Source organism: Xanthobacter sp. AM11 (assembly GCF_047444035.1).
Classification (GTDB): domain Bacteria; phylum Pseudomonadota; class Alphaproteobacteria; order Rhizobiales; family Xanthobacteraceae; genus Xanthobacter.
In genome coordinates, this window is the sequence record NZ_JBLAOA010000001.1 from 1,440,628 (window position 1) to 1,498,298 (window position 57,671).

The window sequence follows — 57,671 nt, forward strand, 5'->3', positions numbered from 1 at the left end:
AAGCAGAGCATCAAGGTTTCGGATCGCTACTACCTGTTGAAGAACGGGGCCGTCGTGTCGTCCGGGAGCGCCGACAATATGGAGGGGTCCGGAGATCTGGAAGCCGCATATCTGTCCTAGAGCGCGATCCGCCCATATGGAGCCGCGCCGCGACTCCATATGGGCGGTAAATCGCCCTCTGACTTACTGAATGGCGCCGGCCGGTCCGGGCCATTCGGCTACGGCAGAGCGAGGCCTGGATGATATAAGGGGTCTGTCCGCTGTCCCCCTGCCATAGTGAATCGCTGCGATGAACCTCACGCCTGCTCACGAAATACCGCTGGAGATCAGGCGAAAGGCTGTCGCTATTCACGAGGCCGGGCATGCTCTGGTGGCAACCTTCCTCAATCGGACGGTGGCGGAGGTGGTGCTGCGCCCACCGGACGGGCTCAGCGGCGAAACGCGGTTCGCGCGTGAAGCCGCGGTGCTGGCGGATCTGAACATCAAGGCCGACCGCCACTTCGTCGAGGATGCGGTCGTCATCCTCCTGGCGGGTCAGGTGGCCGAAGCGGAATACTGGACGCGGCTGACGCCGCTCTATGTCCCGCGCGTGGATTCCCACCGCACCGACGACAGCGAGATCAACAAGCTGCGGGCGCAGTTCGGCCTCAGCGCCGAACAGGATGCCATGTTCGTGGGGTATTGCACGGACAAGGCCCGGCGGATCGTGCTGCACGCGCAGTCGCAAGCCGCCATCGAGGAGATCGCCAGGGACCTTGCCGACAGCCGGTCCGTCGGCGGCGGCGCATTGAGCGCGATCCTGGCGCGCCACGAGGTGGTCCAAGGGAAACTGCGGTTCGCCTCCCACCCCTGGCAGCGCCGCTTTTAGAGCGCGATCCGCTCACATGGAGCCGCGCCGCGGCTCCATGTGCGGTGAAACGCTCTCTAGCACTACTTTGGCAGTTGCCGATCCAGGCTTCTGGAGGACCTCACTTTGGCCAGTTGCAGAAGGTCCGAGAGCTTTTCAAGTGGTATCATGATGAGCTAGCCGGAGCGACATTTGTTGGCATTTTGCTGCCATTCCTGAGACTGCCAAAGTAGTGCTAAAGCCGGCTCCAGGCAGCACGGCAGGGAGGCTGCAACAGGCGCTCGACCGTACAGGACGCCGGGCCCCCCGGCCCTGCGGCTGCTGCGTCAGGCCGCATCCGGGGCCGTGCTGGCCGATGATGGGGCGCCAGGGGTCATCGCCGATTATGACTCGTGCGCAGGCCGCAATTCCCTTGCGCCCATGGCTGCGCGCTTGCGACCCTGGTTCTGCGCCGCGACTGACGGCCGCGCGGGCCATTGCGCGGCGGATGCAAGCCCGCACTTGCCAGGGGAGGCGTGTGCCGGCAATGTCCCGCCCGCAAGATGTTCAGCGGGCGCCCGCCGGTGTATTTTCCCGTCGGGCATTCGATATGGGAAGCTGCCAGATCATGATCATGGACGGTGGGAAGGGCGCGGCTGGCGCAATGGATGAGGTGGCATTGCCTGGGCTCGGGTCGAGCGCGCTCAGCCGCCGGTCGTTTCTGTTCGGCTCCGCCATCGGCATCGGCACGCTTGGGCTGGCCGGCTGCGCGACGCCCGACGGCATGAGCCTCGCCGAGGCGGAGAAGCTCTACGGGCCGGTGCCCACCGAGAAGTTCCCCATCCCGGCGGCGGATGTCAGCAAGGTCAATCCCAAATATTACCGCCGCACCGTCCGCTACGAAAGCAAGGAAGCGCCGGGGACGATTATTGTCGATCCCAGCAATTACTATGTCTACCGCGTCGAGGACGAAGGTTCCGCAACCCGTTACGGGGCCAATGTCGGCCGCGCCGGGTTCCTGTGGAGCGGGGATGCCTATGTGGGGCGCAAGGCCGAATGGGCCACCTGGACGCCGCCCAAGGAGATGATCCAGCGCCAGCCCGAGGCCGCCAAATACGCCCGCGGCATGCCGGGCGGGCTGGACAACCCCCTCGGCGCCCGCACGCTCTACCTGTATCAGAACGGCGCTTACACGCTGTACACCATCTACGCCAGCAGCGATCCCGAATCCATCGGCACCGGCGTCACCAGCGGTTGCGTGGGCCTCCTCAGCCAGGACATGATCGACCTTTACGCGCGAACGCCGGTCAAGACGAAGGTGGTCGTCCTGCCGGCGTAGCACCAGTCCGTTCCGGTGCGGGGCGGGTGCGGTCCCGCTCCATCAGGCGCCCGGCACGTGCTCTCTTTCTTGAGCCTGGAGCGCGATTCACCGCTCGCAGGGAGCCCCGGCGCGGCGGCACAGGATTGGTCCGCGTCTCTTCAATAAGCCAGAGCGCAATTCCGGCGCGATCCACGTCTCCCGGCGCCGATGCCGCCGGAACCGCTGCAAGTGCCGCAGCCGGTTCGTTTTTGCATGTTCCGCTTGCAGATGCCGAACCGGCCCGGTGCAGAAAAACACCGCCGGCGGGATGTGATTACACGTTTGGCGTGCAGGCGTAACCCGCCATTAACTATGTTGGACCACCTTCATCCCGAATTCGGCGGTTTGATCCTGTCGTCCCAGCCCTGCGTCCGTTCGCGATGCACCGGGCGCGGCAACGATTTGACGCTGCTGCCTTGGCGCGGGACCTGAGGGGGGCTCCGATGATTCATATCCGAAATACTATTGTTCAGCTTGATGGAGCGGGCGGAGCGTCGCCCGGGAGGCACCGGCGCCGGCTCCTCATGAGCTCGGCTTTGGCGACCGCCCTGGCCGGCGTGCTCACGGCGGGCACCGCGAATGCGGGCTGCATCCAGGACCCCGCCGCCAACCCCACCCTCCTCGTGTGCTCGGGGGCGAGCGCCACCACCACCGCGGTCACCACCAACACCATCGCGGTGATCACCGCTGACGACACGGTCATCTCCGATGTGGTGCCGCTGTCGGTGATCTCGGACCAGACCATCAACCTGAACAATATCGGCGGCACCTTCACCGCCACCGCGGACGGCATGGTCATGGTGGCCGGCGCGGACATCCTGCAGGCGCAGAACACGTCCATCGGCGCCACCATCGACGCCACCGCCAGCGCCACCGGCACCGCCATGTCGCTGCTGGCCGCGAACGGCAACATCAGCGTCGTCCTGGGCAGCACCGCCAATCTGCAGGGCGGCGCCACGGGCCTGCTGGCCCAGGCCGGCGGCACGCTGGACCTCACCGCCACCGGCGGCGTCTTCCAGGGCACCAGCGGGGACGGGCTGACCCTTCTGGCCGGAACCGGCATTACCGTGAACACCTTCGGCGCCAGCGCCACCGGCGGGCAGAACGGCCTGTTCGCGCAATCGGCGGCCGGCGACGTCACCATCGACGGCTTCACCGGCAGCGCGGCGGGCACCGCCGCCAACGGCATCTTCGCCGGGGTCACCGGCACCGGCAACGTCAGCATCCAGAACCTCACCGGCGACGTCAGCGGCGGCCAGTACGGCATCTTCGCCCAGACCGGCACCAGCGGGAACATCACCCTGTCGGGCTTTTCCGGCACCGCGCAGGGCACCAGCGCCGACGGCATCTTCGCCCAGACCACCGCCGGCAACATCGTGGCCGACAATTTCGCCGCCCCCGCGGGCGGCACCACCCCCGCCATCACCGGCGGCAACAACGGCATGTTCCTGCAGGCCGGCACCGGCGATATCAGCGTCCAGAGCTTCTCCAGCAGCGTTTCCGGCGGGCAGTACGGCATCTTCGCCCAGACCACCACCAGCGGGAACATCACCCTGTCCGGCTTCGCCGGCACGGCGCAGGGCACGGCGAGTTCCGGCATCTTCGCCCAGACCGCCACCGGCAACATCGTGGCCGACAATTTCGCCGCCCCCGCGGGCGGCACCGCCCCGGCCATCAGCGGCGGCGTCAACGGCCTGTTCCTGCGGGCCGACACCGGCGACGTGAGCGCGCAGAACTTCGCCAGCAGCGCCAGCGGCGGCCAGTACGGTATCTTCGCCCAGACCACCACCAGCGGGAACATCACCCTGTCCGGCTTTTCCGGCACCGCGCAGGGCACCAGCGCCGACGGCATCTTCGCCCAGACGGTCAGCGGCAATGTGGTGGCCGACAATTTCACCGCCCCCGCGGACGGCACCACCCCGGCCATCAGCGGCGGCGTCAACGGCCTGTTCCTGCGGGCCGACACCGGCGACGTGAGCGCGCAGAACTTCGCCAGCAGCGCGGCCGGCGGCCAGTACGGCATCTTCGCCCAGACCACCACCAGCGGCAGCATCAACCTGTCCGGCTTCTCCGGCACCGCGCAGGGCACGGGCAGTTCCGGCATCTTCGCCCAGGCCGCCACCGGCAACGTGGTGGCCGACAATTTCACCGCCCCCGCGGGCGGCACCAGCCCGGCCATCAGCGGCGGCGTCAACGGCCTGTTCCTGCGGGCCGACACCGGCGATGTGAGCGCGAAGGCCTTCGCCAGCAGCGCCAGCGGCGGGCAGTATGGCATCTTCGCCCAGACCGTCACCTCCGGCAGCATCGACCTTTCGGACTTCTCCGGCGGTGCCACGGGCACCGACGGCACCGGCATCTTCGCCCAGGCCACCGGCGGCAACCTCACCATCACCGGCTTCTCCGGCACGGCGGAAGGCACCGGCGCATCGGGCGTCGGCCTGTCCGGCTCCGCCACCGGCACCCTCACCCTCGCCACCACCGGCGCCGCCGTCATCTCCGGCACGGGCGAAGGCATCTCCCTGAGCCAGATGGGCGGCGACCTTTCGGTGACGCTGGGCGGCACCACGAAGGTCACCGGCACCAATTCCTACGGCCTGCGGGTGACGAGCGACGCCGCCAGCACCGGCAACGTCACCATCGAGACGGGGGCGGATACGGCGGTGACTGCGGGCACGACCGGCATCCTCGTGAACAAGTCGGCCAGCGCCGGCGGCAATGTGAGCATCACCACCAACGGCACCGTTACCAGCACCGGCGGCACCGGCATTCAGGCGATCCTCGAAGGCGACAACCGGAGCCTCGAAATCACCACCGTCGGCAAGGTGACCTCGGGCGGCGCCTCCGCCGCCATCGTCGCCGACCTCATGGGGACGGGCGGTACCTTGATCATCACCAGCAAGGGCGAGATCGAGGCCACCGGCACCGGCTCCGGCATCGTCGCCAGCAACACCGGCGGCGGCGCCACGGTGACGGTGGACGGGACGATCACCCTCAACACCGGCGCCCTCTTCGGCGCCAGCGTGACCGCCGGCGGCGACGCCACCTTGAACGTGAATGCCGCCATTTCCGGCGCCTATTACGGGGCCACGGCCTCGTCCGACGGCACCGGCACGGCGCTGGTGAACGTGAACGCCGAGGTCCAGGCCTCCGGCGTCGGCGTGCGCGGTCTGAACAGCGGCACCGGCGCCATCGCCGTGAACGTGCTGTCCGGCGGCGTGGTGCGCTCCGACGGAATCGGCATCGCCACCTCCCAGAGCGGCACCGGCGCCGCAACCATCACCACCCAGACCGGCGCAAGGGTCTATGGCGATCGGGACAAGGACGGCGCGGGCAACGCCATGTACGTCTTCGCCGGGGGCACCGCCTCTGTGGCCATTGGCACCGACAATGTGGTCTCCGGCTCGGGCAAGTCGGCGGACGAGGCGGTCCTGCGGGTGAACAGCGGGGCCGGCAGCGCCATTTCCATCGGCTCCGGCTCCCTGGTGAGCTCTTGGAGCTATGCCGTCGATGGCGATCTCGTCACCGCGGCGGGGGATACGGTCATCCGTGTGGATGGCGGCGCGACCGCCGTGGTCAACGAGGGCACCCTGGTCGGGCTCGTCACCCTCACGGCCAATGACGATACCTTCCTCAACGCCAGCTCGAACACCTGGGTCACGGTCGGCACCAATGATTTCGGCGCCGGCACCGATGCCCTGACCAACACCGGCCGCACGGTGACCGCCCTTGTGGGCACGGCGGCCGAGACCACCTCGTTCAACAACCTCGAAACCTTCACCAACGGCGATCCGGCCCTCACCGGGGCGGGCCTGCTCGACCTGCGCGACGAGGTTCCCGGCGAGGTCGCCTTCAACGGCCCGCGCGACGTCACCTATGTGAGCGGCGTGTTCGTCGGCCAGGGCAACAGCCAGGTGGGGGTCGATGCCTATCTCGGCGGGACCGGCTCCACCTCCGACGTGCTGCGGATCGGCGGCCTCGATGCCAATGGCGACCTTCTGGCCGCCGGCACCGTCGCGACCGGCGGGCAGACCGCCCTTCTGATCAACGACGTGAACAGCGGGCCGGGCGCCTACAATCCCACCGGCATCCTGGTGGTGGAGGTGGTCAATCCCGATGCCGTCAGCTACGGCAAGGGCGACACGTCCAACCCGGCGAGCTTCGTCATCTCCTCGGAATCGGCGGGCTACGACAGCCGCTACGGCGGCGTCATCGACAAGGGCCTGTTCTTCTACGACGTGGCCGTGAAGGGCAACGACACCTATCTCGTCGGCGTTCCCGACCAGGAGGTGATGGAACTGCCCAAGCTGGTCACCGCCGCGCAGAGCATCTGGCACGAGACCACCGGTCTCTGGCGCGACCGCCAGGCCGACCTCCGAGTCTATCTGGGCGGGCAGGCGACGCAGCCCCTCGTCACCAAGGAAGGTGTCGTCAAGGCGGTGGGGCAGCAGCAGGCCTCGGTCACCCCGGGCGTCTGGGTCAAGGCGGTGGGCAGCTGGGGCTCGCGCGATGCCAGCGACACCTACACGGTGGCCGGGAAGACCTACGGCTACGACACAGGCTACAGCCAGAACACCTACGGCATCCTCGCCGGCGTGGATGCCGGCCGGGAGGGGGTCGCCTCCCCCACCGACGCCCTTCTGCTCGGCGTGCTGGGTGGCTACCTCACCTCGGACGTGTCCTTCAACTCGCCCACATCGGCCAGCTATTCGGGCGGCAGCGTCGGCGCCTATGCCACCTACATGAACCAGAACTGGTTCGTGGACGGGCTGTTCAAGGCCGACTTCCTCTCCATGAGCTACGATGCGCCGACCCTGGCCGGCGCCGGCTATGTGGGGCAGAGCACGAACGTGACCAACCTCGGCTTCACGCTGGACACCGGCTACCGCGTCAAGGGCAGCGGGCGCACCTTCTTCGAGCCGCTGGCCACCCTGAGCTATGTCTCGACCAAGATCGACAGCCTGCCGGTGCTCGCCGCCACGGTGGTGGACTTCGGCAGCAACGACAGCTTGCGGGGCGGTCTCGGGGCGCGGGTCGGCGGGCCGATCCACGACACCGCCGCCTTCTGGGTCGAGGGCAGCCTCACCGGCCGCCTCTGGTACGAGTTCCTGGGCGACAACACGGTGGCCGTGCTCAATCCCGGCGTGCCGCTGGTGGTGGCCGACACTTTCGACGGGGCGTTCGGGGAGATCGGCGCCGACGTCAACTTCTTCGCGAAGACCAGCGGCTGGAACGGCTTCACCAATGCCAGCCTGCAGTTCGGCGAAGGCTACATCGCCGGCAATGCCCGGGGCGGTGTGCGCTACCAGTGGTGAGCCGACGCAGGGGGACCCGTCCGCCGCCGGGCGGGCGGGTTGCTCCATGCCGATGCGGCCGCACGGGCCATGACATCCTGTCCGGTAACGATCCGCCGCCCTGAGGGGCGGCGATGCCTGCGGAGCGCCAGGCGCTCCGATGGTGACCAGCCTGTGCAGTCATGCGCCCAGGCTTGCGGTTTCATTCAATCCGGTTGCCGTCGACATTCGGCGCAGATCAGGACATGTCCGTCTGGTCGAACACAGCCGGAAATCCTCGCCATGGCGCGCAAGCCAGCCCTTTCCATAGAGACATTGACGGCCCTGGGAGCCGAAAAGCTGGCGCGGCTGGTGCTGGACGAAGCGGAGCGCAGCGCTCCGTTCCGCAAGGTGGTCTCGGCGGCGCTGGCGGGGCAGAAGGGCCCGGACGCCATCGCCAGGATCGTCGATCGGTGTCTTGGTGCGCTGGAGACGGCGCGCGGCTTCATCGACTGGGACAAGGCGCGGGCCTTTCGCGATGATCTCGCCGCGACGGTCACGGTGATTGCGAATGAGCTGGCAGACGCCTCGCCCGCCATGGCCTTCGATCGCCTGCTGCGCTTCATCGCGACCCATGAGAGCGTGTTCGAGCGGGTCGACGATTCCTCCAGCCGCATCCAGGATGTCTATCATCAGGCCATCGACGCCGCTGGCGCTCTGACACCCAAGCTCGCGCAGGCCGATGCCGCTGAGCTGCCGGCACGGGTCATGGCCGTGTTGGGAAACAGCTCCCATGGCTATCTGGTGGATGTCGCGCAGGTGGTGGCGGAACATCTGCCGAAGGAGGCGCTTCGCACCTGGGATGCCGATCTCGCCGCGCGCCAGCGCGGTGAGGAGGCGAAGGACGCCAAGGCGGCGCATCGCCACTTTCGCTCGAACGCCTCGCGATTTCGCGCGACCCGGCAGATCATCGCCGACAGCCTCGGCGACCTCGATGGGCTGATCGCCCTGGAGGCGAAGAAGCATCCGAACCTGCAGGACACCATCGGCATGGCCACGCGCCTGCTTGAAGCCAGCCGCGCGCAGGAGGCGCTCGACTGGATCCGGCGTCCCACATCCCGTGGCCTCACCTATCTGTCGGCCGAGGATCTCGCCGATGGCCTGTCCCCGGACACCGACCCGTTGTCGCAGCGCTCCAGCCTCGAGGCGAAGATATTGGAGGCGCTCGGACGGAAGAACGAGGCGCAGGCGCTGCGCTGGTCAGCCTTCGAAGCCACGCTTCATGCCGGCATCCTGCGCGAATACCTCGCCGCCTTGCCGGACTTCGAAGACTTTGCCACACTCGACCGGGCTTTCGCCCACGTGCTGGCCTCTGAACACATCTACAACGCGCTCGCATTTCTGGTGGAATGGCCGCGGCTCGATCTCGCAGCCAGGTTGGTGGTCGAGCGCCGGGGCAAATGGGACGGCCGCCAGTATGACATGTTGCCGCCGGTCGCCGACGCTCTGGCGGCAGATCATCCGCTGGCCGCCACCATCCTGTACCGGGCGCTGCTCGACGACATCCTCGCCCGTGCCCGCTCCAAGGCCTATCCGCATGCGGCGCGCTACCTCGGCAAGCTCGACGAACTGGCCGCCGGCACCGACACGGAGGCTGGCGTCCTCAAGGATTGGGGGGCCCATGACGACTACCGTGCCGGTCTGGAAAAGGCCCATGGCCGAAAATCCGGCTTCTGGTCGCTGGTGCAGTCACGTTGACGCACGCCTCTGTTTCCAGGCGGATGCCGATCGACCGAGAAGGCCATTTTGTGATGGCGCACGGCGCTCGCTATCAGGAACGCGAATCTGAGATGTCCTCGGTGATTTCCTGTCCGAGCCTCGGCCGCTTACCTGCTCATCGACCCGGCCGATTTGGGCTGCAGCTACGAAGCGGTGAAGCGTCCTGTCTGGGGTCGTCCGCGCTTCTCCACATCAAGTGATCGAGGGCGGTCTTCAGCCGGGGCGCCGCAAAATCGACGAAGGCACGAATCTTGGGCGCGACGAGCCGGGCGTGCGGATAGACCATGTGCACCGGCTGGGCTGGCGGCTTGAAGGCGTCGAGGACGGGAACCAACGTTCCGGCGCGGATCTGGTCGCTGACCATGTAGGACAGGGCAATGGCGATGCCGTGCCCCTTCTCGGCGATCTGGATGGCGGCCACCGCGTCGTTGATTTCGAAGGCCGGGTTGAGGTTCAGGCTGCCCTGCTTCTGCCCGTTCAGGAAGCGCCATTCGCGGTTCGGCATGAGGCCTGTGAAGGCGATCATGGAATGGAGCCGCAGGTCGGTGGGTGCGACCGGCGTCCCGCGCCCGGCGAGGTAATCCGGGCTTGCGACCAGGACCCGATGGACCGCGCCGATCCTTTTGGCCATCAGGCTCGAATCCGGCAGGTGGCCGATGCGCACGGCGATATCCATGCCTTCCTCGACGAGGTTCACGACCCGATCGAGCAGCAGAACGGATGCCGACACGCGCGGGTGCTGAGCAAGGAAGGCGCAGACCACCGGTGGAAGCGCGGATCGCCCGAACGTCACCGAAGCCGTGATGGTGAGGTGGCCTTGCGGCATGGCCGTTTCGCCGACCGCTTCCTTCTCGGCCGTGTCGAGATCGGCGAGGATGCGCCGTGCGCTTTCCAGGAAGCTTCGGCCGACATCGGTGATGGTCACGCTGCGGGTCGTCCGATTGAAGACACGCGCGCCGAGGCGGTCCTCGAGCGCAGAAATGGCGCGCGTCACTGCCGGCGGCGACAGGCGCAGCCGTGCGCCGGCCTTGGCGAAGCTGCCGGCGTCTGCCACCGCGATGAACACCTCGATTTCATGCAGCCGGTCCACGCATTATTCCTCCATGCGAAATAAATCGTTCCACATCTCGGGCATTCTTTCAAACGGCGCGGTGAGCCAGATTGCACGGGAGCGGCGCCGCAGCGCACCGCACCATCAGATACGGAAAGACCATCCCATGGCTCGTGTTGCCGTCATCGACCCCCAGACCGCCACTGGCGAGGCCAAGCAGCTGCTTGACGCCGTCCAGTCCGGCCTCGGCATGGTGCCGAACTTCATCCGTGTGCTGGCGAATTCTCCGGCCGCGCTCGGCGCCTTCCTGGGCCTCTACGGGATCGCCGGCGCCGGCGTGCTCGACCCGCGGACGCGCGAGCGCATCGCCCTGACGGTCGCCGAGCAGAATGCCTGCCAGTATTGCGTCTCGGCGCACACGGCGATCGGCCGCAAGGCCGGTCTCGACACTCAGGAGATGCTCGCCAACCGCGCGGGCCGGTCCTCGGACGCCAAAGCGGAGGCTGCCCTGGGCTTTGCCCGCGCGCTGGTTGCGCATACGGGCCAGGTGAGCAAGGCCGAGTTCGACGCGGTCCGCGCGGCGGGTCACTCCGATGCCGAGGTGATCGAGATCATCACGCATGTGGCCATGAACATCTTCACCAACCTTTTGGGCAAGGCCACCCAGGTGGACATCGATTTCCCGACGATCGAGCTGAACACGGCCGCTTGACCCGGCGATGGCGGCATGGCGCGGCTTCGGCCGCGCCATCCGTCTCTGGGGCGGATGGAGGAGGATATCATGCCACACCACTTCGCGGAGATCGCCTTCACACCCATGGTGAAGAAGGTGCAGGAGGACCTGGGCAGCCGTGCCTCCTATGCCCGGATGGAGCACCTGCCACATGCGGTGAATTGCCGGCTTACGGATGCCGAGGCCGGGTTCATCGCGGCCCGAAACTCGCTTTACATGGCCACCGTCAGCGAGACGGGCTGGCCGTATATCCAGCATCGCGGCGGGCCGACAGGGTTCGTGCGCGTGCTCGACGCGGGCACCATCGGCTTTGCCGATTACCGCGGCAACCGCCAGTATGTCAGCGTCGGGAACCTGATGACGGACGACCGCGTGTCCCTGTTCTTCATGGATTACCCGAACAAGACCCGTCTCAAGCTGTTCGGCCGCGTCAAGATCGTCGGGTCCGACGATGAGGTGGTGCTGTCGCGCCTTGAAATGCCGGACTACCGGGCGCGGATCGAGCGGGGCTTCGTCATCACGGTCGCGGGCTTCGACTGGAACTGCCCCCAGCACATTACCGAGCGCTTCACGCCCGATGAGGTGCGCGCGGCGGCCCTGCTCCGCAACAGGCGGCATTTGCGGGGAGCAAGGGGAGGTCTGGGCTTTTCCGAACGGACCATTGCCGCGCTGCTGGGCCACGCAGCTCGTGGCGTAACGCAGCGCTATATCCACATAGACGAGGCGCTCAGGTTTGCGGCCGACATGGTTGCCGGCGAGATTGCTGCGATCCTGGATCAAATCGAGCGCACCGGTCGTCCATCGCGATCCGAGCATGAAGTCGGGCTCGTGAGAGCAGATCGAGGCCCCTAGCAAAGCCGCCGCTATCTGTCCGCCAATGCAGGGCCGCCTCACAGATCAAGGGCAAGCGCCCTCCGGGCTTTCAGGTGGTCGGCCGGACGATTGATTGAGTCCACCGCGAGCAGTCGACCGTCCTTCCGGTAATTTATAGAAAATGAACCACATTGTGGATCGCCGACGACTTCCGCATCGTCATAGCCGTGGTAGAGGCCGGCCATCTGCAACTTCGTCTCAAACTGCTCCGTCCAGAACCAGGGAACGGCCTTGAACGGTGCTTTGTGATGGCCTACCAGCCGTCCGGCGAGGTATTTTGCCTGATCGACGGCATTCTGGACGGACTCGAGCCTGATACCGGGCTCTGTCATACTCACCTTCAGGCGAGCGCAGTCACCGATCGCGTAGACATTCGGATCGGACGTACGGAGATTCGCATCAACAACGATCCCGTCGTCAACGTTGATGCCGGCTGCCTCGGCGAGTTCCGCATTGGGGAGGACGCCGATTCCGACGACAACGAGATCCGCCGGGATCTGCGAACCACTCCGAAGGCTTAGCCCGCATACGCCATGCTCGTCGCCATTGATAGTCGCCAGCCCTTCGCCGAGCCGCAGATCGACGCCGCGGTCGTAGTGCAACTGTTCGAAAAACCGAGAGATCAGAGGAGAAGTCGCACGTCCCATCACCCTGGACGCCATCTCGATCACTGTGATGGCGCTCCCTTTTTCAGCGACAACCGAGGCGAACTCCAGGCCGACGAAACCGGCACCAATTACGGCGATCTTTCGGCTGCGCGGCAATGCGGAAGCGATGGCGGTCGCGTCGTCGATAGTCCGCAAATAGACAACATTGCGAAGGGATGCGCCATTGCAGACCAGTTGCCGCGCCCTGGTGCCGGTCGCGAGAATGAGTGTTTCATACTCCAAGGTACGTCCGTCGCTCAGGATTACTATTTTAGATGACCCGTCGAATGCGGTCGCCCTGTAACCGAGAAGGATGTCGATACCCGCTTCCGTGAAGAACTCGGAGCGTCGAAAAATCAGGTCAGCCGCATCTGTTAGCCCCTTTAGGAACCCCTTGGACAGCGGCGGGCGCATATAGGGTAGATGCGCCTCCTCGCCGACAAGTGCGATCGAGCCTGGATACCCAAGGTTCCGCAGGCTCGTAGCGACCTGCATACCGGCTTGCCCGCCGCCGATGATCACGACATCACGTTTCATGAAGTCCTCGCGCTGAGGCGACTGGAGAGATCATCTGGCCGCTCAATACAGTCAATGCACAGCGACTTCGAGCTTCGAGAAGCCTCGGAGCGTGTTGATGAGGGCACGCTGTGTTTCGCCGAGCTCAAATCGTCGCACGCGCTTGGCCAACGCTGTCAGCACAGCCGTGATTTCAAGACGCGCGAGATTCATTCCGACGCAGGCGTGATCTCCGTAGCCGAAACCGACATGGTCGCCCGCGTTCGCACGCCGGACATTGAAGGTCTCCGGATCGCCCCATTTGCGTTCATCGCGATTAGCCGAGCCATATAACGTGATCACGCGCGAAAGGGCCGGTATGGTTGTTCCACTGAGTGTGTATTCCGCAAGGCTGTATCGGGAAAACCCTTGAATTGGAGACTCGATTCGCACGATCTCGTTGATCGCATTTGGAATAATTGATGGATTGTTGCGTACGATGTCCCACTGATCTGGATTGTTGGCAAACAACCATATCGCGCTTGAGGTTGCAAATATTGTTGTGTCTAGGGCCGGGCCCATGTAGTCGAGGGCCATCAGGCTCGCTTTTTCCATGGCTATCTCGCCGCGATCTGCGGCGTCATGGAGCATTTCGGCCCACCCACCTGGTTTCAGTTTTCCGCGTACACACTCGTTCATTGCGTAGCCGACCATTTCCTTGATCGTGCCGAACGACTCTATGGTCCGCTGGTTCATCGGACCTATGCAGTTGAAGCTGGCCGCTGCCCACTCGAGCATCTTCTCGCGACCTTCATCAGGAAGACCCACCGCGTGGGAAACGATGGTAAGCGGCAGATACTGGGCGAGTTCGGTCGCAGCGTCGAATGACGCCTGGGCAACCAGCCGATCGGCCAACGCTTCTGCGTGCGCAGTCACTGTCTCTCGCAAGTTATCGCGCAGCGCACTTGGCATCACCGGCTTCATGAGGACGCGTCGCATGGCGCTATGCTCCTCGCCGTCTGTGCAAAGGAGCACCCCCTTGACGGCCTGATTCATTGGCTCGTTCATCATGACGCCGTGACCAGATGAAAAAACAGACGGGCACCCCAACACTTCCTTGACTTCCGCATATCGTCCAACGGCATACATATTGATCTTATCAAGAAATACAACAGATCCAATATCACGTATATCTCGATAAATGCGCCATGGGTCGCGAAGTGTCTCATCGCTATACAAGTCAGCATCGGAAGTCGGAATGTTTTTTGATGTCGTTATCATCTTTTATCCCCTCAGCGATTGTCGGCTATGCGCACTACAAGCCCATCGAGCTCGTGGTTTATGCGAATCTGACATGAGAGCCGGCTGTTCGGCTGGCGCGGCGCAGCGCTTTCACTGAGCATTACATCCTCGTCTCCCGACAGCGGCGGCAGGGGCAAGTCGGGCGTTTCGATGTAGACGTGGCAGGTGGCACACATGCAGGCGCCGCCGCACTCGGCGAGAACCCCTGCAATCCCGTTGTGTGTAGCCCCCTCCATGACGCTCTGACCGAGCCTCAGCTCGTGCGTTCGCTTGCTTCCGTCTTGCAGGATGTACGTAACCTTCGGCATCTTACTACCTCGAAGCATCGTTTTGCGCGGAGGGTGTTGTTGTTGGTGATAGTTGCCGCAGGCATGTGTCGACCTACGCGTCCGGTTATTGCTGCAAGACAACTCTATGTTTCGGTTATTCGCTGACCGACACCGCACCTCTATGCTGCTGGAAAACGGTCAATCTGCCCTTCCCAAAACCGATTCCTCACTTCTCGTGGGTGTGCGTGTGAGCGTTGCCGTCAGCATGCGTGTGGCCATGTCCGCCGCGCGTGTAGTGAAGCTTGAGCAGATCCGCACCATAGTCGCCACCGTTCGGCGTCCGCACGATTGTGTGGACATGAAACCGGGCCGGATCCTTGTTTGCGAGAAATATCCCGCTGTGATGATCGAACTCGATCATCACTACCGGACTGTGAATCCGAAAATAAAACGGGTTCACATCGTCGGCTTCACCAATCCAAGCGAAGTGTGTGGCATGCAGGTGCGACTCGATCTCCGCCATACGCGCGACTGCAGCCTCAGCAGGCATTGTTTCGATGAACAACGCCGCGAGGTCCAGCAATTGTCGCCGCTGCTGCACCCCGAGAGCGGCAAGCGGAACCCCCTCATAAGGAACAATGCGATTGTCCTGGAAGGCTCCCCCAACTTGCCGCCCATCATCTGGATGGTAGCGCCCGGGCGGCTGGTCGTCCGTCAACATCGACTTGTAGAGGGTCGCCCGCTCACGCTCAGGTTCGCTCAGGCTCCGCATCATCCCAAGCGCCGCTCTCTCGTGCGGCTCGAAAATACGGCGCCGAAGTCCGTTGTTGTCATGATCCGGCTCGGCTCCCATGAACACGGGAGACAAAACCATCTTTTCTCCAACGAATAGGCAGTTCAGTGCGAGGTGGTGCCCGAACAGCTGCCAACCCCAAGGCTCGCACGTCGACGGTGCGCCAAAAATGGAGAGCGTAAAACTCCATTCATTCATCACATCGGTCATGTTGAGAAGTTCGCCAAGAAACGCATTGTTGGCCATCACTTCTTGCGTCAGTTCGTATCCCCGCGCCGAAAGAGTTGCGGCGACCACATCGAGTGCGAGCCGACGCTGATGAGGGTCGAGTTCCTCGAGTTCGAGCTGTGGATCGCGCAGAACGAGCGGGGTATTCTGCCAGTGGCGCCATGCATCCGCGTCCACGGCGAAGCATGCCCGCTTGCGCATGGGGGGTGAAAGAGAGGCAAGCCAGGCAGATGCGGCCTGTGCGGCCCGCTGGACCGGAGCAGCCGATGGAGCCAGTGAACTCAAACCCTCGATTATCCGACCATCAGTCGTAATGCCGCTGAACGGCTCACGGGAGAGCGGGCCCCACATGCCGAGCAAGCGCTCAAGCATTGGGGGATAGTCGAACAATGTAAGGCGACACGCTTCCTTGGTGAAGCGTGGCACTGCGGTCGGATCGATGAAGGTCCGGAAATCATGTCCGCTCATGCCCTTCCTTTCAGATCTGGGAGTTGTCCGCCAAATACGGCCATGATTCCAGTGACCGGCGGACTTTGGCGCCGGTCACCGTCGTTTCTCTCTGCGCTGTGGCAGGCGGCGGGGGCTCGAAGTGCCCTCGAGAGAAGTCTCTCACCGCAGTCGGCGGCTACGCTTGCATTCGCATGGGGACGGGCTGTGAGGAACGTGTTGCCTCGCATGGCACGGCATCACGTGTGATGCGTTCCGTCAAAGCGGGCTCTTCGACCCCGTCTATGCCAGCGCTTGGGCAAGGTGTTTGGAGCTGACCGCTCCGCACAGCTTGACGACACTGTTCGACAAGGCGTTGAGTGACTGGGCACCCGCACCATCAACATGAGCCAGCACATGGCCATCCGGCCGTACCATCAGGCACGCCGGCCGATCCAACCCCGTCAGAGCCAGCCACGAGCCGGGTAAGCCGAGTTCACGATCCACTTCCACAACCTTCACCGGCACCGAGCCAAAGCATTCGCGAACTTGGTCCGCGAATTGCGGGCCACTGCCCGTGGCAAAGATCGTAAATTTGTCGGTCGCAAGCAGGTCCAGAACTGAGCGACCATTTTCCGCCGCTCCCAACCATGCGTGCGGAAGGCGATCTCCCGCCGCAGCGCGTGGCTCGTAGACATTTGGAGCAGGCGGGAGCGGCCGATCAGGATCATACGAAAAGCCGAGATGCAAGCCGAGGCAATCGAAGGTCACGGAATTCGAGATGATCGCCTGTTCAAGCTCTTGAGCGATGTGATCGGGTAGCGCCTCATTCTCATAGGGCGCAGCTGCGGCCATCGCCAGCGCCAGACGCGGAGCGGTCAGCATGTTCGAGAGGCTCTGCGCGGAATTGGCTTGGGCGACAAAGCGGCGTTCGGCCTCGTAGGTATCGAGCAACTCCGGGGACGCCCAGCCCTGGTCCACCGCCGCGAGCTTCCAGGTCAGGTTGTGTGCGTCCTGAATACCCGTATTTAGTCCGAGGCCTCCTGCCGGAGGAAAGCGGTGCGCCGCATCACCGACAAGAAAGACGTTGCCGTTCCTATAGCTGGTCGCAACCTCGGCGGTCATGGTCCAGGGGACGATGCGCTTGATTTCAAACTCCGCGTCGGCGCCGATTGCCGCGCGGATAATCCGGTGCGCCTCCTCCGCCGTTGTCGGCTGATTGTCGCGCGGATTGAGTCCGTCGAACCGCAGGAACACCCAATTGCTGTCAATATCGTGCGCGATGAGGGCGCCGGCGACGTCCGCATTGATGACCCAGTAGATCATTGCAGTGCCATCGCCAACAACGTGACGTAGATTCGCATGGAAATGAATCGTGAGGCAAGATTGAACGTGCGCAACCCCTTCCATGGGAATGCCGAGTCCGCTGCGGACGCTGCTGCCCGCGCCGTCGCAGCCCAATAAGTAGCGCGTCTCCACAACGCTCGAATCGTTGTCCTGCTCCACGACCGAGCGGCAGGCACCGTTCTCCTGCACGACACTGCGCCATGAGCAGCGTCGGCGAAGCTGGATCCGTCCTTCCCGCACAACTTCATCTTCCAGCAGCTTCTCGAGCACAGGCTGGGGAATGTTGGCCAGCGGCTCCGGCGTGAGTTCGCGGACGGCCTCGTCCTGTCGCTCATATGGGATCACACTGTATTCTCGACCCTTGAGCGATGCACGGAAGCGGATAACTCTGCTGTCCTCCGGGCGCGTTCCGCTCCGGCGCATCAAGTCGACGTCCAGCCCTTCGGCGCGGAAGATTTCGAGTGTCCGAGGGCTGTTTACGTGTGCCTTCGGCGCTTGAAGGGGGGAGGCATGGCGCTCGACAATTATGGAACGGAGACCGCGTCTTGCCAACAACAGCGCGGAAAACAATCCGATAGGTCCTGCCCCGACGATCAGCACATCTGCATCGATGCCCTTGCCCATTAACTCATCCTCCCAAATTTCTGGCCGCATCTGAACCCTGCCTCCCATTTCGGGAAAGGGCCCTCGCAGCCACTTTGTCGATTTTTTGACGCGAACGCCGTTGGCCGCCCGACGAGGGTGACAGCTAAAGCTACAAACGTTTGCCGATGCCTGTCCAGCGAAAATTCGAACAAGACACCATGCGAAAGGGGGGGCTCGCTCAGCGATTACCGCTGCGTGAAGAATATCCTTTCGTTACAGGCGACGTTGTTTGCCAATGAGCTCCCGCGAGAAGCGGTCCCGCGGCGATTGCGCTCGCCGGCGGAACGATTCCGGGAAGGGGATTGACGGCGCTCGCGAGGGGTGCTTCAAACGTTTGTGGAAGAGCGCGGCGAACAGTAGAGCTTTCTGCACAGCGGATTGCACGCTGGGCCGTTGTTCAAGCGACAAGCATAATGGCGGGAACCGGTCGTCCGATCGCTGCCGAATCGGACGCGTCTAAAAGGGAGGACTCAGAGTCACTGCCATTGCGTACGTGGCTAGAAATGGCTCAAGGCGCCGTGCGCGGCGGGGGGTCCGTCGATAATCGTCTAAAATCGAAAGAAAAACGTTGGGGGCGTGGGATGAGACTGTGTAGTTACTCCGAGAATATGACGCAATTGATTGCTCAGCGGCACAACGACGGGACCGTCACGCCCTTGGCGGAGATTTCGGAATTTTACCACGATCCGTCTCGCTTCATCGAACGTCCCCGCGAGTCGCTTCCGGCCGTCTCACCGGTCACTTTTCGCCCCCCGGTGCCGCCATCGGCCCGTGTCCCGTCGATAGGTCTGAACTACCGCGCCCATGCCGAGGAAGGGGGCCTTCCCGTGCCTCCCGTTCCGGTCGTGTTTGCGCGGTATGCCGCGTCTTTGGCCGTGGATGGTGACGAGATTCCAATCCTCGATCCGCAGACCGATTGGGAAGGTGAACTGGCCGTTGTTCTCGGTCGACCACTGTTTCGTGCCAGCAGGCAGGCGGCGGCTGAAGCCATCTTGGGCTATGCCGTCTTCAACGACGTGAGCGCCCGCACGTTCCAGTTCGAATCCGGCCAATATACGATGGGTAAGAATGGTGATCGAAGCGGCATCCTCGGCGACATCGTCACGGCGGACGAGGCGGGTGATCCGGCCGCCGGCTGGCGGCTCACGACGCGCGTCAACGAGGCGGTCACTCAGGACGCTGATACATCCGATATGATCTTCGACGTCCCGAGCATTCTCGTTTACCTCAGCAAGGCGATGACGCTTCTTCCTGGGGACGTGATCGCGACGGGCACCCCTTCCGGGGTTGGATTTGCATGCTCGCCGCAGCGTTTCCTCAATGTGGGGGACCGGGTTGAAGTCTCGATCTCGGGCTTGGGAGCGATCCGTAATCGTATTATCGCCCCTGGCGACTGGGGTGGACTCGCCTGAATGGAACGTCGTGCGTCCCGGTGAAGGGGGCCGGGAAATGCTGAACGTCCGTCAAACAGTAAGTGGCGGCGAGGGCAACCGGCGCTTCAACTATGGAGCCAACCAAGATGAACGGTTCCGCATGAATGGATGGCGCCATGCCGTTTGCAATCGTTGCTTGAAGGAAAACGCGAGCCATGACCTTTGACGATCTCATCGCGCATCTGGACCAGCCAGGAATCGACAGCGATCCCGCACGAGATATTATTCACTGTAAGCCAGATCTCAGCCTTGATGAAGCGTTGGCGCTACAGCTTGCCGTAAAGCGCCGACGCGTAGCAGCCGGCGACAGGATCGTGGGCCACCAGGCCTCGTTCACGTCAAAGGGCGCCCAGGCGCTCTTTCCCAGTGCGCCGGTCCCTATGGTCGGGACGCTTCTGGCTTCGCTCATCCGCGACAACGGCGCGGCTGTGACACTCGGCAGTGACGAATACTTTATCGAAACCGAGATCGCCGTTCTGCTGAACCGTGATCTGGAAGGGCCGGACCTATCGCAGGCGGAAGTGCTCGCTGGGGTCGGTGGCTTCCTACCCGCCATCGAGGTCGCCCCGCTTCGGTCGGGGGTTCGCGAGGGACGCTATAGCTGGCCCCACATGGTTGCTGTTCAGAAAGCCGAGGGAGGATATGTCGTCTTGGGGTCGCGCCTCACCTCGCCGCACACGCTCGATATAAGCTTGGAAGGATGCCAGGTTAGTATCGATGGAGAAACGCGGGCGGGGGCGACAGGATTCGAAGCCCTCGGCAACCCCCTGGCGGTTGTCGCAGGTGTCGCCCGAAGGCTCCATGCCATCGGCGAAAAGCTCCACGCCGGACAGATCATCATCACAGGATCGCTGCCTCCTCCGCAGGTCATAACCCGTTCGATGCGTGTGGCCACTGCCCACTTCGCGACCCTCGGGACCGTCACCGTGCGGTTCAACTGAGCCATCTGCTGCTATTTTGGAATGCCGGCGAGCCGCCATGGAGAATAGACGTGAGCACAACGGATGAGGGTTCGGTGAAGGGTCGGGCGCGCCAACGGGCGGTGACGATCAAGGATGTCGCTGCCCATGTCGGAGTGTCCTACTCGGCCGTTTCTCGTGCGCTCAGCAATCACCGGCATACGAGCGCGGAGCTGAAGGAGCGCGTTCTCAAAGCCGTCGGCGAACTTGGCTATGAACCGCATGCCGGCGCAAGAATGATGCACCAGCCGAGCAGCCGCATGATCGGCCTCCTCATTCCCGACATCACCAACCAGCTCTTCGCAGCGGCCGCAGCTGCCCTATCAGAGGCTTGCCGTAAGGAAGGTTTTCAACTGATATTGTCGGTTTCCGAAAATGATCCCAACGTTGAATACGAACAGCTTCGGCTCCTAAGGCAGAGCCGCGTTGCAGGTATCATTATTGCGCCTTGTGGCAACAGCCTCGTAGAGACCCACCGTCTGCTTTCCACATTGCCCGTGGTGCAGCTTGGACGAAGAAGCGCGGACCTGTCTGCGCCGACCGTAACTGCAGCGGATTGGCAGGGCGCATATGCAGCCATTCACCACCTCGCACAGCTAGGCCACCAGCGGATCGCCGTTATTGGCGGCGATCCTAATATCCTGACCAGCAAGGCACGCCTCGATGGCGCCTATGCTGCTCTTGCGGAACTTGGGCTGGAACGCGATCGCTCCTTGATATGGACCGGCCCTCCGACGGGCGAGTTTGGCCGCGCCACGATGATCCGCATTTGGAGCCAGCTGAACACCCCGACGGCAGCCTTTGCACTTAACGGCGCAGCGACGCTGGGGATGCTCGATGCCATTCACCAGCTGCGCATTTCCGTCCCTGCCCAATTGTCTGTCGTGGGCTTCGGCGATCTGGAATGGTTTCGTCTGTGGGGCCCGGGCCTGACAACGGTCGACCTTCCGATCAAAGGATTGGCGGAAGCAGCGGCTTCGTTGCTGATGGGCCAGATTATGCAAGAGGACCCGAGCGCGGATCCATCTATGGAGTTGTCTCTCGACGCCAATCTGATCGTTCGTGGCAGCACCGCTGCACCCTCGCATTAGCAACTTCGAGCCAGGACAGCAAAACACATGCCGCCGACAGGCAATATACGTCTTGTCTTTATGCGTGACGGTCACGCCGACGCGCTGGACACGGACGCTCTCGTCGGTCGGAGTGCAGTAGAAGTATTCAAAATGGAGTACATTATGCCGAATGACATATCAAAAGCCGACATTGCTCTCGATATACAGAACTTCATGGCGAGGTTTTGGAACGATGTTGAGAAGAACGAGGGCCGCCGGTCTGGAGAATATTTCGCGAAGGATGCGATATTTGATGCCAAGCTCGTCTGTTTTAATGGACGAGATCAGATTTGCGATTGGTACCGCTGGAGAGAGCGTGCGGAACGTGTATCGCGTCATCTCATCACGAATTGCCTGTTTGATTTCGCAGCCTTCGAGGGGAGCGGTGAGGTGGAAGTGCGGGCGGTTATGACGCATTTTGGAGCGGATGGAAAAGGTGTTCACCCGACGGCCCCGCCGATCGCCATCTACGACTATGTCATGCGACTGCAGCGCGGAGGGGGGCATGGCTGGACAATCGTTCATCTTGAGACTGATCCGGTTTTTCTATCTCCTGACCACGTGGCGCTGCGGTATCCCGCGGAGAAAGGGCATAAGTAATTGATCGTGCCATATTCATCCATCGAGCCGAAAGTGTAGCCGCGTCCGTGTATTAAGGCTTTTTTGGTGTCCGACGCAGGCAATTATGCGATACAAATGACGTATTCCGGTTTGTATCGGATGTTCAAAGGCGAAATAATATCTATCTGAGCGGCGTTCTATACAAGGTTTTGATATCGCCGCGCGTCGAGATTCAAACGTTTGCAGATTTGAAGCGCTCAGCGGTTCGGAGTGTGACGTGTCGCGGGTCTTACGAAGCGGCCTGAAATCGGAAGAGGTGAGGAAGTTCTGGTTGTTGGGGCTGCTTTCTCAATCGCTAGTACCAGGAAAAATACGAACAATCAGGGGAGGAATGAATGCCTGTAAAGAAGATGATCGGCACATTTGGTGCTCTGTTGGCTTCGGCGTTGTACCTTGGCCACGCGCCTGCATTCGCTGGAGAAGGCGTAAGGCCGGCAGGCCCCATCGGCGGCACCGACATTAACCAGGCACTACTTCCGCCGCCAGGTCTCTACGGAGCAGTGGTGGATGTAACGACAGCGCTCACGGGATTTTTCAATCATGATGCATCCATCACTACGTCTTCCGGGTTGGATTTAGTCGGCGGCGCTGGGCTGCTGTATGTTTATGATACGACGCTTTTTGGAGGCGCTCTCGCGTCGTCCGTATTCCTTGGTGCGGATCGGTTGTGCTTCAAGGTCAATAATGTCTTTGACCGCTGCTCAGTTGGACAGCAGGATATTTACAGCGATGTATTAATGTGGTCACGTTTTTTTCCTATCGTTGACGCCTCCGCGCAACCCTCCGGACTGCCACCGATCCCTTACGGACTGGCGGTGATGGCGGGAATGAGCGTCGTTGCACCGACCGGAGTATACGATCGCGAAAACAATATTAATGTTGGTTCAAATGTCTGGGATATAGCGCCAAATCTCGCTCTTACGTACACCGTCCCGAGCATTTTTGGCCCAACGTTCGGTCAGGCGACTCAATTCAGTGTTCGTGCTTGGCTAAACAATTATACCGAGAATCCCGCAACAAAGTATCAGTCTGGAACGGTTCTTAGTATAGATTTCGCAATGTCGCAAGTATATAACGATTATCAGTTCGGAATTGCAGGAACGACGTTCTTTCAACTAAATGCAGATGAGATAAATGGGCTAGAGGTCGGAAATTACGGCAATCGAGCTCGTCTATTTTCGCTAGGCCCGATCGTATCTCGTAAGTTTGTATTCATAGATCGTCCTTACGAATTCGCGATCAAAGGTCTCATCAGCACGTGGGGAACAAATACCATAAGGGCGGACGCATTAATTGTTCGGCTATCAACAAAACTGTTCTGAAAATGTGGAACATAAAGCCGTGTAACGGAAAATCGGTATGTATCGAATTGGATGTGGCCGGTTCAATATAGTGCGAATGGCGGGTGCTTGTTAGGCCCGCTGCGTTCCGCACCTCGATCACTGTCGCTCGAAAGGTGGCTATTATGAAGCGATGTCTGCTACCGGCCGCACTCGGTGCCGCCCTTGTGATGTCCCCATCGTTAGTGTACGCCCATGTGGGCGTCGGTTCCACCCACGGCTTTACGAGCGGCTGCCTGCACCCGCTCTTGGGTCTCGACCATGTGCTTGCCATGGTCAGCGTTGGCATAATTGCCTATCAACTTGGGGGCCGGGCCGTCTGGGTCGCACCTGCAACTTTCCTCGCTCTGATGGCGGCCGGCGGCGCGCTTGGCATTCGCGGCGGCGGAATTCCGGTTGAGGAGTTGGGCATCGCACTGTCTGTGGTGGTGCTAGGGGCGGCGGTGGCCTTCAACATGAGGGTGCCGCTGGCGCTTGTCCTTGCCTCGGTTGGCTTATTTGCGATCTTTCATGGCTACGCCCATGGCCGCGAGATGCCGGATGGGACCTCGGGTCTCGCGTATGGCGTCGGCTTTCTTATTGCGGCCGGGGCCCTCCATCTTGCGGGGATCAGTCTCGGCTTGCTTATTGGTCGGCTTGGCGAGACTGGTCGCGCGCTTTGGGTGCGCCGCGTGGGGGGTGCAATCGCGCTTACGGGCATTGTGTTGGTCGCTGGTGCGCTTTGAGAACGGTGGAGCGGCGGCGCCGTCAGCGTTGATCCATCGTGAAGTTCCCCATCGCTTCAGCGATCCGGGGCGGAATCTCAGATGCCAGTTCCGTCACACAGGCAGCCATAGATCTGGCCCATCCGTCTACAATAAAACGGAAGCAGGAAGTCTTCGGAAAAGAGGAGGAGATAATAATGAAGTCGCTGGAGCCGACGACCGAGCTGCGATACTTTAAGGGCGACGCATTTGAGGTTCACCTGAAGGCACTTCACGCCCCAGCTCAAAGCCATGGTGCCTTTCCGCAAGTCGAACCAGGCTCGGCTGTCCATGGCGGCATCCGCGTCGATCGGGATGTCGCGGTGGCGATGCGCGACGGCGCCACGATCTATGTCGACATTTATCGGCCGGACGGGGTTCAGGACATCCCGGCGATCGTCGCTTGGAGTCCCTACGGCAAGCGCATCGGCTATGCGGCGCCCTTGACTGTGCCAGGGGTTCCTGCTGGCACACTCTCTTCCGGAACCAAACTTGAGGGACCAGATCCCGACTACTGGTGCAGGCGGGGCTATGCTGTCGTCAACCCCGATGCCCGCGGCGCGGGCTATTCCCAAGGTGTATTGCAGATTTTGTCCAACCAGGAAGGACGGGATGCTGCCGACTTGGTCGAATGGCTCGCCGCACAGAGCTGGTGCAACGGCCGGATCGGAATGGCGGGGAATTCCTGGCTGGCGATGTCGCAATGGATGACTGCGGCGGAGCGGCCAAAACACCTCGCCTGCATTGCTCCCTGGGAAGGCGCGACCGACCTTTACCGTCAGCTGTTCTACCAGGGCGGCATACAGGAGATCGGCTTCTCCCGGTTCCTTGCATCGTTCCTTGTGGGCGCGGGCATGGGCGAGGATATTGCCGCCAATTTTGACGCACATCCTTTCTACGACGCCTATTGGCGCGAAAAGGTCGCGGACCTGAAGCAAATCGAGGTTCCGGCCTACATCACGGCGGGCTGGAGCCACTTTCACCTGTTGGGCTCGATCGATGCATTCCGCCGGATTGGCTCTGATGCAAAGTGGTTGCGCATTCACCGTGAATTCGAATGGCCAGACTTCTATGCACCGGAAAACCTAAATGATCTTTGCCGGTTCTTTGATCGATATCTGAAAGGCCACCATAATGGCTGGGAATTGACGCCACGTGTTCGCATCGACGTTATGGACCGCGGTGACCGTGATCACGCGCTCCGGCGTGCGGAGTTGGACTTTCCGCTTCCGGACACTCGGTATCGGAAGTTGTTTCTTGATGCCTCGAACGCAACCCTGACGGAAGTCGCGCCGACCTCGCCCACGAAAATGATGTATGACGCTGTGGCGGGCCAGGCGAATTTTGACTTCGTGTTCGACTGCGACACTGAGTTGACCGGATATTTTAAAATCCGCCTTTGGGTTGAGGCGCTTGAGGCGGACGATCTTGACCTGTTTGTCGCCGTCCAGAAGGCAGATGCTGCGGGCAACGTGGTCCCGACCTTTGTCATCGGCCAGCCGCATCCAGGAGCGCCGGGCCTGCTCCGCGCCTCGCATCGGAAGCTCGACGAACAGCGCAGCACGGATATTGAGCCCGTGCACCTCCACGTGGAGCAGCAAATGCTTTTGCCTGGAGAAATCGTACCGGTTGAGATCGCGATCTGGCCCACCAGCCGTTTGTGGCGCGCCGGCGAACGGCTGCGCATCGCCATCTCGGGCCATTACCTGAGAGAACCGGGCTGGTTCGAGCCATTCGCCTGGGATCTGCGAAACACGGGCAACCATGTAATCCATACGGGTGGGGAATACGACTCATATCTGCTCATTCCGGAGATAAAGCACCCGAGATCAGTCGTTCCAGGAAGATCCATTACGTCCGATACGCTACACGCGCTTCACCCGCACGACTAGAGCACGCGCCGATCAGCTTGCATCACAAACTGATCGGATCACGCGTTCTCTATACTTAAGTGAGAGGGCGATTCATCGATCAAATTGATTCAATTTTATCAGATCGAACCGCAAACCCGGTTCCATCTGTTCGGTGAATCGCCCTCTCACTTATTGAATAGAGGCGGATCCGGCTCTAATGGCTAGCGAGCCTTGCACAGGTCTGTTGATTTCGGCTGGATCGCAGCCGAGCTGATTGCTCATTTCAATAAGCTCCGAAGGGCAGCGTCCAGGTGATGCCCGCGAACAAAAATGAAGGAGGAAACATGAAAGACGAAATCGTAGACTCACATGAAAGCATTGACATCGCATTTCGGCAAAGCGCATCTCTGTCTGAACCACGTGTGCGCTATCAGGGATTTAACCCTCACGAGAAAGTGCTAAAAGCCGGGACCGTCATGCGCGAGGGCGCTCGGGCGCTCACCTGCGACATTCTTTTTCAACGCGATGTGCCCGTTCAGCTTCGCGATGGTGTGACGATCTATACGGACGTATTGCGCCCGGTCGATGCTCACAACATTCCGGCGATTATCGCGTGGAGTCCTTACGGCAAGAACGTCGGAAATCAGCATCTCGACGACTTCCCCTTCCGCATGGGGGTGGCGCTCGGGGCGGTCAGTGAGCTCAATAAATGGGAAGCACCGGATCCGGCAGTGTGGTGCGCGCGTGGATACGCCGTCATCAATCCGGATGCGCGCGGCACCTACACGTCCGATGGAGATGCGCATTGCTGGAGTGCGCAAGAAGGGCGTGACGGGGCGGACCTGGTGGATTGGGCGGGGACGCAGTCCTGGTGCAACGGAAAGGTGGGGTGTGCCGGGAATTCTTGGCTGGCGGCGGCGCAATGGTTTATTGCAGCTGAACGCCCACGCCATCTGGCAGCTATCGCGCCGTGGGAAGGATTGGACGACGTCTATCGAAACGTCGTTTGCATGGGCGGCATCCCCGATCCCGGGTTCATGGACTGGTTGATCGAATTGACGGCCGGTCGCAACCAGATCGAAGACATCGTCGAGATGCTAGCGCGCTACCCGCTCTTCAACGCCTATTGGGAAGAGCACGCCGCGAAGATCGAGGAGATCGCGGTTCCGGCTTATGTGGTCGGAAGTTGGTCGAATTTGCTGCATTGCCAAGGTACGTTCGACGCATACGACCGGTTGCGCTCGCCGAAATGGCTGCGGGTTCACGATCTGCAGGAATGGCCGGACTTCTATGATCCGCAGAACGACGCCGATCTCGCCCGCTTCTTCGATTATTACCTGAAGGGCACGGACAACGGCTGGGATGCGACGCCGAGGGTGCGCATGCCGATCTATACAGTTGGCCCTGACAATATTACGTTGCTCAATCGGGCCGAAGCGGCATTTCCATTGGCGCGAACCCGGAATCTAAAATTGCATCTCGACGCGGCGTCGCGCGGACTGCAGGCCACCCACCCGGCTGCTTCGTCGCAAGTAGAATATTCCGCGGTCGAGGGCGAGCGCGTCGTATTCGCCTATCACGTAGAGGAAACGCTGGAGTGGGTCGGCTTCTCTGAGTTGGTGCTTTGGGTTGAGGCGAAGGACGCCGACGATCTCGACATCTATGTCAGGATCAAGAAACTCGGGGCTGATGGCGAACCGTTCTGCGCGCCCAATTTACCTCTCGATGCCCCCCATTTGCGTCAGAACCGCGGCGAGATCGAGATGCTCACGCATACGCCGTTCCGAAATATCATTTTTTACGAGGGGCCTTGGGGTCGACTGAGGGCGTCGCATCGCGCACTCGACGAGGCGAGGTCGACCGTGGGCCGGCCGGTGCATCACCATCGCAGTCGCGCACCGCTCGCTCCCGGCGAAGTTGTCCAGGTGCGCATTCCCCTTACACCGACGGGCATGCAACTGCAGCGCGGTGAGACACTTGAAGTCATTGTCGAAACCGAAAACACTCTGCGGTTGCCCCTTGGCAACTTGTCGACGCAGAGCATCCGAGCTGGGGCCAATGTGATTCATACCGGCGGGCCATATGAAAGTTATTTACTTATCCCCCGCGTGGATCAGTCGTCCCGGCCTGATCGTATGGGGTGAAGTGGTCGAAGACTACTCTGAATCTTGTAAGAGCCGCCCTTGTGCCCGTTTTGCGCAAGTATATGAGAGCACAATCGAGAAGGAAATCGGTTCATTACATAGGCGCGGCAGGCGTTCATAAGCAGCGATGGAGTTGAGCGTTGTTGATCCGCCGCCTATGTGCCCGCCTCCTAATATGGCGAGCATCTGCCGCTGTATCGGCAGCCCCAGATTTATGGACGCCAGGGCATCGCGCTCGACTGCTCGACCCTGGCGGACTGGGTTCGGCGTGCGGCCTTCCTGTTGCGGCCTATGCACGAGCGGATGCTGGCGGTGCTGAGTAAGCGTAAGCATCTGGCGAAGCTTGCGATTACCCACAAGTCCGACCTTGGTGGAGTTCGACTCCGGTTTGAATGTCGATGAGCCTTCTCCAGCCGCGCCAAAGGACCGTGTTGAGGTGGTCCCCGAAAATCGGACAGGGAGTTAAGCTTGGTTCGGCCTGACGGAAGGACGAGCCCGATGACCGGGAAGAGGAAGCGATATTCAGCTGAGTTCAAGGCGAAGGTGGCCCTGGAGGCGCTTCGCGGGGAGCAGACGGTGGCGCAGCTGGCGGCGAAGCATGGCCTCCACCAGACCATGATCAACGCCTGGAAGAAGCAGGCCGTCGAGGGGATGGCCACGGTGTTCTCCGGCAAGGCGGAAGCCGCCGACGCCGCCCGCGAGGGCGAGATCGACCAGCTCCATGCCAAGATCGGCCAACTGGTGGTGGAACGGGATTTTTTGCGTCGGGCCTCCGGTCGCTGAGCGTGGGGGCGAGACGCGACATGATCGAACCGGATCACCCTCAGTTGCCGATCACGCGCCAGTGCGCCCTGGTCGGCATCAGCCGGTCGGCCTTCTACGGCGGCCCGCGGACCGAAGGCCCCGAGACCCTCGCCGTCATGCGAGAGATCGACGGCCAGTTCCTCGAGACGCCCTGGTACGGCTCGCGGCAGATGGTCCGCCATCTGCGCCGGCAGGGACATGAGGTCGGGCGCAAGCGCGTGCGGCGCCTCATGGCCCGCATGGGGCTGGCCGCCATCTACCAGCGGCCGAAGACCACAGTGCGGCACCCGCAGCACCGCGTGTTCCCCTATCTCCTGCGGAACATGGCGATCGACAGGCCTGACCAGGTCTGGTGCGCCGACATCACCTACATCCCGATGCGGCGTGGCTTCCTGTACCTGGTCGCCATCATGGACTGGCACAGCCGGAGGGTTCTGTCCTGGCGGCTGTCCAACACCATGGAGGCCGACTTCTGCATCGAGGCATTGGAGGAGGCCTTGTCCCGGTTCGGGCGGCCGGGCATCTTCAACACCGACCAGGGCAGTCAGTTCACCAGCCCGCGGTTCACCCAGGTGCTGCTGGACGCCGGCGTGCGGATCTCCATGGATGGCCGCGGCCGGTGGATGGACAACGTGTTCATCGAGCGCCTCTGGCGGTCGCTGAAATACGAGTGCATCTACCTCAACGCCTTCGAGACCGGCTCCGAGGCCCGGGCCGGCATCGGCAGGTGGGTCAGTTACTATAACCGCGCGAGGCCCCACTCGGCCCTCGGCGGCAGAACGCCGGAGGAGGTCCACACGGCCTGCGACGGCATCAACAAGGCGGCGTGACACACACCAGAACCAAGCTTAGCGAAGCCGCCAATCTGTCCGCCAAACCGGGACCACCTCAGTGTTGCCCGGCGGGGGATAGGAGTTTCTGGCAAGGTAGCCGCCGAGGCGAGCAAGTTTTGTGATGTAGAACTGAAGTGTATGCGGCCCTGTGCCTCGGTTGCCCGCGTCGGGAACGAGGCGATCGAGAATGGCGGTTTCCGATGGCGTCAGAGCCGTCGAAGGATCGGCGTCGGGCTCCGCGCGGGCGATCATGGTCATCCACAGCACCCGCCAGCTGACGATGCAGAAGAGCGCCAGAAGGTTGGCGAGGCGATCGGCGGTGCGCAGCTTGGCGTCCTCGGCACGGCAACCCGATTTGAGAACCTTGTGGAAGACCTCTATCTTCCAGCGCATGGTGTACCAGCGGAGCTTCTCGACGGCATCATCGAGAGACGCGACCTCGATGTCCGTGACTAGCTTCCAGAGAATGGGCTTGCGGCCCTTCGGGCGTGCCGATCTCGGCCGCCTGGATCAGCGTCAGGTCAAGGCGTGGATAGCGCTTCTGCTTGCCGATGGGCGGACGGACCCGGATCCGCTTCGTGCGGATGTCGAACCTGATGCGTTCGACCGTGTCGCCATCGGTGCGCACATCGATCGCGTGCTCGCCTGCGCTGGCGGCGTCGAGCATCTCGGCCGCCACCGTGTGGTCGCCGGCGCCGGCAAGCCGGTCGACGACGGTGCGCACGACGAAGTGCGTGCCGAGTTCATGAACAAGACAATAGAGTCCGCTACAAGGCACTGGCCGGACGTAACGCGGGCAGCCTGGCGTTCTGCTGGGCGCATGTGCGGCGGCGCTTCTACGAGATCGCCCTGGCCGGTCCCGCGCCGATCGCCAGTGAGGCCCCCAAGCGCATCCGAGCTCTATCACGTCGAAATCTCGATCCGTGGCCGGACCCCGGATGAGCGTCGGGCCGCCCGCCAGGAGAAGAGCAAGCCGATCATCGAGGCCCTCGAGCCGTGGCTGCGGGCGAAGCCGGCGCTGATCAGCCAGAAGGCCAAGCTCGCCAAAGCGATCTGCTACGCGCTCTCGCGCTGGGAGGGGCTGATCCTGTTCCTCGACGACGGCCGCGTCGAGCTGGACAACAACATTGTCGAGCACTCGATCCGGCCCCGGGCCCTGACCCGGAAGAATGCCCTCTTCGCTGGCTCCGACGGAGGTGCCGAACACTGGGCAGCCATCGCCTCGCTCGTCGAGACCTGCAAGCTCAACGGAATCGATCCTCAGGCCTACCTCGCGGACGTGATCACCCGCATCGTCAACGGTCACCTCAACAGCCGCATCGACGACCACATGCCATGGGCAGACCCGGCACAACTCGCACTCAGCAACGTGGCCTGAAGACAACGTTTGCCGAAGCTCAGGCGGGCGGGCCCCCAGGAAGGCCGCATCGCGCGAACTGGCATGGCATGGGGGCTGCTGCCTCATGACCCGCCGCCATCGCAGACGGTATACTATTATCTGCGCCGCTGGCAGCGCGAGGGCGTCTGAGAGCGCTTCCATCACACTCTCGCCATGGCCGATCGCGAGCGCAGCGGCAGGGTCAGTTCAACCTCGTCGACTCAGCCATATTTACTTTACAAAAATATAATTATGAAAGTTTTTCTGTGCTGATTGATGGAGGTGCGGCAAAAATACTTTTCACCGCAAATTTTCGTCGTCATGATCGATGTATTTGCAACTTCTATCGCGGTCGGAGTGTATACCCCTCGCCGGTCGCGACTTGAAGCTCACGCAGCCATTCGCGGATGGAGCGAGGTTGCAGGCCGAATATCCGGCGGATTGACCTGCTGAAATGGCTTGAATCGGGATAGCCTAAATCCAGGGCCACATGGGTGAGGCTGCCGGGGCGGTTCGCATAGTCTAGAAAGCGGCGCGCTTGTTTCCAGCTCCGGCACGCGCGGAATGAGATGCCTGCATTTTCTTTGAAAATGTGAAGAAAGCGGGAAGTGGAGAGCCCCGACATCTGCGCGCACTCGTCCGCAGTCAGCATCTCGCTTCTGACATTCTCGCACATGATGTCGAATACCTGCTGCAGACGTGTGTCGACGGGGCGCATGGGAAAGCTGCGCCTGAAAAAATGCCTGTCGAAGTCCTCCGCCGAGAACCCATTGAAGCCGGAGACCCTCTTAATCTCGCGGTGGGCATCCCGCAAATACGCGGCGAGCCGCGCGCCGCGGACGGGATCGCTGATCTCCTCGAACAGAAATTGCATGTCTGCGGGGGCAATGGTCTCGGTTTCGATGCAGATTTTGATGATCCGCCCAGAGCGGGCATGGATGTGGTGTTCGGTGAACGGCTTGAGGGCAAAAATATTGCGTTCAGTCCAAGATTGACCGTTGGCCGCAATATCAAAATCCGCGTAGGGCGCAACGTAGACAACAAAAGCACCCATGCTCCGCGGTTTCTTTGGGGTTGCGTAAATTCCACTGTAACATAGGCGCTGGCGCCCGATGAGCATCGCATTGTCATGATTGTTGATATGCATGGGCATCTTCCTCTCCGCAGGCGGTCCCGTGCTCCCTCTCGGAGGCCGATAGTCATTTTATGTTGATCTTGTACTTGGCGCTCGTTGCTTCCCGGATGTGTTCGTGGATCGCGATCTCCGCCGCCGCTCCATTTCCCGCGGGAATGGCTTCGGCGATCCGCCGGTAGTTGGCGAAACGCTTGGCATTGGCGAGGGCATAGACGCGGCGGATTAGGTGGGCCTGAAGCCCTGGTATGATCCTGCGAAGCTCCTTGTTCTCCGAAAGCACCGTGATTGCGTGGTAGAACTTGTTGCGCGCCTTGATCCCCTCGAAGTCATTGAGCGCGTCTTTGTGCTCTTCTAGCTTCTCCCATGATGCGCGCAATTTTGTCCGGTTGTCGCTGTGCCCGATCCGCTCGGCGCAGAGCCGAGCGGCGAGCCCTACGGACATTTCCAGTACCGCGATCACATCATCGCTCTCCGCCTCCGTCAGCTTGCGAATCTGCGCGCCACGATAGGGCAGGACCTCAATGATGCCGACCGCCTCCAGCCGCCGGATCGCCTCCCGGACCGTGCTCCGGCCTACCGCGAATTCAGCCACGAGATCGGCCTCAACCAAGCGCTGCCCCGGCACGTACCGACCCTCGTAAAGGCCGCGCACCACCGCGTGGACCAGCTTCTCCGATGCATTGAAGGCCTTCCCGCCCTCGGTTTCCATGCGGGAAGAGGCCATCTGCCGTGAGTCCTTCATCGACTTTGGATCACAAATTTCCTCAGCTTGGGGCCGACGATGGTGTCTTCATGCAATGCTGGCAAGCGAAATCATCAGACGAAATCAATTGCAAGCTGGATGCGGTGCATCATCCGATGCAGCTAGTCAGCGCAAGATGATGGACGGGATCACTCCTATTGAGCGTCCTCGTGAGAAACGAGGACCCTATGATGCTCGACCGCGCCACGCTGGTCCGGGATGGAGAGATCGCCGTCCTGCGGATCGACAATCCGCCGGTGAACGCCCTGTCCATCGACACTATCAGCCATATGGTCCGTGCGTTCGATGCCTTCGAGGCGGATGCCTCGTTCACCGCGCTGGTCATCGCTTGCGCGGGGCGCACCTTCGTCTCCGGCGGCGACATCGGCGCCTTCGCGGATGAGGCGTTCACCGCAAAGTCCTTCAATGCGCTGCTCGATCGCATCGAGGCGAGCTCCCGCCCGGTCGTTGCCGCTCTGTTCGGCACGGTGCTGGGCGGCGGGCTCGAGCTGGCGCTGGCGTGCCATCTGCGCGTGGCGGCGCCCACCACCCGGCTCGGCTTTCCGGAAGTTTCGCTCGGTCTTGTCCCCGGGTCGCTTGGCACGCAGCGCCTGCCCCGGCTCGCGGGATTGAAGGCGGCCTACCGGCTGATCTCGTCCGGGGTGCCGATATCCGCCGGCGAGGCGGGGGCCATTGGTCTTGTTGATCAGATCGCGGACGAGGTCTCGGCGGCCAGCCGGGAGGCTGCGCTGGCGCTGGTTGCGGAGGCCGGCGCCCTGCGCAGGGCCAGCACCCTCGCAGTGCCTGACGCGCAGGATCTGGCTGCGGTGCTGAAGATGGCGGGGGAGGAGGCGGCGCTGCGCCCTCACCTTCCGGCGCTCGCGGGCATCGCCCGTTGCCTGGAAGCCGCCGTACGCCTCCCTTTCGCCGAAGGGGAGAAAGTGGAAGCTGAGACCTTCAGCGCGCTGCTGAAGAGCCCTCAGTCGCGCGCGCTGCGCCACCTCTTCTTTGCCGAGCGTGCGGCACAGCGCATTCCAGACCTGCCATCCGACACCGCGCTCCGCCCAGTCAGGAAAGTCGGCATTGTTGGCGTCGGCACAATGGGCGGCGGCATCGCCATGGCCTTTGCCGATGCGGGCGTCCCCGTCACCCTGGTCGAGACGTCGCAGGAAGCGCTCGACCGCGGCGCCGGCCTCATCGCAAAGAATTATGCCGCTTCGGTGAAGCGCGGAAAGCTCACGGACGCAGAGGCCGAACGCCGCCGCGCCCGCATGACCGGCAGCACCGATTTCGCCGCGCTTGCGGACGTGGACGTGGTGGTGGAAGCCGTCTTCGAGGACATGCAGCTGAAGCTCGACGTGGCCGAAAAGCTCGGGCGCGTGTGCAAGTCGGGCGCCATCATCGCCACCAACACGTCCACTTTGGACGTGGATCTGATCGCGGCGGCGAGCGGCCGGCCGGCCGACGTTGTCGGCACCCACTTCTTCAGCCCCGCCCACATCATGCGGCTCCTGGAGATCGTGCGCGGCGCGCAGACGGCGGCGGACACGCTCGCTACCGTCATGAAGCTCGCCCGCACCATCGGGAAGACCGCGGTGGTGAGCGGGGTGTGCTACGGCTTCATCGGCAACCGCATGGCTGAGGTCTACGGCCGCGAGAGCGAGGTCCTGCAGCTTGAGGGGGCCACGCCGGCGCAGATCGACGGCGTGGCCGAATCGCCCCGATGGCTCGGCATGGCCATGGGGCCGAGCCGGATGCTGGACATGGCGGGCGTGGATGTGGGCGCCCGCACCGTGATCGAATGGATCGCCTCCGGAGCGGGTCCCAAAGATCCGGCTTACCGCGCCATGTGCCGCACGCTCTTCGCCAGCGGCGACTACGGGCAGAAGACTGGCAAGGGCTACTATCAATATGACGGCCGGCGGGCGGTTCCGTGCGACGACACGGTCGCCCTCGCTACGCAACTCGCCCAGACGCACGGGATCGCACGGCGCGACACCATCGGCGAGCGGGAGATCTTCGAGCGCCTGCTCTACCCGATGGTGAATGAGGCGGCGCAGATTCTGGACGAAGGCATCGCCTACCGGCCAGGTGACATCGACGTGGTATGGACCGCCGGCTACGGCTTCCCCAACTGGCGGGGTGGCCCGGTCTTCATGGCCGACGAGATCGGCCTTCCAGCCATCGTCGAGCGCCTCGACCATTATGCGCAGACGCTGGGCAATGCGCACGGCTACTGGAGCGTGGCGCCGCTGCTGCGCCAGCTCGCCGCCGAGGGGCGCCGCCTGACGGATTGGCAGCGCAGCTGAGCGCTGCCCAAGGTTTTCCCCTTCATCGTGTCGGCAGTCTGCCGGCAAAAGTCTCTTCAGACAGGAGCTTCCATGAAAGAAGCCGTCATCGTCAGCACCGCCCGGACCGGCATCGGCAAGGCCTATCGCGGCAGCTTGAACGCCACCAAGTCGCCCAGCATGGGCGGGCACGCGCTGAAGCACGCGGTGCTGCGCGCCGGCGTCGCGCCGGAGGAGATTGAGGATGTGGTGTTCGGCACAGTCCTGTCGGCGGGAACGGCGGGCATGAATGTGGCGCGCAACATCGTGCTCGCCGCCGGTCTTCCGGTGAAGGTACCGGCGCAGACCATGGACCGCCAGTGCGCCTCGGGCCTCATGGCCATCGCCACTGCAGCCAAGCAGATCGTGGTGGACGGCATGGCGGTGGTCGGCGCCGGCGGGCAGGACAATGTCTCCGCCGTCCAGGATCGGTATTTCGCGTGGGTGCAGGAGGAGACGGACCCGGGGGTGGTGGCTCACGCGCCGCATGCCTACATGCCCATGCTCAAGACAGCGGAGTTCGTCGCGCAGAAGTACGGGATCAGCCGCGCGCAGCAGGACGCCTATGCGCTGGAGAGCCAGAAGCGCACCGCCGCGGCCCAGGCGGCCGGTCTGTTCAGCAACGAGATCGTGCCCTTTGAGACGGTGATGCACGTGACGGACAAGGCCACCGGCGCCGTCTCCGCCGTTGCGGTGACCCTCGACCGCGACGAGGGCAACCGGCCCGGCACGACCCTTCAGGGCCTGGGAGAACTCTCCGCGGTCATCGCGGGGGGCTCTGTCACGGCGGGCAATGCCTCGCAGCTTTCCGACGGCGCCTCGGCCTGCATCCTGATGGAAGCCGGGCTCGCCGAGCGGCGCGGGCTTCAGCCGCTGGGGATCTATCGCGGAATGGCGGTGGCGGGCTGCGCCCCGGAGGAGATGGGCATCGGCCCGGTCTTTGCCATCCCTAAGCTGCTGAAACAGCACGGCCTCAAGGTCGATGACATCGGCCTGTGGGAGCTGAACGAGGCGTTCGCCGTGCAAGCGCTCTATTGCCGCGACCGTCTCGGCATCGATCCCGCGCGCTACAATGTGAACGGTGGCGGCATTTCCATCGGCCATCCCTACGGCATGAGCGGGGCACGCCTGGTCGGCCATGCCTTGCTGGAAGGACGGCGGAGGGGGGAACGCTTCGCGGTGGTGACCATGTGCACCGGCGGCGGCATGGGCGCCGCGGCCCTCTTCGAGATTCACCACTGAGCCCGCTTGAGGCACGGCGGCTCCTTCCTCGGACCTGATCGTGTCGGAATGGCACTTCCCGCCTGGACCTCCCTTCAGGTGTGGATGCTGGGCCGGGCGTTTTGGCGCGCCCGGCCCCTTTTGTCGACAGGTCCCTCGCCGGTCTCGGGTCGCGCAGCACATGGGCGCAAGACCGTTGCGCTGCCGCCCTCTACTGAGGACCGGCTGACGGATACCCAAGCATAAGGGAAACCGAGGACACACTATGGAAGTCATCGCCCGCGGCGATCTCGATTTTCTGCTCTATCACTGGCTGCGCGCCGATGAGCTCGGCGCGCTCGGCAAGTTCAGGGGACAAGGCAAGGCGGACTGGACCGCCTTCCTCGATCTCGCGGAGAAGCTCGCGATCCAGGAGTTTCTGCCCTGCTACAAGATCGCCGACCGCGACGAGCCGCGACTGCAGCAGGACGCCAGCGTGAAGGTGCAGAAGGATCTCGCCGAAGCCGTGCGGGCCTATCTTTCCGCCGGGCTGCACCTTGCCTCGGTGGATGAGGCGCACGGCGGCATGCAACTGCCCTTCCTCATGACCACGGCGGCGATGGCGCAGATCATGGCGGCCAACATCGCCGGCTCTGGCTTCCTGATGCTGTCCATCGCCAATGCGCGGGTGATCTGCGATTTCGGCACGCCGCGCCAGGTGGAACTGTTCGCGGGCCCGCAGCACGCGGGCCGTAGCCTCGGCACCATGTGTCTGTCGGAGCCCGATGTCGGCTCCTCCCTCGGCGACATCACAACGCGCGCGGTTGCTGACGGCACGGACGCCATCGGGGAGCGCTACCGCATCTTCGGCCGGAAGATGTGGATCTCTGCCGGCGACCAGGACGTCACCGAGACCACCATGCACCTTGTCCTCGCCAAGGTGGCCGACGCCGAGGGACGGCTGCCGGCGGGGACCAAGGGCATCTCCCTCTTCATCGTGCCGAAGCACCTGCCGGACGAGTTGCCGGGGAACAACCGTCGCAACGACGTGGAGGTGGCCGGGCTGAATCACAAGATGGGCTATCGCGGCACGCCCAACTGCATGCTGAACTTCGGCGAAGGCGCACGGCATCGTCCTCTGGGGGAGGCGGGCGCTATCGGCTATCTCATCGGTGCGGCGGGGCAGGGACTGCCCATCATGTTCCAGATGATGAACGAGGCGCGCATCAATGTCGGCCTGGGCGCGGCGGCGCTGGCTTATCGCGGCTACCTCCTCGCCTGCGCCTACGCCGCCGAGCGCGTTCAGGGCCGTGCGCTGGAGGACAAGAAGGCGCCGCGCCCCGTCCCCATCCTGCGCCACCCCGACGTCAAGCGGATGCTGCTGGCGCAGAAGGTGATCGCGGAGGGCAGCCTCGCGCTTTGCCTTTACTCGGCGCGCCTCTGCGATCTTGCTGGGGCGGCAGAAGACCCGGAACGGCGCGTGTGGGCGCAATCCCTGCTCGACATCCTCACCCCGGTCACCAAGTCCTGGCCGTCGGAGCAGGGCCTCCTGGCCAACCATCTCGCCATCCAGATCCACGGCGGTTACGGCTATACGCGCGACTTCGACGTGGAGCAGATCTACCGGGACAACCGGCTCAATCCCATCCATGAGGGCACCACCGGCATCCAGGCTATCGACCTCCTCGGCCGCAAAATCCTGAACGACGGGCTGAAATCCTTTGGCCTGCTGATGGGGGAGATGCGCGCCGCGGCCAACGCGGCCCGCGCGCTGCCTGAGCTTGCCGGGATGTGTGATGAGCTCGATGCCGCGCGCTTGGCCGTCGAAGGGACGGTGCAAGGCTTTGCCACGGAGGCAGATGCCCCTTCCGCCCTCGCCGAGGCCACGCCGTTTCTGGATGCCTTCGGCCATCTGGTCATCGCCTGGCTGTGGCTGGACATGGCGCGTGTGGCGCTCTCATTCGCCCATGCGCCGGCGACCCCCGGCGTTGATCCGGATCTCGTCGCAGGAAAGCTCTGGGCCTGCCGCTACTTCTACGCAGTGGAGGTGCCGAAGATCCGCGCGTTCCTGGCTCCCATCGCGAGCCGCGCGGGGATCTTCCGGGCGGTTCCCGAAGCGGTCTTCCGGCATGCGTGAACGGACTTAAGCAATCGCCCGGCCCCGCGCGCAGCAGGTCCGCGCAAGTTTAAGCGGACCCTGGATGCCAAAATGGAGCTGTCGACTGAGCCGCCGACGCAGTCCGCCAAGATCCAGAAGAGCGGCGACGAAGAGGACACTCGGTCTTCTTCCAGAACAAGAATAAGCAGCCAGGAGGAAGCTCATGATCAAAAGAGGTTCGATCCACGGTCCCGCGGCTCTGGCCGCAGCCCTGTTGCTGGCGACGGCGGCGCAGGCCCAGATCAGCGACAACATGGTGAAGATCGGCGTGCTCAACGACATGTCGGGCCTTTATGCCGACGTGACGGGCATGTCCACGGTCGAGGCCGTGCGCATGGCCATCGAGGACTTCGGCGGCAAGGTCAAGGGCGTGCCGATCGAGCTGATCTATGCCGACCACCAGAACAAGCCCGATGTCGGCGTTTCCATCGCCCGCAAGTGGATCGACGTCGACAAGGTGGACGTGATCGTGGATGTTCCCGGCTCTTCCATCGCCCTTGGCGTGCAGGAGATCACCCGTGAGGCCAACCGGGTGTTCATCAACACCGGGTCCGGCTCAACGGCCTTGTCTGGCGCCAAGTGCTCGCCCACCGCCGTGCAATGGACCTACGATACTTATGCGCTGGCGCAGGGCATCGGTGCCGCCGGTGTACAGAAGCTCGGCGACACCTGGTTTTTCCTGACGGTCGACTATTCGTTCGGTCAGGCGATGGAGAAGGACATTGCGGCAGTCGTCACGGCAAACGGCGGCAAAGTCCTCGGCAGCGCGCGCCATCCGCTGAACGCGGGGGATTTCTCGTCTTTCCTGCTGAAGGCGCAGTCCTCGGGTGCCAAGGTGGTGGCGTTCGCCAATGCGAGCACCGACGCGGTCAATGCGGTCAAGCAGGCCCAGGAGTTCGGCTTGCCCCAGTCCGGACAGGTCATCGCCGCGCCGCTGATGCTCATCACCGACGTGCATGCCTTGGGTCTCAAGAGCGCCCAGGGGCTGATGGTCGTCGATGCCTTCAATCCGGAGCGCGACGAGGACAGCCGCGCCTTCGCCAAACGGTACATGGAGCGGACGAAACGGATGCCGTCGATGGTGCAGGCCGCCGCCTATTCCGCAGTCAGCCACTATCTGAAGGCGATCCAGACCACCGGCACCGACGAGGCCAAGACGGTGATCGCACGCATGCGGGAGGTGCCCGTGAACGACGCCTTCGCCAAGGGCGCGCGCCTTCGTCCCGACGGCCGGCTGGAACACGACATGTACCTCATGCGCGTGAAGGCGCCCGCCGAATCCAAGCACGAATGGGATCTGACGACGGTGGTGGCCACGATCCCCGCATCGCAGGCCACCCGGCCGTTGGCGGAAAGCGACTGCCCGCTGCTGAAAGACAAGTAACAATCTGGATCGAAGGCATATCGTGATGGCGCAGCCTTCCATTCCCACACCCAGGTCAATTCCGCCCGCGGATCTCGCGGCTCCTGCTGCAGGAGGACACTCATGATCGAGAAGGGAGGGATGGCTCCCAGGGCGAATTCTCGTCTGTCTGCCGAAACGCCATGGCTCGCGTTCTACGAGAACCATGTGCCGGCTCGAATCGAGCCGAAGAATCGCGACATGCTCTCGGTGTTCAAGGACGCCGTCGCCCGCAACCCGGAAGGGGCGGCTCTCATCTATTTCGACCAGACGGTGAGCTATTCCCGGCTCGACGCCGACAGCGATGCGCTTGCGGTCTGGTTGCGGCACCGCGGTATCGGCCGGGGCGATCGTGTACAGGTAGTGGCCCAGAACATTCCGGCGTTCCCGCTCGTCTGCATCGCGGCCTGGAAGGTCGGTGCGGTCCCGGTGCCCGGCAATCCCATGTACCGTGCGCCCGAGCTCGCGCGGATCTTCAAGGATGCCGATCCCGCGGCCGTCCTGTGCCAGGACGCCGAGGCGGCGGAGGTGGCCGCCGGGCTCGCCGCCGCCGGGCTGGCCGGCGTCCCCTTGATCGTCGCCTCGCCGCGTGACGGAGTTGACGCCTCCGACACGCTCCTGCCGCCTTCGCCTCTGGAGACACCGGGCGAGAAGCTGGCCGATATCGTTCTGCGACATCGCGGCGCCGCGCCCGAGCCCATTGCCATCGCGCCTGACGATCTGGGCCTCATCCTTTACACGTCCGGAACCACCGGCGTGCCCAAGGGCGCGATGCTGACGCATTCAAATTTGGCGTTCAGCGCCGAGGTGGCGCGCCTGTGGTTCTCGCTCGGCGAGGGCGACCGCATTCTGGGGATCGCCCCCTTCTTCCACATCACCGGACTGATCTGCCATATCGCGGTCGCAATGCGCGCGGGCTGCACGGTCGTGATGAACTATCGGTTCGAGCCGAAAGCCGCGCTGGCAATCATCCGGGCTCAGCGGCCGACATTCACGATCGGCGCGATCACCGCCTTCAACGCCTTGATGAACCTGCCTGAGGCAGGCAGCGCGGACATGGCGAGCCTCACCAAGGTCTGGTCGGGCGGCGCGCCAATTCCCCCCTCGCTCCGGGATGCCATTCGAGAGCGGCTCGGCTTCACCGTCCACAATGCCTATGGCATGAGCGAATTGACCTCGCCCGCGGTTCTGACCCCATACGGTGCGGAAGCTCCTGTGCGCGAGGGTGTCTTGTCGCTCGGTGTTCCGGTCCCCTCGACCGATATCCGGATCGTCGACGAGGCCGGCGCGGAGCAGCCCGTCGGGGTTGCCGGTGAACTCCTGTTCCGGGGCCCCCAGACGATGGCGGGCTATTGGCGCAAGCCTGAGGAAAACGCCATCGTGCTGGCAGGCGGCTGGATGCATACGGGCGACATCGGCTTCCGCGACGAGAGGGGATGGATCTACCTCGTCGACCGGAAGAAGGACGTCATCATCGCGAGCGGCTTCAAGGTGTGGCCGCGCGAAGTGGAGGACGTGCTCTACGCCCACCCCGCCGTGCGCGAGGCCGCCGTGGTGGGCGTTCCCGATGCCTATCGCGGCGAGACGGTAAAGGCCTGCGTGTCGCTGGTGACGGGGGGCAAGATCACTGAGCAGGAGATCTCCACCTTCTGCCGCGAGCGGCTTGCCGCATACAAGGTCCCGCGCCTGATCTCGATCATGGACGATCTGCCCAAGACCATCACCGGCAAGATCCGGCGCGTAGCTTTACGCGAGAGTGGGGAGAGCTGACGACATTATCGTTGTCTAGGGCTTGTGGGGATTCATCGTGAGTTGATGACGGCGGCGGCGAGATAGATCATCGCCTCGAAGCTCTGATCGGTTTTGTCGGCGCGCATGGCGATGCGCTTGAACTCTTTGCGTTTGCAGAAGAAGTTTTCGATCAGGTGGCGATTTGTACATCTCCAGATCGATGGCGATCGGCTGAACGCGACGCGGATGCTGGGAGATGGCCGCCACGCGCCGGATCACGGATCAACCATCGCCACCTCACCGCAGCGCTGATCGACAGCCGGGATTTCCTCGCCGCCAGGAGGCGCGCCGATACCGAGGTGCTCGTGCCCGCCGGGCCGAAGATCGCCTTCTCGGGCGGCGACAGCGCCGATCACAGGCAGATCTGGGCCAAGCTCGATCAGATCCACGCCAAGCACCCCGACATGGTGCTGCTGCATGGCGGTTTGGTGGCGCGTAAGCGCCGCCAAACCGCCATCTTGAAAATGATGGCAATTCCTATATTTTGATATCAACGCTATCAGATGTGCTGGGAGGCCATCATGCCCGCAGTCACAATCCGCAACCTCTCCGAGGCGACGCACCGCGCCTTGAAGATGCGCGCGGCTCAGCACGGCCGCAGCACCGAAGCCGAGATGCGCGACATCCTTGAGACCGCCGTTCGCCCTGACACGCGCCTTCGGCTTGGCACGGCGCTCGCGGAGCGCAGCCGCCGCCTCGGCCTGACCAATGAGGATATCGACGCCCTCAGCCCGGCGCGCGACAGGACGCCTGCCGAGCCGATGAGCTTCGAATGATCCTTCTCGACACCAATGTCATCTCGGAGGCGATGAAACCCGCGCCCGACGACACAGTGCTGGCGTGGCTCGACGAGCAGGCGGCCGAGACGCTCTATCTCTCCAGCGTCACCATCGCCGAACTGCTGTATGGCATCGGTGCGCTGCCCGCGGGCAAGCGCAAGGACCGGCTCACCGAGGCCCTGGACGGGGTGATGGAGCTGTTCGCCGACCGTGTCCTTCCGTTCGATATCGCTGCCGCACGACGCTATGCCGACCTCGCCGTGAAAGCGCGCACGGCCGGGAAGGGCTTTCCGACGCCCGACGGCTATATCGCGGCGATCGCAGCCTCCCGGGACTTCGCTGTGGCCACGCGCGATACCAGCGCGTTCGACGCCGCCGGTGTCGGGGTGATCAATCCGTGGAACGTGGAACGCTGACGACCTGCCACGGGCAGCACGTGTTGCACCTCGCAGCCCGGCGGAAGCGACCTGCGCGGCAACCCGCCATCACGGTCTCCTGACCGGACGACCATCCCCGCTTCACGACGCTGATCCTTGGGTCCAGCCGATGGCCTGACGCCATCAACCCATGAAGGGTCGGACTACGCTGCGCGTGCCGCCGCTCCGGCTGCGCCTCACGTGGTGATTGCGGCCACCGGCCGGCCTCTTCGGGCGCCTGTCAGCGGGGGATGGACCTCCGCTCGCGCAGGAGCCAGGTCGATGTCCGCCCAGATCGCTCAAGCCTTCGCCTTCAGCCATCCCCAACGACAAGCCGGTAAAGGTGGCGCTGTCGCTGCCGGGCGCGCTGCACCGCGATCTTGTTGCCTATGCCGAGGTGCTCGCGCGGGAAACCGGCCACCCGGATCGAGGATCCCGTGAAGCTCGTCGTGCCCATGCTGGAGCGCTTCATCGCCACCGATCGCGAGTTCGCCAAGGCGCGCCGCGAGGCTGGCGGCGCTGCGAGCATCAGCGCGTCGCTGCCCGCTCCTGGGCCATCTTCCGTGTGAGGCTGAGCAAGGTGCGCACCGCCGGGTTGTCGTTCTTCGGTGAATAGATCACCGAGAATGGGGTCACCTCGCCGGCGAGCGGCCGGTACACCACTTCCGGCAGGCTGATCACAGCCTCGGATTCCAGCACAGGGACGATCCCACGCCCCGTGGCGACGAGACCAAGAAGGCTGTAGCGGGCGACTTGCTGCGTGCTGATGCGCGGTGAGATGCCGAGTTCCCGGAATTTGCGCTCAAGGAAGCCGCGCACCTCATTGCCGGAGCCCTCGGTTCGGACCAGAAAGGTTTCATCTGCGAGATCTCGCCAGGACAGCACCTCTCTCTGGACCAGAGGATGCAGCCGTGGCAGCGCAAACAGAAGTGGTTCGCTCCACGAGGACATCGCATCACAGTCCGGCCAGCTTTGCCGGCCCAGCATGAATGCGGCGTCGAGATCGAACCGCCGTATTTCGGCCGCGTGACTTTCCGCAGGCGCTTCGACAGAGTCGATGTCACCACCCGCATAGCGGCTGTCATAGGTCTGGAACAGGTCGCGCAGAAAGCCGGAGGACAGGTTCGAGAACAGGCCAATTTTCAGGTGGCCTTCCTCGGCCCGCCCGAGCGCAGCCGCTTCCGCCGTTGCCTCGCGGATTTGATCGAGCGCCTGGCGCGTGCGGTTCAGAAAGCGCAGCCCCGCCAGAGTGAGGTTCACGCCGCTTGAGTGACGGATGAACAGCGACACACCGATCTCGTCTTCGAGGTCACGCACGCTCCGGCTGATGGACGATTCCTTGACCTCAAGTGCCCCCCCGCCTTGCGGAAGCTTCCGTGCTCGGCGGCCGCCACGAAATAGCGCAGGTGGCGTAGTTCGATCGAGGTGGAAAACGGCGCAGCCATCCTGGCTCCGGCGTGTTGAGTAGTTTCTGGATATTGATACTCAAAGTTGCGGCTACGTCGAGAGTTGCAGACGGGCTTTGCATCGCGGCCGTTCCGGGCGCCGCCACGCGCAGCGCATCGGTGCAGCGCAGCCGCTTAGAAAGCTGCCGAACGCACGCCATGGCATCCGGGAATTTTCTTCCGGGAGCATAGATTCTGCTCAGAATGTTGTGTCGAGGGCGAATCTAAGCAGAAAACGCCCCGCAGGGCGTTTGCCAACCATCTGATTGTCTTGAGAGAAACTGGAGCGGGCGAAGGGATTCGAACCCTCGACCCCAACCTTGGCAAGGTGCCCCAGGCGCTTGCGCCACACTGCGAGGAATTGCGCTGGAGTCGTATAAACTACCGTAATAACGTTATATTTTTCCTCAGCTCCGTCACCGAACCTCCCCGATGGCGCGCCTGAATGCGCCCTGAAAAGCTGACTTTCTGCTTACTCCGGCGGGCCGCCCGTGATAAAGTAAGCAAAATTCCGCTAACACGCTGATATATCATGGCAAAGCTCACGAAACAGACGGTCGATGCTCTGAAACCTTCGAAGGTTGGGGTCAAAGGTTCGTATTTGATCGAGTGGGATCAGGAGCTCCGGGGCTTCGGCGTCAAGGTCGTCGCCTCGGGCTTGAAGACCTTCGTCGTCCAATATCGCAACGCCCAAGGCCGCAGCCGTCGCATCATGATCGGCCGCTACGGCGTCATGACCTTGGAGGAGGCGCGGCGCGAGGCGAAGACCGTCCTCGGCCGGATCGCCAGGGGCGTCGACCCTCTCGAGGAAAAGCAAGCGGCGGCCAGTGACGCCATCACCGTTGCTGAGGTGTGCGACTGGTATCTGGCCGAGGCGGAGGCCGGCCGGATCCTCGGTAAGAGACGCCGGCCCATCAAAGTGTCAACGCTTGCCATGGATCGCAGCCGCATCGACGTGCATATCCGGCCGCTCCTCGGGAAGCGCGCGGTCAGCGCGCTTAAGCTCGGCGATATCGAGGGGGCACAGGCCGACATCGCGGCGGGCAAGACGTCCAAGCCCCGCGCCGGCAGTCGCGGCGGTGCCGCGACGGGCGGCGAGGGCGTCGCTGCGCGGACCATGTCGACTCTGCACGCCATCTTCGAGCACGGTGTCCGGCTGGGAAAGATCGAGAGCAACCCGGCGCGGGGCGTGCGTCGCCTCGCCAGCACGCCGCGCGACCGCCGGCTGAGTCGCGCCGAGATCGAAAAGCTCGGCCAAGCGATCCGGGCCGCGGAGCAGGAGGGGGAGCACCCGACCGGCCTCGCGGCGATCCGCTTCTTTCTGATGACGGGGCTACGCCGTATGGAGGGGCTCGCTTTGCAGCGTGCCTGGCTCCATGACGAGGAGGGTTCGATCCGATTTCCTGACACGAAGAGCGGCGCGCAGACGCGGGTCATCGGCCGCGCCGCCGTCGACTTGCTGCTGTCTCAGCCACAGGCTGAATCGCGCTTCTTCTTCCCGGCCGATTGGGGTGAAGGGCATTTCGTCGGGATCGTACGCGTGCTCGATCGTGTCTGCGCGATGGCGCGACTGGAGGACGTCACCCCGCACACCCTGCGCCACACCTTCGCCAGCGTCGCCGGTGACCTCGGCTTTTCCGAACTGACGATCGCGGCGCTGCTCGGCCACGCGTCGCGCGGCGTGACGCAACGCTATATCCATATCGACGAGGCGTTGCGGCTCGCGGCCGACCGCGTCGCGGATGAGATGGCCGATATCCTCGACGGCAAGGCGGCGGCTGCGCGTCCTCCTCGGCGTGGGGCGCGCCGGTCGCAGGAATTCCAGGAGACGGATCAGGGAGTGCTGCAGTCAGAATCGTGACACGGCGGAGCGGAATCAGGCTCTATCAGCCATCGAACTGAAGCGGTTGGCGGACGGTGAAGATTGGCGGCGACCTGCCGGGTCCGTGCGTCAGATGCGGAGATTGCGCTTGGCATTCTCCGCAGCGGATGCGGATATGGACTCTTGCGTTTGCGGAGATTGACCCTCATATTCTCCGCATGGAGCGCGGAGAATGACGACCTATATCCATGAGCTGCCCGACTGGCCCCGGTTTCGCTGGGATCACGCGGCCCTGGCCGCGCCGCTGGCGGCAGTGAGACATCATCAGGGGCGATTGGTCGGCCGCATGGAGGGGCTCGGCTTCGAGTTCCGAGGCGAAGCCGTCCTGCAATCCCTGACCGAAGAGGTCCTCAAATCCAGCGATATCGAGGGCGAGCGGCTCGACCGCGCGCAGGTGCGCTCCTCGATCGCGCGGCGCCTCGGCATGGACATCGGGGCGCTCGCCCCGGTGGATCGCCACGTCGAAGGGGTCGTGGAGATGATGCTGGACGCGACCCAGAACTATCGTGCCTCCCTCACCGAGGAGAGACTGTTCGGCTGGCATTCCGCGCTGTTTCCCACCGGTCGCAGCGGCATAGCCAAGATCACCGTCGGCGCGTGGCGGACGGAACAATCCGGGCCAATGCAGGTCGTTTCCGGGCCGATTGGGCGCGAGCGTGTCCATTTCGAAGCGCCGATGGCGGAGCGCCTCTCGGCCGAGATGCAGGCCTTCCTCGCGTGGTTCAATGCGCCCAGTTGCATCGACCCGGTCCTGTTCGCTGCCGTGGCCCATCTGTGGTTTGTCACCATCCACCCGTTCGAGGACGGCAACGGCCGCATCGCCCGCGCCATCGCCGACATGGCGCTGGCCCGCTCGGAGGGCTCTCCACAGCGGTTCTACAGCATGTCCGCGCAGATCCGGATCGAACGGAAAACCTATTACGAGATGCTGGAGCGGACCCAGAAGGGTGACCTCGACATCACGGCGTGGCTCGCCTGGTTCCTGGAATGCCTGGACCGAGCCTTCAATGGAGCGGATGTGATCCTCGCCACGGTTCTGCGCAAGGCGCGGTTCTGGGAGGCCCATGCTGGGAGCGCCCTCAACACGCGCCAGCACCTCGTGGTCAACCGCCTGCTCAATGGCTTCGAAGGCAAGCTGACCTCGTCCAAATACGCCACCCTCGCCAAGTGCTCGCAGGACACCGCTTCCCGCGACATCGAGGATCTGTGCGGCAGGGGCATTCTAGTCCGGGAGCCGGCCGGCGGGCGGAGCACCAGCTACAGCCTTATCGCCAGCGCCGCCGATGCCCTGGAAGCGGTGGCGCGCTGGGTCCTGGCACACGCCGACAAGGCAGCTCGGGACGGGCCGGGATGGCCCAGCCCGGAGGAGGACCGGACTCGGATGGAGCGCATTCAGGCCATCGGCCGTGAGCTGCAAACGCTTGCGCGCGAGCCCGACGCGACGCCGAGCTATGCCGACTTTGAAACAAGGCTGCGCGCGGTCCACGACCTGGGGATTTTCCCGGATGATCGGCTGGTTTTCGCGGTCGCACAGGCCATCCAGCGCGGCATTTAGCTGAAATGAAAGTCCAGTAACGACAATAATATCGCAGGCCGCCGCGCTCTCGCGCCAGCACTTGCGGGCCGCGTGCCGCGTCACCGGACGTTCGGCGGTGCCCTTTTCGCCACGCGGTCGATGGCATTCGCGACCGTGCGATGCAGCGCGGCCGGCAGGTGGTGCCCCATGCCGTCGATCCGCATGAATTCGGCGCCCGGGATCGCGGTGGCGGTATAGGGCCTCGCTTGGTGCCTCGTAGTAGGCCGCGACCGTCACCTGCCCGGAGGCGCCGGCGTAGGTGAACGGCGCGCAGCCATGTCGTTCGAAGGCGCCACGACTGACCTCGTCGGCCTTGAGATAGAGGACGCCCTTCATGACGAAGCCGAACTGAACGCCATCGGCCCGCAGGCCTGCGCCGCCGAAATACCGGTGCACGGAAACCGGGCCGAGACCTTCGATCCGGGCGGCGTACTCCTCCGCCAGCGCCCGCTGCGACATCATGTGGAGGCTACGCCGCGGGGTCTGACGACGTCAGCGGGAAGAACCCGTTGATCTCCTTCAGGCGCCCCTCGCCATCATGATGGGCAAAGCTCGCACCGAGCTGCAGCACGGCACCATCCGCATTCTGCAGCGCCCATCGGGCAAGAGACCGGCCGTTGTGCGCGATCACCTGGATGATCCGGAAGCGGCCACCCGGCACGCTCTGCTGGAAGCCGGCCATGTAGTCGGACAGCGCGGCCCGGCCCCTCAGCGGACCGTTCGGATCGCAGTAGCTGGCGTCGTCGGCGAGGCATTCCTTCAATTCGCTCTCCCGCCGCGCCGGGTCGGACGACCAGATCGCGGCGTATCGGGGCCAGAGCGCTTCAGCATCCATGGTGCTTCTCCAATGTCTCGAAATGCTGCGTGATCATCGCTTCGAGCGCGGCCTTGTCGTAGCCGGCCCGGATCAGAACGAGGATGCCCTGGTAAAGCGCGAGCAAGGCGACGGCCTCCGTGTCGTTGCCGTCGAGATGATCGGCGAAGCAATCGCGGAGGACGGCGAACCCCTCGGTGACGAAACCAGGCTGTTCCTGGCGGCCGAATTCGACCGCGCTGTTGGTGATCAGGCAGCCGGAGGCGCCTCCGTCCGGCTCGCGCAGGAGGGACAGGAACAGCCGCCGAAGGCCCGTGATCCCCGCGCCCTCGGGCGCATGATCCGCGATACGGCGGGCGAGGATCGTCCGGTTGTAATGGGCGGATGCGGCCTCGAAGAGGCCCTGCTTGTCGCGGTAGCTGTTGTAGAGGCTTCCGGAGGTCATGCCGGTCGCCTCCTCCAGATCGCGCACCGAACTTGCGGCAAAGCCCTGACGGCGGAACACGTGCATCGCCCCGGTCAAGAGGCGGTCTTCGTCGAAGGTCCGTGGGCGGGCCATTTCCGGAGGCTCCATTTCATGATGCTTATTATATAATATGCGTTATGAAATGAGATCAAGCCCCTTCGCGCGACGAACAGGCGATGTCCGCCACGGCCGCGCGAACCGATACGGTTGTCCACGTAGAAGCGAGCTTTGCGGACCCGTGGTGCTGACGCGCGGTGCCCTTGGCCCCGCCCCATTCGCAGCCTGGAGCGTCAGCCCTTCCTGACGATCGCCAAAGCCGCTGAACGAACCGCTTCCGCGATGGCCTCCCCCGCAGCCCCGTCGTTCACCGATCGCGCGAGGGTAACGCCGCCGGATAGAATGGAAAGCAGGGCCCATGCCCGGCGCAGCCGCACGTCATCCGCCCTGCCGGGCAATCCGTCCGCAATGACGTGCGCGACCCGATCTGCCTCCGCCTCGAACGCGCCCTTGACCTCGCTGTCGCTGCGCTGGACGTCGGGCGCCAAACTTTGCACGGCGCAGCTTGAACCCAGCTCGCAGGTTCTCTTTTGGCCCAGATAGAAGTCGATGAAGACCTCGATCCATTTTGTCCCGTGTTCGGCCCGGAGCGTTTCGACAGCGGCACGCAATTCATTGACGCCGGCCACGACGGCTTCCTTGAACGCCGCATCCTTCGAAGGGAAGTGGCCGTAGAAGGCCCCCGAGGTCACGTCCGCCTCTTTTGCCAGGCCATCGACGCCGATGCCGCCGGGATGGCCCGTGCCCCAGCACTTGATGAGATCCAGCGCCTCGCTGCCGCGCACCTCGCCGATGGGAACGCGGTCGGGGCGCAGCCGCAGGGATGAGCGCACGAGCTCGGACAAGGTGGCGACGCCATCCTTGGTGCGTAGCGCGACCAGGTTGGGCGTCAGGCATTGCAGCTCGCGGGTGTCTTCGATCAGCACGACGCGGTCAGAGGTCTTGGCGACCTCGGCGAGGAGCGCATTGGTCAGCGTGGTCTTGCCCGTGCTCGTCCCGCCGGCGACAAGGATGTTGCGGCGCTCGGCGACGGCGAGGCACAGGGCTGCCGCTTGATCGGCCGACATGATCCCGGCGGCGACGTAGTCGTCGAGGCTGAACACGCTGGAGGCGGGTTTGCGGATGGCGAAGGCGGGGCCGGTCGTGATGGGTGGGAGGAGGCCCTCGAACCGTTCCCCGGTCTCCGGCAACTCGGCGGAGACGCGCGGTGCGCCCGGATGGACCTCAGCACCCACATGGTGGGCGACGAGGCGGATGATGCGCTCGCCATCGGCGAACGACAGCCGTTCCCCGGTATCGGTGAGGCCTTCCGCCAGCCGGTCGACCCAGAGCCGCCCATCGGGATTGAGCATCACCTCGACGACGGAGGCGGCTTCCAGGAATCGCGCAATAGCCGGCCCGAGCGCGGTGCGCAGCATGCGTGCGCCGCGCTGCGTCGCCTCGGAAGTGCGCTGTGTGGCCCCCATCCCGTCCCCCGCATCGAGAGGGGACGCCACCTGCGATCCCCGGATCGGGGATGATTAAGAGAGCCTGGAATCAGGTCGGATCAACAGGTTTCGTGCTTCGTAGGGACGTAGCGTGCAACGACAGGAGAACGGCGGGGTCGTGGCAATGGAGATGCAGCCGATCAGCGAAGAGGCCGGCCAGCGCGGAGCCGACGATGCTGCTCGGAGGGGTGGGTGCCAGTCAGCACCAGCCCGCGGGAGCGCGAGAACCATCCAGCGGTGCTTCCGGGCTCATTTGAATTTGGCGGTGATTGCAAATCCAAAATAGCGTCGGAGCTGGCAAAGCATCTTGCAGCCTGGTGAAAAGTGAGGTTCAACCAACACTGCTTGTTGCTTGCGAGGCGCGCCGTGACCGAGATTTCGACCGAGAACAACGACACCGATCATCTTGATCTTGTCGCGGATATCGTGGCTGCCTTCGTCGGGCACAACACTATCGCGATCGCCGAGCTCCCGACCCTGATCAAGAGTGTGCATGCTGCCCTGGGCAAGCTCGCCGCGCCTGCCGCGGAACTGATCGAAGAACTGAAGCCGGCGGTTCCCGTCAGGCGATCGGTGACGGCCGACTTCATCGTCTGTCTCGAGGACGGCAGGAAGTTCAAGTCGCTGAAGCGCCATCTGCGCACCGCCTACGACCTGACCCCCGAGGCGTATCGCGAGAAGTGGGGCCTGCCGCGAGACTACCCCATGGTTGCCCCGGGCTATGCCGCTGCCCGCTCGGAACTGGCAAAGGCCTCGGGCCTCGGCCAAGTTCGAAAGAAGGCGGCGGCACCAGTTAAGAAGGCTCCGGGACGGCGCAAGGCTCCTGCGGTCTGATCGCCAGCGGAAGACGTCAGACGGCTTCCCAGGGCGCACATGTAGGCGCGGGGCTCAACACGAAAATTGCGCCAGCAGCAGACATTGCCCGGTGCGCGTCTGAACGCCCGGTATGGGGCCGGAAGCAGACTGGCCGGTGTTGGCTGCCGCTGTGCAGATAGCTGCCGTTCTGCAGCCGACCCCATTGTCGCCGTTAGGGCTGCATCCGCCGCTACTCGAAACCGGCCAGTCGTTTAGGTTCGCAAGACGGCTCATCGCTAGTTCAATCAAACGAGCCTAGCACTGGGTCTAGTCCTCCCGCTCAACATCGAAATGGATTTGACCTCGGATTGGGTCGATCGGCTCCCTTGCTGTGATTTCGTACTCGGCGTCAAAGGACCCGATGTCTTCTGATGCAGCGAATGAAATCATGAATGAGTCGAAAGGCGCGCTGTGATTGTGCTTCAGCTCAGTTAGCGAGAAGTGTACTCTGCGTTCTGCTGGATAGACGTAGGTGGATCGAGGAAGATAGCGCGTCGGATCCAGACCGGCGATATCAGGCGCAACTTGCGTTACGAACGCTTCCCCCCTCCCCATCGGGCGCAAAGGGGGCGCCTCAGGCGGCTTCGGTCGAGCAGCGAAAGCGTCATCCTCACCGTATAGGACGATCCCAGCCGGAAACGTTACATACACATCGATGTCCGTAGCCGCCAGAGTTCCTGCGTTCTGTAGTACCAGCGTGACTTCGAGGCTACGCTGACACAGCCGGATGAAATCTTCCGTCTCCACCAGATATTTCTCATATTCCAAGTAGTAGTGTTTCACGAACTGGTTGTACCCTTCAGTTTCGTCTCGCGACCACTGCGAGACCGGCTTCGTCCCGCCAATGCCAAATAACATGGAAGACGAGGCGGAGGAGTAGGGTCGAACCTCTGTTAGAAACCGTTCGTAACGCTCCTCTGGCAGTGGGAGTAGCGGCGTATCATTCTTGATCTCATCGAGCGTCTTCACCCCGAGCGAACCTACGGTTTGCGACATGCGATCAGGACGCGCGTTGTCAGGCCTAAGCGTGACCGACAGTTCGGGCGCTCGATGTGTCCGCCGCTTGTCTTCGCGACGCCTTGCCTCAGCGATCTTGAGTCCTGGGACAACTCGTTTCCTCAGTTCCGCCTTCAACTCTTTCGCAACCTCGACACGCTGCTCTTCAGTTGAATCCCTGCTCAGCTTGAAGAGGATGGGAACGCGGCGATGCCGTAGGTCGAACGGCAGGTACTTTAGAGCTGCGCCTTCCGCACCGTTCATTACCAAGACGATTTGCTGGTCATCTAGGACTTGCATTGCGCAGCCGAGCTCAATCATGACGTTGGGGTTCGGCACGCGTTTTCCGGCCGCCGTCGTAGCTATAGGGGTAACGTCAGCGACAAAAATCGCCGCATCTCTGATCTTCCCTAGGATGGTCTCAGCTATCAGAGGTGATCCACCGACTCCGTGGGTGTCGTGGTCTACCTCAACGCGTCCGTCGTCCGCGAGGACCTCTTCATATTCATCCGACGCGTCTGGGCGCTCGGCATCCTCGGTGCCATCAAGACCATTTAGGTCTCGCGCTAGCTCGGCGAGAACCAATCGGACGAAGTGCCGACCGCTGGGTTGGTGGGTGTCACTCTGCCACGACCAAAAAATTTTCATGCTACGCTCATAGGTGTCGCCAAGCTTCGGCGAAAGTTGGAGGGTGTGCGATCACGTTAAATCAGCGACAAGCGATCACAGCGCACGTCCAAAGGCTCGCTGCAGCAAAGCTGGCGTGGCAAGAAAGCGACGCTTGGAACCATAGCTAAGCCCTCCGCTATGGGGCGACAATTGCAGCACAAATGGCTTTGTTACTGCCGCCATCGACGATCGATTTCTTACCTTACAGCAGAGCGGAGCAGTCCAACAGTGCGACTGATTTGACGAGGCGTATCCGGACCGCAGTACGCGGTCGTCGGTGATCGATGAGCGTCGGGGTGATCTCGAAAATTCCCCGGTCGTGAATCCTATCCCCTCAAGCCCAGCATCAGAGGCGCATGCTGTTGACCGCGTAAACGGCGGCTTCCCCAACTAAGTCGATCCAAACCTGCCATTCCGCTTCCCACCCCCAGACCGACAAGCAAACATCATTCCCCGCGCATCGAAGCGGTCATCCGCGATTAGACGGATGACCGCTTGAATTCAGATTTCGGTCCGCTCCGCCAGGAGCAGCGCATCCTCCACGTCGACACCGAGGTATCGCACCGTGTTCTCGATCTTGGAATGACCGAGCAATATCTGGATCGCACGGATGTTACCTGTCGCCCTGTAGATCATCGATGCCTTCGTGCGGCGAAGCGAGTGAGTTCCATATTCCTCAGGGCGCAGGCTGATCCCGGTCACCCACTCATCAACGAGGCGTGCATACTGCCTCGTGCTCATGTGTTTTGCGTGATCGACTCGGCTCGGGAATACATAGTCCTCGACCGAACCGCCTCGCCGTTCCAGCCAGGCTAGAAGGCTGGCTCTCACGTCGCTCGGGTTCTGACTTCCGGTCCTGCGACGACATCACGGATCCTGATCTTGACCAGGTCGCAGCCGCGAAGCTTGCTGTCTATCGCGAGGTCGAACAGAGCGCGGTCACGAATGCGGCGCTCACGATCGAGAAAGAAGCGAACGGCCCAGATCTGCTTCTGCGTTAGCGGACGTTTCGCTCCCACTTTCTTGCCGGTGTTCCAAGCAGCGCGCTCGCGGCTGGCATCATCATACTGAGAATGGCCCATGTGAGTTCTCCTCGGCCTTTTTTGGCAGAGTATGAAACGCGCAAGCCACAACCATTTCCGGGGCCAGTTGCAGCGTGGCAGCTTTAAGAGGGTTGGCGTGAAAAGTGAACCTTCAGGAAGCCTATAGAGCCGGTAAGACCCACAATCGCTCATCCCGAACCGTTCCCGCTCCGCCAACTTCGAACGCTCATTCATGAGGCGGCAGCGGTGTCATGGGTTGCCGCCCATCACCGCCTACTACGGCGTAAATCGTAACGCTGCGCGGAAGGGCAAATGAATGAATTCCAGCGGTGAGAGGCAAATTCGGCTGAAAGCGACTTCACAACATCTATCAGAATCTTGCGGCTCCCTCGCTTCCTCTATAAGATAAAGCGCTGGCTGTCGCAGCGACGCGGCCGGAGGGGGGCTGATTGTCTAACATGCGTGCGGTAGCTCACGCCACAGCCATAGTGCCGCAATGGCGAGCACTAGCGACTGCGGGAGTGCGCGTCGTTGGCTGATGCCTTGCTTGCCCAAGATGTAGTTGACGGTGCGGCTGTTCGCGACCGGCCGAATCTGTTCGTGATCGGCAGTTTCGACCGGCGCATCACGTTCTATTCCCAACAGGTCCGGGCGCTGTCGCTGGTCCATGCCCTCAAGGAACTCGGCTATCTCCATGCCAATCCGAGAATTGCGGTCGTCGGCGGTGGGGCGGCCGGTGTCACCGCGGCCGCAGCTGCCGCGCTCGTTACGGGGTCGCAGGTTGTCTTATTCGAATCCGCCGATTCGCTCCTGCCCCTTCAATCGACGTCCAATCTTCGGCGGCTCGATCCGCATATCTACGACTGGCCGGCGCACTACACGACCGATCCCATCGCCGATCTGCCTATCCTCGATTGGGAATCCGGGCCATGCCGAGCCGTCCGCGACGATGTCCTGCTCGGCTTCGAAGACATCGTCGTCAGGCTCGCTCCGCGGCTAGAGCGACGGCTGCGCCAGCAGGTTACTGCGCTAACTCGAACGGCGGATGGTTATCAGCTCGACATCACTGATCTGAATGCTCCGCCGCCACCGCTCGGCGCGGAGCTGCGCGAGCAATTCCACATGGTGTTCCTCGCTGTCGGGTTCGGTCTCGAGCCGGTCGAGCCAGTGCCAGCGATACAGAGCGCGAGCTATTGGACCGATGCCGGCGTTCCGGTTGCCGAGTTCGCGGGCCGACCGACACCGCGCTTTTTCGTGAGCGGCGCAGGCGATGGCGGGCTGATTGATTTCGTTGCCGCTGGAGCTCGCGACTTCGACCACGCCGGCATGATCCGGCTGATCTCGCAGTATCCAGGGATCGCGGCGCTGAAGCCCGTCCTCGCGGACATCGACGTCCGCGCCCGCGCCGAGGATGCCAATGGTGCCCGGTTCGATTTCATGGGGGCCTATGATGCCGAGCTTCTGCCGGCGCTCAACGATACCGGCCTTGTCGCCGCGGTCGCACAGCAACTCCGGCCGGGCGTCCAGCTGACGTTCCAGACCCAGCATGCCGAGCTGTTCGACGTGTCGACCGCGACGCTCAACCGGCTCGCCGCCTATTTGACCATCAAGGCCTGTGCGGGCGACGCGCAGCGCTCGTTCCGTCATCTGCATTGCGGTGTCGTTGCGCGGATCGACGCGCCCGATCCGGCGCCGGTTGCAGCGCCTTTCTGGCTCGACTGCGCCGGCGAGGTCGTGCCGGCGGACGCGGTCATCGTCCGGCGCGGTCCCCAGCGCAATATGGTACGGGCGCCCTTCGAGGACCATCTCACCAGCTTCGATGCGACGCACAAGGAGTGGCTTGTCCGGCACGGCGACGCGACACTGGTGCCGAAATTGTCGGGACCGGCCCGATCGCTGTTCAAGGAGGCGGCACGGAGCGCGGGTATCCTGGCGCCGCGCTTGCAGCGACTGGCCGCCACCCAGCTTCCCATCCCGGTGCAACTTTTGCGCGAGGGAGCGAACATACGCTGGTCCGGCGCAATACCGGCCGAACAGCTCCTGCGGTCCTGGAGCGAAAAGCAGCCCTTCGAGATCATCCTGTCCGACGCGCCCGATGCGCTTGGCGCGGTTGCGGGCGCGGTGCTGCGGGTCGCCTGCCACAGCGGCAATTGCCGGCTTCATGCGGCGCCCGGCCTGTGGAGCCAGCATGTCCGGGCGCTGAGCCTCGACTCGCCGCATGCCGAAGGGATGGCGATGCCGGCGATCCTCGCCGGTAACCCCGGGGGTGCGGCGCAGGATCCTGTCTCACTGCCGCCCGATATTCTGGCGCGCCGGATCCACCGGTCGCTCGACGGCTGGTTGCTGGCGCGGCTCGACGAACACCTCCAGCCCTTTTTCGCCAGCAATGCCGACCCTGGCCGCCCGATCAACCTCAAGGCAGCGAATGACGTGCGCGCTGCGATGGCAGCAACCTGGGCAGCCTGGCACGCGTCGTTCACCGACGATGCGGCGCTGCTGAACCATTTTCTGCGCCTGATGATTTGTGCGGTCGACGACGACGATCATCGCGATGCGGCACAGATCCTCGTCGGCCCCAGCAAATGGCCCGTGATCCTACGCGGCACCGCGGTCGCGCTTGCCATCGCGGCCGCGTGGGACGCAACCTCCCCGAAGAGCGCGAGACCGGGCAATCTGGTGCGCCTTCGCGACGGCGACAGCGCATGGGCCGGGCATGGCTGCGCGGCCGATATGATCAACGGCGACGAGATGTCATTGTGCGCCGCGTCGTTCATGTGGCAGACCCAGTTCGTCATTCTCGTGGTCAAAAGCGCGATCGAGGTCAGCCAGATAGCCGAACGGCCCTTCGCCCAGATCGACACCGACCAGCCAGGTCTTAGCGATACCGATGGCTCGGGTCCGGTGATCATGTCGATCAGTCGCGATTTCATCGATGCGACCGCGGCGGGCCTGGCCGAGCTACGGACATTGCTGGCAGCGGTTGAGGCGCGGCATTTCGAGGCGCTCGAGAAGACGATCATGAAAGGCGCGGCATGACGGATAGTGCGACTCTGTCTCCCGGACTCGCGGAATTCGCCACGCGGTTGCGGACCGCGGCGCTAGCACTCGACCTGAAGGTCGAGAACCGGCCCGAACTGGCAAGCGCCACCTTCAACGGCGGGTCGACC

At 63.1% G+C, this 57,671-nt stretch carries 43 protein-coding genes and 8 pseudogenes (2 of these 51 only partly in view); 33 read left to right on the top strand and 18 right to left on the bottom strand.

All coding sequences use genetic code 11. The features are described from left to right. From ACI7BZ_RS06745 to ACI7BZ_RS06765, 5 genes are all read left to right on the top strand, one after another. A protein-coding gene (locus ACI7BZ_RS06745; protein WP_414116414.1) for an ABC transporter ATP-binding protein crosses the window boundary here: on the top strand, window positions 1-120 show its 3' end. It extends 582 nt beyond the left edge of the window; only the last 120 of its 702 coding nucleotides appear in the window; its start codon lies beyond the left edge, outside the window; the stop codon is at window positions 118-120. A 169-nt stretch (window positions 121-289) separates the two neighbouring features. Next, complete coding sequence (locus tag ACI7BZ_RS06750; RefSeq protein WP_414116415.1) at window positions 290-868, top strand: hypothetical protein; 579 nt, start codon at window positions 290-292, stop codon at window positions 866-868. 586 nt (window positions 869-1,454) lie between these two features. Then, window positions 1,455-2,165 (top strand): L,D-transpeptidase, encoded by a 711-nt coding sequence (locus tag ACI7BZ_RS06755; protein ID WP_414116416.1) that lies wholly within the window; start codon window positions 1,455-1,457, stop codon window positions 2,163-2,165. A 557-nt stretch (window positions 2,166-2,722) separates the two neighbouring features. Next, on the top strand, window positions 2,723-7,498 hold the full coding sequence (locus ACI7BZ_RS06760) for a beta strand repeat-containing protein (RefSeq protein ID WP_414116417.1): 4,776 nt from the start codon (window positions 2,723-2,725) through the stop codon (window positions 7,496-7,498). Between the two features lie 261 nt (window positions 7,499-7,759). Further along, window positions 7,760-9,214: a DUF6880 family protein gene (locus ACI7BZ_RS06765; RefSeq protein ID WP_414116418.1), complete on the top strand. Its 1,455-nt coding sequence runs from the start codon at window positions 7,760-7,762 to the stop codon at window positions 9,212-9,214. 136 nt (window positions 9,215-9,350) lie between these two features. Here ACI7BZ_RS06765 and ACI7BZ_RS06770 read toward each other — a convergent pair whose 3' ends face one another. After that, on the bottom strand, window positions 9,351-10,325 hold the full coding sequence (locus tag ACI7BZ_RS06770; RefSeq protein WP_414116419.1) for a LysR substrate-binding domain-containing protein: 975 nt from the start codon (window positions 10,323-10,325) through the stop codon (window positions 9,351-9,353). 127 nt (window positions 10,326-10,452) lie between these two features. Here ACI7BZ_RS06770 and ACI7BZ_RS06775 point away from each other — a divergent pair, with 127 nt between their 5' ends. Both ACI7BZ_RS06775 and ACI7BZ_RS06780 read left to right on the top strand, forming a co-directional pair. Beyond that, on the top strand, window positions 10,453-10,998 hold the full coding sequence (locus ACI7BZ_RS06775) for a carboxymuconolactone decarboxylase family protein (RefSeq protein ID WP_414116420.1): 546 nt from the start codon (window positions 10,453-10,455) through the stop codon (window positions 10,996-10,998). A gap of 69 nt (window positions 10,999-11,067) precedes the next feature. Further along, the gene (locus ACI7BZ_RS06780; protein ID WP_414116421.1) at window positions 11,068-11,871 is read left to right on the top strand and encodes a pyridoxamine 5'-phosphate oxidase family protein; all 804 of its coding nucleotides are present in this window, start codon (window positions 11,068-11,070) and stop codon (window positions 11,869-11,871) included. 38 nt (window positions 11,872-11,909) lie between these two features. Here ACI7BZ_RS06780 and ACI7BZ_RS06785 read toward each other — a convergent pair whose 3' ends face one another. The 5 genes from ACI7BZ_RS06785 to ACI7BZ_RS06805 all read right to left on the bottom strand — a co-directional run bounded on the left by ACI7BZ_RS06785 (window position 11,910) and on the right by ACI7BZ_RS06805 (window position 18,023). Then, window positions 11,910-13,076 (bottom strand): NAD(P)/FAD-dependent oxidoreductase, encoded by a 1,167-nt coding sequence (locus tag ACI7BZ_RS06785; RefSeq protein WP_414116422.1) that lies wholly within the window; start codon window positions 13,074-13,076, stop codon window positions 11,910-11,912. Window positions 13,077-13,127: 51 nt separating this feature from the next. Next, window positions 13,128-14,315, bottom strand: coding sequence for a cytochrome P450 (locus tag ACI7BZ_RS06790; RefSeq protein ID WP_414116423.1), 1,188 nt, complete (start codon window positions 14,313-14,315; stop codon window positions 13,128-13,130). Window positions 14,316-14,326: 11 nt separating this feature from the next. Next, complete coding sequence (locus ACI7BZ_RS06795; protein ID WP_414116424.1) at window positions 14,327-14,662, bottom strand: 2Fe-2S iron-sulfur cluster-binding protein; 336 nt, start codon at window positions 14,660-14,662, stop codon at window positions 14,327-14,329. A gap of 169 nt (window positions 14,663-14,831) precedes the next feature. Next, window positions 14,832-16,094 carry a DUF3500 domain-containing protein gene (locus ACI7BZ_RS06800; protein ID WP_414116425.1) on the bottom strand — a complete coding sequence of 421 codons (1,263 nt, stop codon included), beginning with the start codon at window positions 16,092-16,094 and terminating at the stop codon, window positions 14,832-14,834. A gap of 261 nt (window positions 16,095-16,355) precedes the next feature. Then, the gene (locus ACI7BZ_RS06805) at window positions 16,356-18,023 is read right to left on the bottom strand and encodes an FAD-dependent monooxygenase (protein WP_414116426.1); all 1,668 of its coding nucleotides are present in this window, start codon (window positions 18,021-18,023) and stop codon (window positions 16,356-16,358) included. Between the two features lie 524 nt (window positions 18,024-18,547). Between ACI7BZ_RS06805 and ACI7BZ_RS06810 the strand changes: the two genes are divergently transcribed. The 10 genes and pseudogenes from ACI7BZ_RS06810 to ACI7BZ_RS06855 all read left to right on the top strand — a co-directional run bounded on the left by ACI7BZ_RS06810 (window position 18,548) and on the right by ACI7BZ_RS06855 (window position 29,883). After that, window positions 18,548-19,456 (top strand): fumarylacetoacetate hydrolase family protein, encoded by a 909-nt coding sequence (locus tag ACI7BZ_RS06810; protein ID WP_414116427.1) that lies wholly within the window; start codon window positions 18,548-18,550, stop codon window positions 19,454-19,456. A 176-nt stretch (window positions 19,457-19,632) separates the two neighbouring features. Beyond that, on the top strand, window positions 19,633-20,418 hold the full coding sequence (locus ACI7BZ_RS06815; protein WP_414116428.1) for a 2-keto-4-pentenoate hydratase: 786 nt from the start codon (window positions 19,633-19,635) through the stop codon (window positions 20,416-20,418). A gap of 50 nt (window positions 20,419-20,468) precedes the next feature. Next, window positions 20,469-21,527, top strand: coding sequence for a LacI family DNA-binding transcriptional regulator (locus tag ACI7BZ_RS06820; protein WP_414116429.1), 1,059 nt, complete (start codon window positions 20,469-20,471; stop codon window positions 21,525-21,527). A 27-nt stretch (window positions 21,528-21,554) separates the two neighbouring features. Continuing rightward, the gene (locus ACI7BZ_RS06825; RefSeq protein ID WP_414116430.1) at window positions 21,555-22,148 is read left to right on the top strand and encodes a nuclear transport factor 2 family protein; all 594 of its coding nucleotides are present in this window, start codon (window positions 21,555-21,557) and stop codon (window positions 22,146-22,148) included. 356 nt (window positions 22,149-22,504) lie between these two features. Further along, the gene (locus ACI7BZ_RS06830; RefSeq protein ID WP_414116432.1) at window positions 22,505-23,491 is read left to right on the top strand and encodes a SphA family protein; all 987 of its coding nucleotides are present in this window, start codon (window positions 22,505-22,507) and stop codon (window positions 23,489-23,491) included. A gap of 143 nt (window positions 23,492-23,634) precedes the next feature. Then, a complete protein-coding gene (locus ACI7BZ_RS06835; protein ID WP_414116433.1) occupies window positions 23,635-24,234 on the top strand; it encodes a HupE/UreJ family protein in 600 nt (199 codons plus the stop codon). 176 nt (window positions 24,235-24,410) lie between these two features. Then, window positions 24,411-26,144 (top strand): CocE/NonD family hydrolase, encoded by a 1,734-nt coding sequence (locus ACI7BZ_RS06840; RefSeq protein ID WP_414116434.1) that lies wholly within the window; start codon window positions 24,411-24,413, stop codon window positions 26,142-26,144. Window positions 26,145-26,449: 305 nt separating this feature from the next. After that, window positions 26,450-28,249 carry a CocE/NonD family hydrolase gene (locus ACI7BZ_RS06845; protein WP_414116435.1) on the top strand — a complete coding sequence of 600 codons (1,800 nt, stop codon included), beginning with the start codon at window positions 26,450-26,452 and terminating at the stop codon, window positions 28,247-28,249. A 174-nt stretch (window positions 28,250-28,423) separates the two neighbouring features. Next, window positions 28,424-28,573 (top strand): annotated as a pseudogene (locus ACI7BZ_RS06850) (IS66 family transposase); the annotation flags it as partial. Between the two features lie 174 nt (window positions 28,574-28,747). Then, window positions 28,748-29,883, top strand: a protein-coding gene (locus tag ACI7BZ_RS06855) for an IS3 family transposase (RefSeq protein ID WP_414116353.1) whose coding sequence is annotated in 2 segments (ribosomal slippage) — window positions 28,748-29,003 and window positions 29,003-29,883 — 1,137 coding nt in all. Because the reading frame shifts where the segments join, the coding sequence is not laid out codon by codon here. Window positions 29,884-29,901: 18 nt separating this feature from the next. On the opposite strand, the gene ACI7BZ_RS06860 is transcribed toward ACI7BZ_RS06855, so the two are convergent. Continuing rightward, window positions 29,902-30,279 carry a hypothetical protein gene (locus ACI7BZ_RS06860; RefSeq protein ID WP_414116436.1) on the bottom strand — a complete coding sequence of 126 codons (378 nt, stop codon included), beginning with the start codon at window positions 30,277-30,279 and terminating at the stop codon, window positions 29,902-29,904. Between the two features lie 28 nt (window positions 30,280-30,307). After that, entirely contained in the window at window positions 30,308-30,610 is a 303-nt protein-coding gene (locus ACI7BZ_RS06865) for a hypothetical protein (protein ID WP_414116437.1), read from the bottom strand. 44 nt (window positions 30,611-30,654) lie between these two features. On the opposite strand from ACI7BZ_RS06865, the pseudogene tnpC reads away from it, so the two are divergent. Together tnpC and ACI7BZ_RS06875 are read left to right on the top strand one after the other, a co-directional pair. Then, window positions 30,655-31,264, top strand: a pseudogene (gene tnpC, locus ACI7BZ_RS06870) (IS66 family transposase); the annotation flags it as partial. A gap of 9 nt (window positions 31,265-31,273) precedes the next feature. Beyond that, a complete protein-coding gene (locus ACI7BZ_RS06875) occupies window positions 31,274-31,414 on the top strand; it encodes a transposase (RefSeq protein ID WP_414116438.1) in 141 nt (46 codons plus the stop codon). A gap of 193 nt (window positions 31,415-31,607) precedes the next feature. On the opposite strand, the gene ACI7BZ_RS06880 is transcribed toward ACI7BZ_RS06875, so the two are convergent. Beyond that, the gene (locus tag ACI7BZ_RS06880; protein WP_414116439.1) at window positions 31,608-32,417 is read right to left on the bottom strand and encodes a helix-turn-helix transcriptional regulator; all 810 of its coding nucleotides are present in this window, start codon (window positions 32,415-32,417) and stop codon (window positions 31,608-31,610) included. A gap of 46 nt (window positions 32,418-32,463) precedes the next feature. Beyond that, a complete protein-coding gene (locus ACI7BZ_RS06885; protein WP_414116440.1) occupies window positions 32,464-33,123 on the bottom strand; it encodes a GntR family transcriptional regulator in 660 nt (219 codons plus the stop codon). Window positions 33,124-33,329: 206 nt separating this feature from the next. On the opposite strand from ACI7BZ_RS06885, the gene ACI7BZ_RS06890 reads away from it, so the two are divergent. The 5 genes from ACI7BZ_RS06890 to ACI7BZ_RS06910 all read left to right on the top strand — a co-directional run bounded on the left by ACI7BZ_RS06890 (window position 33,330) and on the right by ACI7BZ_RS06910 (window position 41,998). After that, a complete protein-coding gene (locus ACI7BZ_RS06890) occupies window positions 33,330-35,450 on the top strand; it encodes a 3-hydroxyacyl-CoA dehydrogenase NAD-binding domain-containing protein (RefSeq protein WP_414116441.1) in 2,121 nt (706 codons plus the stop codon). Window positions 35,451-35,522: 72 nt separating this feature from the next. After that, entirely contained in the window at window positions 35,523-36,710 is a 1,188-nt protein-coding gene (locus ACI7BZ_RS06895; RefSeq protein WP_414116442.1) for an acetyl-CoA C-acyltransferase, read from the top strand. Window positions 36,711-36,954: 244 nt separating this feature from the next. Then, window positions 36,955-38,805, top strand: a complete 1,851-nt coding sequence (locus ACI7BZ_RS06900; protein WP_414116443.1) for an acyl-CoA dehydrogenase family protein — start codon at window positions 36,955-36,957, stop codon at window positions 38,803-38,805. Between the two features lie 184 nt (window positions 38,806-38,989). Next, the gene (locus tag ACI7BZ_RS06905) at window positions 38,990-40,210 is read left to right on the top strand and encodes an ABC transporter substrate-binding protein (protein WP_414116444.1); all 1,221 of its coding nucleotides are present in this window, start codon (window positions 38,990-38,992) and stop codon (window positions 40,208-40,210) included. Between the two features lie 102 nt (window positions 40,211-40,312). Beyond that, the gene (locus ACI7BZ_RS06910) at window positions 40,313-41,998 is read left to right on the top strand and encodes a class I adenylate-forming enzyme family protein (RefSeq protein WP_414116445.1); all 1,686 of its coding nucleotides are present in this window, start codon (window positions 40,313-40,315) and stop codon (window positions 41,996-41,998) included. Between the two features lie 32 nt (window positions 41,999-42,030). Here ACI7BZ_RS06910 and ACI7BZ_RS06915 read toward each other — a convergent pair. Beyond that, window positions 42,031-42,226 (bottom strand): annotated as a pseudogene (locus ACI7BZ_RS06915) (transposase); the annotation flags it as partial. Here ACI7BZ_RS06915 and ACI7BZ_RS06920 point away from each other — a divergent pair. From ACI7BZ_RS06920 to ACI7BZ_RS06935, 4 genes and pseudogenes are all read left to right on the top strand, one after another. Then, window positions 42,217-42,444 (top strand): annotated as a pseudogene (locus tag ACI7BZ_RS06920) (SLOG family protein); the annotation flags it as partial. The pseudogenes ACI7BZ_RS06915 and ACI7BZ_RS06920 sit on opposite strands and share 10 nt — an antisense overlap. A 96-nt stretch (window positions 42,445-42,540) precedes the next feature. Next, complete coding sequence (locus ACI7BZ_RS06925) at window positions 42,541-42,795, top strand: FitA-like ribbon-helix-helix domain-containing protein (protein WP_414116446.1); 255 nt, start codon at window positions 42,541-42,543, stop codon at window positions 42,793-42,795. Further along, a complete protein-coding gene (locus ACI7BZ_RS06930; RefSeq protein ID WP_414116448.1) occupies window positions 42,792-43,214 on the top strand; it encodes a type II toxin-antitoxin system VapC family toxin in 423 nt (140 codons plus the stop codon). The genes ACI7BZ_RS06925 and ACI7BZ_RS06930 overlap by 4 nt, the downstream gene beginning before the upstream one ends. Window positions 43,215-43,533: 319 nt before the next feature. Next, window positions 43,534-43,783 (top strand): annotated as a pseudogene (locus ACI7BZ_RS06935) (DUF2274 domain-containing protein). Here the strand turns inward: ACI7BZ_RS06935 and ACI7BZ_RS06940 are convergent. Beyond that, complete coding sequence (locus ACI7BZ_RS06940) at window positions 43,743-44,531, bottom strand: LysR family transcriptional regulator (RefSeq protein WP_414116449.1); 789 nt, start codon at window positions 44,529-44,531, stop codon at window positions 43,743-43,745. The pseudogene ACI7BZ_RS06935 and the gene ACI7BZ_RS06940 overlap by 41 nt on opposite strands. A 660-nt stretch (window positions 44,532-45,191) precedes the next feature. On the opposite strand from ACI7BZ_RS06940, the gene ACI7BZ_RS06945 reads away from it, so the two are divergent. Together ACI7BZ_RS06945 and ACI7BZ_RS06950 are read left to right on the top strand one after the other, a co-directional pair. Then, window positions 45,192-46,520 (top strand): tyrosine-type recombinase/integrase, encoded by a 1,329-nt coding sequence (locus tag ACI7BZ_RS06945; RefSeq protein WP_414116450.1) that lies wholly within the window; start codon window positions 45,192-45,194, stop codon window positions 46,518-46,520. A gap of 193 nt (window positions 46,521-46,713) precedes the next feature. Further along, on the top strand, window positions 46,714-48,096 hold the full coding sequence (locus ACI7BZ_RS06950; RefSeq protein WP_414116451.1) for a Fic family protein: 1,383 nt from the start codon (window positions 46,714-46,716) through the stop codon (window positions 48,094-48,096). Between the two features lie 228 nt (window positions 48,097-48,324). Here ACI7BZ_RS06950 and ACI7BZ_RS06955 read toward each other — a convergent pair. The 4 genes and pseudogenes from ACI7BZ_RS06955 to trbB form a co-directional block, all read right to left on the bottom strand. Continuing rightward, window positions 48,325-48,579, bottom strand: a pseudogene (locus ACI7BZ_RS06955) (TfoX/Sxy family protein); the annotation flags it as partial. Window positions 48,580-48,586: 7 nt separating this feature from the next. Beyond that, complete coding sequence (locus ACI7BZ_RS06960; protein ID WP_414116452.1) at window positions 48,587-48,952, bottom strand: nuclear transport factor 2 family protein; 366 nt, start codon at window positions 48,950-48,952, stop codon at window positions 48,587-48,589. Further along, a complete protein-coding gene (locus tag ACI7BZ_RS06965; RefSeq protein WP_414116453.1) occupies window positions 48,942-49,490 on the bottom strand; it encodes a TetR/AcrR family transcriptional regulator in 549 nt (182 codons plus the stop codon). Before ACI7BZ_RS06965 ends, ACI7BZ_RS06960 begins: the two co-directional genes overlap by 11 nt. A 590-nt stretch (window positions 49,491-50,080) precedes the next feature. Continuing rightward, window positions 50,081-50,920 (bottom strand): annotated as a pseudogene (trbB, locus tag ACI7BZ_RS06970) (P-type conjugative transfer ATPase TrbB); the annotation flags it as partial. A 387-nt stretch (window positions 50,921-51,307) separates the two neighbouring features. On the opposite strand from trbB, the gene ACI7BZ_RS06975 reads away from it, so the two are divergent. After that, window positions 51,308-51,775: a Ros/MucR family transcriptional regulator gene (locus ACI7BZ_RS06975; protein WP_414116454.1), complete on the top strand. Its 468-nt coding sequence runs from the start codon at window positions 51,308-51,310 to the stop codon at window positions 51,773-51,775. Between the two features lie 288 nt (window positions 51,776-52,063). Here the strand turns inward: ACI7BZ_RS06975 and ACI7BZ_RS06980 are convergent, their stop codons facing one another. Further along, window positions 52,064-53,377 (bottom strand): hypothetical protein, encoded by a 1,314-nt coding sequence (locus ACI7BZ_RS06980; RefSeq protein WP_414116455.1) that lies wholly within the window; start codon window positions 53,375-53,377, stop codon window positions 52,064-52,066. A gap of 585 nt (window positions 53,378-53,962) precedes the next feature. Then, window positions 53,963-54,543, bottom strand: a pseudogene (locus tag ACI7BZ_RS06985) (tyrosine-type recombinase/integrase). A gap of 492 nt (window positions 54,544-55,035) precedes the next feature. Here ACI7BZ_RS06985 and ACI7BZ_RS06990 point away from each other — a divergent pair. Both ACI7BZ_RS06990 and ACI7BZ_RS06995 read left to right on the top strand, forming a co-directional pair. Further along, window positions 55,036-57,540, top strand: a complete 2,505-nt coding sequence (locus ACI7BZ_RS06990) for an ABC-three component system protein (protein WP_414116456.1) — start codon at window positions 55,036-55,038, stop codon at window positions 57,538-57,540. Beyond that, window positions 57,537-57,671: the 5' portion of an ABC-three component system middle component 1 gene (locus tag ACI7BZ_RS06995; RefSeq protein ID WP_414116457.1), read on the top strand. Its footprint extends 561 nt past the window's final position; the window shows 135 of its 696 coding nt (coding positions 1-135); it begins with the start codon at window positions 57,537-57,539; its stop codon lies beyond the right edge, outside the window. The genes ACI7BZ_RS06990 and ACI7BZ_RS06995 overlap by 4 nt, the downstream gene beginning before the upstream one ends.

Coding starts and splice junctions, on each gene's coding strand:
- ACI7BZ_RS06750 (WP_414116415.1), top strand. CDS start 290: ATGAACCTCACGCCTGCTCACGAAATACCGCTGGAGATCAGGCGAAAG.
- ACI7BZ_RS06755 (WP_414116416.1), top strand. CDS start 1,455: ATGATCATGGACGGTGGGAAGGGCGCGGCTGGCGCAATGGATGAGGTG.
- ACI7BZ_RS06765 (WP_414116418.1), top strand. CDS start 7,760: ATGGCGCGCAAGCCAGCCCTTTCCATAGAGACATTGACGGCCCTGGGA.
- ACI7BZ_RS06775 (WP_414116420.1), top strand. CDS start 10,453: ATGGCTCGTGTTGCCGTCATCGACCCCCAGACCGCCACTGGCGAGGCC.
- ACI7BZ_RS06780 (WP_414116421.1), top strand. CDS start 11,068: ATGCCACACCACTTCGCGGAGATCGCCTTCACACCCATGGTGAAGAAG.
- ACI7BZ_RS06785 (WP_414116422.1), bottom strand. CDS start 13,076: ATGAAACGTGATGTCGTGATCATCGGCGGCGGGCAAGCCGGTATGCAG.
- ACI7BZ_RS06790 (WP_414116423.1), bottom strand. CDS start 14,315: ATGATAACGACATCAAAAAACATTCCGACTTCCGATGCTGACTTGTAT.
- ACI7BZ_RS06795 (WP_414116424.1), bottom strand. CDS start 14,662: ATGCTTCGAGGTAGTAAGATGCCGAAGGTTACGTACATCCTGCAAGAC.
- ACI7BZ_RS06800 (WP_414116425.1), bottom strand. CDS start 16,094: ATGAGCGGACATGATTTCCGGACCTTCATCGATCCGACCGCAGTGCCA.
- ACI7BZ_RS06805 (WP_414116426.1), bottom strand. CDS start 18,023: ATGGGCAAGGGCATCGATGCAGATGTGCTGATCGTCGGGGCAGGACCT.
- ACI7BZ_RS06810 (WP_414116427.1), top strand. CDS start 18,548: ATGGCTCAAGGCGCCGTGCGCGGCGGGGGGTCCGTCGATAATCGTCTA.
- ACI7BZ_RS06815 (WP_414116428.1), top strand. CDS start 19,633: ATGACCTTTGACGATCTCATCGCGCATCTGGACCAGCCAGGAATCGAC.
- ACI7BZ_RS06825 (WP_414116430.1), top strand. CDS start 21,555: ATGCCGCCGACAGGCAATATACGTCTTGTCTTTATGCGTGACGGTCAC.
- ACI7BZ_RS06830 (WP_414116432.1), top strand. CDS start 22,505: ATGCCTGTAAAGAAGATGATCGGCACATTTGGTGCTCTGTTGGCTTCG.
- ACI7BZ_RS06835 (WP_414116433.1), top strand. CDS start 23,635: ATGAAGCGATGTCTGCTACCGGCCGCACTCGGTGCCGCCCTTGTGATG.
- ACI7BZ_RS06840 (WP_414116434.1), top strand. CDS start 24,411: ATGAAGTCGCTGGAGCCGACGACCGAGCTGCGATACTTTAAGGGCGAC.
- ACI7BZ_RS06845 (WP_414116435.1), top strand. CDS start 26,450: ATGAAAGACGAAATCGTAGACTCACATGAAAGCATTGACATCGCATTT.
- ACI7BZ_RS06860 (WP_414116436.1), bottom strand. CDS start 30,279: ATGCGCTGGAAGATAGAGGTCTTCCACAAGGTTCTCAAATCGGGTTGC.
- ACI7BZ_RS06880 (WP_414116439.1), bottom strand. CDS start 32,417: ATGCCCATGCATATCAACAATCATGACAATGCGATGCTCATCGGGCGC.
- ACI7BZ_RS06885 (WP_414116440.1), bottom strand. CDS start 33,123: ATGGCCTCTTCCCGCATGGAAACCGAGGGCGGGAAGGCCTTCAATGCA.
- ACI7BZ_RS06890 (WP_414116441.1), top strand. CDS start 33,330: ATGATGCTCGACCGCGCCACGCTGGTCCGGGATGGAGAGATCGCCGTC.
- ACI7BZ_RS06895 (WP_414116442.1), top strand. CDS start 35,523: ATGAAAGAAGCCGTCATCGTCAGCACCGCCCGGACCGGCATCGGCAAG.
- ACI7BZ_RS06900 (WP_414116443.1), top strand. CDS start 36,955: ATGGAAGTCATCGCCCGCGGCGATCTCGATTTTCTGCTCTATCACTGG.
- ACI7BZ_RS06905 (WP_414116444.1), top strand. CDS start 38,990: ATGATCAAAAGAGGTTCGATCCACGGTCCCGCGGCTCTGGCCGCAGCC.
- ACI7BZ_RS06910 (WP_414116445.1), top strand. CDS start 40,313: ATGATCGAGAAGGGAGGGATGGCTCCCAGGGCGAATTCTCGTCTGTCT.
- ACI7BZ_RS06925 (WP_414116446.1), top strand. CDS start 42,541: ATGCCCGCAGTCACAATCCGCAACCTCTCCGAGGCGACGCACCGCGCC.
- ACI7BZ_RS06930 (WP_414116448.1), top strand. CDS start 42,792: ATGATCCTTCTCGACACCAATGTCATCTCGGAGGCGATGAAACCCGCG.
- ACI7BZ_RS06945 (WP_414116450.1), top strand. CDS start 45,192: ATGGCAAAGCTCACGAAACAGACGGTCGATGCTCTGAAACCTTCGAAG.
- ACI7BZ_RS06950 (WP_414116451.1), top strand. CDS start 46,714: ATGACGACCTATATCCATGAGCTGCCCGACTGGCCCCGGTTTCGCTGG.
- ACI7BZ_RS06960 (WP_414116452.1), bottom strand. CDS start 48,952: ATGGATGCTGAAGCGCTCTGGCCCCGATACGCCGCGATCTGGTCGTCC.
- ACI7BZ_RS06965 (WP_414116453.1), bottom strand. CDS start 49,490: ATGGCCCGCCCACGGACCTTCGACGAAGACCGCCTCTTGACCGGGGCG.